The sequence below is a fragment of the Lactobacillus sp. PSON genome (assembly GCF_052615405.1).
Genome location: NZ_JBQXFW010000007.1, coordinates 57672 through 115342, shown reverse-complemented (window position 1 = coordinate 115342; position 57671 = coordinate 57672). Strand labels below are relative to the sequence as shown.

Sequence of the window (57671 nt, the reverse complement as noted above, 5' to 3'; positions counted from 1 at the left end):
TATTCTTAGTGGTATTGGTCAAGCAGGAAGTGCAATTTCTGGTGCAATTAATAATGCTAATGCACAAAAAACCAACGATGAAATCAACGAAGCTGAAAAGAACTTCAAGACTGTTGATAATGCTATGGACTTGCTTAATGCAGCTAACAGTTGGGATAGCAGTGTTCAAGGTGTTAACTTAAAGGGTAACATTAATCTTACTGGTGATTTGAACCTTTCTAAAAACTTCATTATTCATGGTTTGGATGGTGCTACTTTAACTCTTAATGGTGGTTCTGGATCTATTTCAAATAATGCCGTTTTAACTTTAGATAACCTTACTATTAATGGTAGTGTTGGTGGTAGTGGTAGAACTCAGATTAAGGGAACTGTAAATTCAAATGTTGGAGCAAATAGTAATAGTAAAGCCAACTTTGAAGGTTCTGGAGTTGAAGTCCTTAATGACGCAACTTTGAATATTAAGCGTGCTGCTGTAGGAGATGGTATTAATTTAGCAGATGGTTCAACTGTAAAAGTTGATGATAATGCAACTTTAAATATTAATACCAATATTAATGGTGCAACTGATCGTGCTCGTTACCACAATGCTGGTGTATTTATGGAAAAGGGCGGTAGTTTCCTTACTGGTCGTAATGCTGTTGTTAATATGAATACAAGCATTGGACAAGCTATTGCAATCGGTGCAGGTCGTCCTAGTGTAACTGACAGTGACCGTTTTGGTGGATATAAATCACAATCACGAGAGTCTGGACCATCTAACGTTATTTTAGGAGACCATACTACATTCAACTTCACTGGTCGTGACGGTATTATTTTAGGTAATAATTCTAACTTTACTACTGGTGAGTACTCCAATATTCACTTTGAAAACAAGGGTCGTGGGGTAGCGCTTGATTTAGCAAATAATAGTAACATTAATGTATCTGATCACTCAGTGCTTTACTTACACTCAGTTGGCAAAACTGGAACTTCAGGTAGTTATGATGGTTATAACTATGTTGGGGTTAATGAGAATGGTAATATTACCATTGGTGAGTATGCAACCTTCCGTGTAATTCTTGAAGGTCGTGGTGATAATCCATGGGATGACGTTGTTTCACTTGATTCACGTAGTAGAGATAGTAATACTGCCTTTACTTCTAAAAAAGGTGCAACAATTGATATTCGTGACGATAACACTAACTTTTATGCAGAACTTATTTCATTCCCTCTAGATAAAGGATTCGGTAGAATTAGTATTAATGATCCACTTTATGTAAATTTACAACGTTATTCTAATGGTGGTGCTACTACTGGTTGGATGCCAGTTGGTGGTGACAATATTAATACTACTTCTAATAAATGGACTTCTAACTTAGTCTACATGGGATTTGGAGGAGGAAAAGGAGAGTTTAGCATTAATGGCTCTGATTATGTTGTTTATCAAAAAATAAAATCAGATAGCTCTCAACAACTTTGGCTTAATGTTAATGGTGTTGATATTCCAATGAGTGGTTTCCAAACTCAAGATATTTGGAATAATAATGCTAACCCAGACCTTTCTATAAATGGTATTGGTCTCACTGGTGGAATTAGAGCTAACCAAGTTCATAACTACGATGGTTCCCCATTGACTGGTAAGGATGCACCATATTACGGTATTTCCACTCAACGTGCTAGTCATCAAATTTGGTTCCCTCATACAACAACTACTGAAGCTACTGGAACTCATAAAAATATTATTAAATATGTATATGAAGATGGTACTCCAGTAACTGATGCAAGTGGAAATCCAATCGTTAAAACCCAAGAGCTTGATTTAGATCGTCAAATTAACTTAGATCTTACTCCTGATACTTTGAGTAAAGTGCAAGAATATGCTTCAACTCATAATTCTGATGAAACACTTGAATTCCTTAAGAATAACTATGCTGTTTCAAAAGATAGCGGTTGGGAAATTACTAACGCTGTTAATACTTCAAAAGAAAATCCATATTCTTCAGTTGATTCTCCAGTTCTTGACGGTTATACTGCGACTATTCAATCAACTAATGCACCTGGCGTAACTGTTGGTGCAAATGGTTCTAGCGTTACTGCTAAGTTCCAAATGCCAACTGAAGGTGTGGTTGAAAATGGTCAATTAACTGATGACTTTAAGAATAAAGGAATTACTGGTTTACCAGAAAATTATGAAACTGTAGTTGTTTACAAGAAGGGACCAGCTGAACAAACTATAACAATTAAGTATTATGATGATACTACTAATACTGAATTAACTAGTTATGATAAGACAATTACTGGTGCTCCAGGTAGTGAATTAAACTACACTACTCAACCATCTATTACTGAGCTTGAAAATGAAGGTTATGAATTAGTAAGCGATAACTTTACTAGTGCTGGCCTTGATGGAAAAATGCCAAAGAATGGTGGTAGCTATGAAGTCCATGTAAAACATGGTACTGTTCCAGTTAACCCAAGTAATCCAGGTAAGCCAGATGAACCAATTAATCCAAATGATCCAGATGGCCCTAAGTATCCAGAAGGAACAAGTGCAACTAACTTAACTAAGAATGTAACTCGTACTATTAAATATGTTGATAATACTGGTAAAGAAGTTGCTCCATCAGTTGAACAAAAGACTACATTTACTCAAAGTGGTGTCTTGGATAAAGTAACTGGTGAATGGATTACACCACTTACTTGGTCAAAGGATCAAACGGTTAACGCTGTAACTTCACCAACTGTTGACGGTTATCACGTAATTAATGTTGATAAGGATGCTGATGGCAATAATGTTGCTCAAGCAACACTTACTCATGATGACAGTGATTACACAGTAGTCGTAACTTACGCACCAGATGAAAAACCAGCAACTGGTAAAGTAGTTTACATTGATGATACTACTGGTACTACTTTACAAACTGATCCGTTGAAGGGTGAAGCTGGCGACCCAATTAACTACACAACTCAAAATACAATTAAGGATTATGAAGATAAAGGTTATGAATTCGTTTCAAGTAACTTTACTGATGGTAAAGAAGTCTTCAAAGAAGGCGATGTAAACAACTTTGAAGTTCATTTGAAACATGGTATTGTTCCTGTTGATCCACAAAACCCAGGTAAGCCAGATGAACCAATTAATCCAAATGATCCAGACGGCCCTAAGTATCCAGATGGTACAAATGCTACTGATTTAACTAAGGATGTAACTCGTACTATTAAATATGTTGATGAAACAGGTAAGGAATTAAGTTCTCCAGTTACTGAAACTGTTCATTTCACTGCTAAAGGTGTCTTAGACAAGGTAACTGGAAAATGGATTACGCCACTTACTTGGTCAGAAGATCAAACTTTTGCTTCTCAAAAGACTCCAGTAGTTCAAAACTACCATGTAATTAGTGTTGATAAGGATTCAAAGGATAATGTAAATGTTGATAGTGCAACAGTAAATCATGATGCAAATGATTACACAGTAGTTGTAACTTACGCACCAAATGGTCATATTATCCCAGTTGATAAGACTACCGGTGATCCAATTCCAGGACAAGATCATCCACAATTCCCAACTGATCCTAACGACCCATCTAAGGTTGATAATGGTGAGAAGCCAAGTGTTCCAGGATATAAACCAGATTCTGGTAAACCAGGTGATCCAGTTGAGCCTAATCCACAAGACCCATCTAAGGATGTAGAAGTTCCTTATATTAAGGATGATACTCAAGTATCAGGTCAACAAACTGTCCACTATGTAGATAGTGAAGGTAATAAGCTTCGTCCAGATCAAGTAAATGATCGTGTAGAGTTTACTAAAGATGGAGCAACTGGTAAGTGGAATGAAGATAGTTACAAGTATAAGGATGCAATTGCTCCAGTAATCGAAGGTTATGTAACTAGTTCTAAGACTGTAGAAGGTAAAACAGTAACTCCAGAAAATCCAAATGCTGAAATTACTATTGTTTACCACAAGGTTGGTAATATTGTTCCTCAAGATCCAAATGGTAATCCAGTTCCAGATCCAAGCGATCCATCTAAGAACGTTCCAGAAGTTCCTTACAAGAATGATCCTGATGATCCAACTAAGGTAGTTCCAAATGAACCAGTTCCAGATATTCCAGGTTACACTCCAAATGTTCCAACTGTAACACCAGAAGATCCAACCAAGGATACTCCAGTTGTTTATGATAAAGACAAGAATCCTGCAACTGGTAAAGTAGTTTACATTGATGATACTACTGGTACTACTTTACAAACTGATCCGTTGAAGGGTGAAGCTGGCGACCCAATTAACTACACAACTCAAAGTACAATCAAGAGTTATGAAGATAAAGGTTATGAATTTGTTTCAAGTAACTTTACTGATGGTAAAGAAGTCTTTAAGAAGGGCGATGTAAACAACTTTGAAGTTCACTTGAAGCATGGTATTGTTCCAGTTACTCCAGAAAACCCAGGAAAACCTGGTGAACCAATTAATCCAAATGATCCAGATGGACCTAAGTGGCCAAAAGATTCTGGTAAGGACGGCTTGAGTAAGGAATATACTTCTACTCTTCATTTCCAATATGAAGATGGAACTAAGGCTGCAGATGATAATGTACAAACTTCAACTTGGACTCGTACTTTGAACATTGACAAGGTAACTGGTGAAATTTTAAATCCAGACGAAGCTTGGAAGTCAAATATTGATACTTACAAGAATGTTAATGTTCCAGTTATCGAAGGCTATGTTGCAATGACTAAGACCAAGAATGGTAAGGCTGTTTCAACTTATGTTGAAGGTGACAAAGCAGTTCAAGAAAATCTTGAAGATACTGTTATTTACAAGAAGATAGGTAACATTGTTCCACAAGATCCAAATGGTAATCCAGTTCCAGATCCAAGTGATCCATCTAAGAATGTTCCAGAAGTTCCTTATAAGAATGATCCAAACGATCCAACTAAGGTAACTCCAAATGAACCCGTTCCAAATATTCCTGGTTACAATCCAAATGTACCAAGTGTAACTCCAGAAGATCCAACAAAGGATACTCCAGTTGTTTACACTAAGGATGATACTAAGGTAACAGGTACTCAAGTTGTTCACTATGTTGATGATCAAGGCAACCAACTTCGTCCAGATGAAGTAAATGATAGTTTTGAATTTATCAAAAATGGCGTAACTGGTAAGTGGAATGAAGATAGCCATACTTATAAGGATGCAACAGCACCTGTAATTACTGGTTATGTAACTGATTCTAAGACTGTTAAAGGTAAGACTGTAACTCCAGAAGATCCAAATGCTGAAATTACTATTACCTACCATAAGATTGGTAAGATTGTTCCAGTTGATCCAAATGGTAATGATATTCCAGATGCACCAACTCCAAGTTACCAAAATGATCCAGATGATCCAACTAAGGTAGTTCCAAATGAACCAGTACCAAATGTTCCAGGCTATAGACCAAATGTACCAACAGTAACTCCAGAAGATCCAACAAAGGATACTCCAGTTCCATACACTAAGGATGAAACTCCAGAAGCTAAGGATCAAATTGCTATCGTTCAATATATTGACCAAGATGAAAACGATAAGATTATTACTGAATCACCAGAATTAACTGGTAAGCCAGGCGATAAGATTAATTACTCAACTGCTGAGACAATTAAGAAGTTAGTTGATCAAGGTTATGTTTTGGTAAACAATGGTTTCCCAGATGATGCCGCATTTGACAATATTGATGGTAACAAACAAATTTTCAAGGTTGTGCTTAAACACGGTACTACACCAGTTAACCCAAGCAATCCAGGTAAACCAGGTGAACCAATTAATCCAAATGATCCAGATGGACCTAAGTGGCCAGAAAATACTGGTGAGGATAGTTTGATTAAGCAAGGTAAACAAACTATTCATTACACAGGTGCAGGTGACAAGACTCCTAAGGATAATGTTCAAAATACTACTTTCAATCATGAATTAGTAATTGACAAGGTCACTGGTAAGATTGTTAAGGATAATGGCTGGACACCAGATAGTCATACTTTCACTAATGTTGATACTCCAGTAGTTGATGGTTACCATGCAGATAAGAAGACTGCTGGTGGCAAGACTGTTACTGTAGATAATCCAGAAGTAGAAGAGACTGTAACTTATACAGAAAATGGTCATATTGTTCCAGTTGATCCAGAAGGAAACAAGATTCCAAATGTACCAACACCGCAATATCCAACAGATCCAAGTGATCCAACTAAGGTAGTTCCAAATGAACCAGTGCCAAATATCCCAGGCTACAATCCAAATGTACCAACAGTAACTCCAAACGATCCTGGTAAGGATACTGAAGTAGTTTATACTAAGCCAGATGCTGATAAGGGTGTAGTAAATGTTTATGTACATGACAACACCACTGGTGAAAATCTTGACCAATACAGATATACTACTGGTAATGTAGATGCAGGAACTAAGGTAAACTATGATAAGAATAGTGTAATCGCAGAATTAACTAACAAGGGTTACAAAGTATTGAATCCTAATGAAGTAATTCCTGATGAAGTAGCTAAAGGTACGCAAAACATTACAATTTATGTAGAACATACAACAACTACAGTAACTCCAGATAAACCAGGACATCCAGGAGATCCAATTGATCCAAATAATCCAGATGGACCAAAATATCCAGAAGGAACTGCCCTTAATGATTTGAAGAGAACTGCTACTCAAACAGTTCATTACACAGGTGCAGGTGATAAGACTCCTAAGGATGATGTTAAGAGCTTTGAATTTACTAAACAAATTACTTTTGACAATGTAACTGGTAAGATTATTGATAATGGTTCTTGGAATGTTTCAAGTCATGAATTCAATAGAGTTGATACACCAGTGGTTGATGGTTACCATGCAGATAAGCGAGTTGCAGGTGGTATGACAGTAACTCCAGATAACTTAACTGCAGAAGATACAGTAACTTATACAGAAAATGGTCATATTGTTCCAGTTGATCCAAATGGAAACAAAATTCCAAATGTACCAACTCCGCAATACCCAACTGATCCAAGTGATCCAACTAGAGTTACACCAAATGAACCAGTACCAAGTATTCCTGGATATACTCCAGAAGTACCAACAGTAACACCAGATAATCCTGGTAAAGATACTCCAGTGATTTACACCCCAATCCCAGCAGATAAGGGACAAGTAATTGTGAAGGTCCATGACAATACAACTGGCAAGGATATTCCAGATTACGGTTACGATTCAGGAGAGCAAGAAGTAGGTCAAAAGGTTGACTACAACAAGAATGAAGTAATCACTAACTTGACCAACAAGGGTTACAAGGTGATCAACCCAGATGTAACAATCCCAGGAGAAATCACCAAGGGTTCACAAGTAGTAACTATTTATGTAGAACATGATACAGTTCCAGTAAACCCAACTAACCCTGGTAAGCCAGGTGAACCAATCAACCCTAATGATCCAGATGGACCTAAGTGGCCAAGTGAATCAGGTGATGTATCTAAGGATGTCACAAGAACTATTACTTTTGTAGATAACAATGGTAAGGAAGTTCATGCACCAGTAGAACAAACAGTTCACTTCACCGCTCAAGGAGTAATGGACAAGGTAACAGGCAAGTGGGTAACACCACTTACTTGGAGCCCAGACCAAACAGTATCTGGTCAAAATGTTCCATTCGTTGAAAACTACCACGTAACTTCTATCAGTAAAGATGGCGAAGGCACAAGTTCAATCAAGAGCGTAACTTTGAACCATGACTCTGACAGTTACAAAGTTGTAGTAAGCTACGAGCCAAATGGTCATATTGTTCCAGTTGATCCAAATGGCAATAAGATTCCAAACGTTGATAACCCAACTTACCCAACAGATCCAAATAACCCATCTAAGGTAACACCAAATGAACCAGTACCAAGTATTCCAGGTTACACACCAGAAGTACCAACAGTAACACCAGATAACCCTGGTGAAGATACTCCAGTAATCTACACCCCAATCCCAGCAGATAAGGGACAAGTAATTGTGAAGGTCCATGACAATACAACTGGCAAGGATATTCCAGAATATGGTTACGATTCAGGAGAACAAGAAGTAGGTCAAAAGGTTGACTACAACAAGAATGAAGTAATCACCAACTTGACCAACAAGGGTTACAAGGTGATCAACCCAGATGTAACAATCCCAGGAGAAATCACCAAGGGTTCACAAGTAGTAACTATTTATGTAGAACATACAACAACTACAGTAACTCCAGATAAACCAGGTCATCCAGGTGATCCAATCGATCCAAATAATCCAGATGGACCTAAGTATCCAGAAGGAACTGGATTAGACAATTTGAAGAAGACAGGTACACAAACAATCCACTACACAGGAGCAGATAAGAAGACTCCAAAGGATAATGTTCAAAGCTTTGACTTCACTAAGGAGATCACTTTTGACAATGTAACTGGAGAAATTATTGATAAGGGATCATGGAATGTAACAAGTCATGAATTTGGCACAGTGGAGACACCAGTAGTAGATGGATACCATGCAGATAAGCGAGTTGCAGGTGGCAAGACAGTAACCCCAGATAACTTAAAGGCAGAAGTTACAGTAACTTACACAGAAAATGGTAAGATCGTTCCAGTTGATCCAGAAGGAAACAAGATTCCAAATGTACCAACTCCAACATATGTAACAGACCCTAATGATCCAACTAAGGTAGTACCAGATGAACCAGTGCCAACAATTGATGGCTACACACCAAGTCAAAACTCGGTAACACCAAAGGATCCTGGCAAGGATACTGAAGTAGTCTACACTAAGCCAAGCACACCAGTTACTCCAGTAACTCCAACACCGGAACCATCAGTAACTACAGTGGTAGGTAAGCAAACAATCACCTTTGTAGATGGAGACAATAACAACACTCCACTTAGAGATTCAGATGTTCAAACTCACACATTTACAATCACAGATGGAGTACCAAGTGAAAACAGCTACACATTCGGTACAGTTAATGTTCCAGTAATCAAGGGCTACGTTGCAGAGATCAAGACAGCAGGCGGCAAGACAGTAACACCAAATGATCCAAATGCAAATGTAGTAGTTGTTTACCACAAGATCGGTAAGATCGTTCCAGTGGATCCAGATCATAACCCAATCCCAGGAGCAGAAACACCACAATACAAGAACGATCCAAACGATCCAACCAAGGTAGTACCAGATGAAAATGTTCCGATCATTGAAGGTTATACACCAAGTCAAAGTACAGTAACTCCAGATGATCCAACAAAGGATACTGAAGTAGTCTACACAAAGAAGACAACTCCAGTAGAACCAGATGAACCTGATACACCAGATGAAGAGCCAGAAGAGCCAATAACTCCGGTTTCACCTAAGCCATCTAACAATAAGCCTAATAAGCCGAAATATGATAATAATATTCGTCCACATTCTGAAAATAATAATTGGAATAACAATATTCGTCCTCACTCACAAAATGAAGATTACACTAATGCTGTAAGACCTCATGGTGAAACTATTGACGAAAATGGCAATATTATTAGAGATGGTAAGATTGTAGGTTATGTTGATAAGAATGGTAAGAAACACTACAATACTAAATCCACTCTTCCACAAACAGGTGAGAACAATAATGAAGAAACTTCTGCAGCAATTCTAGGAGCAACTGCTGCAGGAATCGGCATGATTGGACTTGCAGGTGTGAAGAAGCGTCGGAAGAAGGATTAAAATATACTTAAGTTAGTACTTTAATTTGAGTATAAATATAAAAAGGCATAGCTTCTGTAAAGAGGCTATGCTTTTTTTAAACTTTTTTTGTGTGATACTTGGGAAAATAGACTATCTCGTATTATAATAGATGTATATGAAAGGCTAGAATCTAATGAATAAATTAACAAGAAAGATGGCTCTTTTTGGTAAGGGTCGAAAAGCAGTTGTAAACTTCATAGATATAGATAACGATTTAGCTAACATTGGAACCTCTGGCGAATTGGAAGGAAATAAGGACACTCCAATTGAGTTTGATAGTGGTTCTAAGATCAAGGAATTAGAAGACAAGGGTTATGTTCTTGTTGAAAATAAATTTGATCCAAATGGTAAAAAGCCACTTTTTGGTGATGATGAAGAGACTCCATATGAAATTAGCTTTCGTCATGGTCATGAAGTTGTAGATGTAGATAATCCCGGATTTGGGTTTAGTAAGGAACAACTCCAAAAGATTGGTACGCAAACAGTCCACTATACTGGAGCCGCGGGAAGAAGTCCGCAGGATAATGTTTCACATATTATATTTAATCATACTATTGAGGTTGATAAAGTTACCCATAAGATGATTGAGGATAAGGGCTGGAAGCCAGAAAGTCAATGTCATTTAATGATTGGTACTCCAACTATTCCAAGCTATATTCCTGATGAAACTGTTGTAGGTGGCGAATTAGTCAATGTTGATGACCCCGATAGAGAATATACTGTTGAATATGATATTAACAAAGATCCTTCAACAGATGAGCAGTCAGCAATTATCAAATTTGTCGATATAACTGATGATAATCGAGAAATTGTATCAGATAAGTTGACAGGCATGCCTAATACACCTATTGAATATGACCCTCAAACTAAAATTGATGAATTAAATGAAAAGGGCTATTCACTTGTAAATAATGGCTTTAACCCAGGTGGTGAAGTTCAATTCTATCTAAATAGTGATGATGTTGTTCCAACTTTTATTATTACTATGAAGCATGAATTGGCACAAGTTAACGTGGATCATCCAAATGACAAAGTTAAACCAACAGAATATCATCAAGAAACAACTTTTGCAGTTGATTTTGAAGGTGCAGGTGAAAAGACTCCAGTTAACAATGTCCAAAATGCAATTTGGAATCGTTCTATAACTGTGATTGCTCCTACAGGTCAAATTATAGAAAATGGTAAGTATACTACTGACTGGGTTGTAGATCCTGATTCTTTTCATGATGTAAAAGTTCCAGTGGTACCTGGCTATCATACTGATGTAAAAGTGGTTAAGGCACAACCAATTACGCGTGAAGATAGAATCGTCAATGTAAATTATGTTGAAAATGGTCGTATTATACCAGTTGATGAAAATGGTGATCCAATTGAAGGTGCGGATCAACCCGTATTTACTACTCTTAAGACTGATCCAACTAAGGTGATGCCTGATGAAATCGTTCCTACTGTAGAGGGATATAGTAGTGACTTAATGACTGTTACTCCTCATCAACCCGATAAAGATTTGAAAGTAACTTATAAGGCAGATACTAAGAGTGACGTTTTAGTTATTCCAGTAGGTAAAAACAAATTCAAAGATCAGGATGAAAAGGAAAATATGGCAAATCAAGAAAATCAACCAGAAGTAGTAGGCTCAAATGTGATTAAACCTGAAAAAGTTGAAAATCAAGATGAGCCTAAAGAAAACACTGAGGCTCCTGCAGCTGTAGCGACTCCAGTTGAAGCACAACCTATTCAAGAAACAAATATAGAAAGACCTGCTGCAGTGGCACAAAATGTGCCGAATGATGTAGAAAGTCAAGTTAGTGACACTGCTAGTGCAGTAGAACCACATGATCAAGTTGCGATTATCAACTTTATTGATATTGATAAAAATGGTGCGCAATTAACATCATCTGGACCTTTGGTAGGTAAACCCGGTGAAAGTATTAATGATTTATACAGTACTGAAATTCCTCTTAAGGCAATTGAAGATGCTGGTTATGAAATCGTATTTAATAACTTTGATCGAGAAGGTGTTGTTCAACGCTTTGATAATAATGACTTAATGACTCAAATCTTCACTATTGGTGTTAGAAAGAAACGTACACCAGAAGAAAAGGCAGCAGAAGATGCAAAGCAAAAGCAAATAGAAAATAAAGAAAAGCAAGTAAGTGCTCCAACACATATAAGAAATGAATATGTACCTGCTGCAATGCGAAATCCTGCTTTACCAAGTCGTTATGATCACTTTATTCCTCAAGCAGATAGAATTAGACCAACTGAACGTGAAAGAGAAAGACAAGCTATTCGAGACCATAATACAAGTACTGCTGCTATGGTACTTGGTGTAGCTGCAACTTTAATTAGTTTGATTGGTTTAACAGGTAAGCGTAAGTAGCGCGAGCAAAAAAGCAACGCAGAGTGCGTTGCTTTTTGTTATAAATAATTCTGAGATTTTATCAGAAAGAAATAGTAACAATAGTTATTTATATATGTTACTATTATTATGTAATGTAATTATATATAAGATTGTACACTTTATACTGAGGCTGATTAAATGTTATCGAAAAATAATTATAATGAACGACTCCGTAAAATGGAGGAAAGAAATGAACGTTTTTCTATCCGTAAGTTCTCAGCAGGTGCTGCATCTGTTTTAATTGGAATTAGCTTTATGGGAATGGCAAATAGTCAAACTGTAAAGGCAGATACAAATCCAGCAAAAGAACCGAGTGTGGATAGTGATCCTAGTCATGTAGCAAAAGCAGACACCACTAATGTTAAAGATATTAATAAGGTAGTGGTTAATGCTGATGCTACTGTTTCTAATCAAGAGAGTAATAAAGAAACTGAGCAAAATTCAGTTCAATCAACTAATAATACTGTTGATAATAAAGCTGAAAATTCAAATCAAGAAATTTCTCAAAAACAAAATGAGAATCAAGAAAGTGATAAAGCAAAAGAAGTTACTACTAAGCAAGCAAATGATAAAAATCAAGCTTCAACTAATGTAGATATTTCTTCACTTGAAAAAGCAGGTATGGCTGGTCGTAGTAATTTAAATGAAAGTAAAGTTACTTCAGATGCCAATGCTTTAAAACAAGATGCACAAAAACATGCAGAAAAAGTTGCATCTGATTCTCAAGATGATTTAAGTAAAACTGCTAAAGAAACTATTACTGTTACTGCACCAAATGGTACAAGTTTTCAAAATCAAGATGGTACCTCTACCCAGACTTTTACTACTAGTACACAAGCCAATGCAACTCGCAATAAAAAAATAGATTCTGTAACAGGAGAAGCTACTTATTCTGATTGGAGTTATACTCCAACTGATAAAAAATTTGCAGAACAAAAAGTTCCAACTTTCAATGGTTACACACCAAGTGCAGATTCAGATGGTCAAACAATTGATTTAACCAAAAAAGGTCAAGATTACTATATCCCTTCAACTGATGCTTTTACTGAAAATGGTGAACCAATTGATAAGAAAATCAATATTAAATATACAGCTGACCAAGCTGCTGCAAATATTAAGTATATTGATAACAATGATAAAAGTAAGACTATTTATACCCAAAACATTACAGGTGTAACTGGTCAAGTTGTTAACTTTACTACAACTGGAAGTAATGGAACTACGAAGTTAGAAGTTCCAGAAGGTTGGCATTTAGTAAGTGGTCAAAATTATACGTCTACTATGACGCTTGGTCCTGACAATAAACATGCAAGCCAAACCTTATACGTTGAAAAAGATAAGACCGATACACCAGCGACTAATTACACATTTACAATTAATTATCTAAATGGTAATCAAAATGTAGCTAAGCAAGAAGTAACTGGTAAAGCTGGTGAAACAGTTAACTTTAGTTTTGATGGAGCAAATGACACCACTAAGTTAAATGTTCCAGAAGGTTATCAAGTTAATGGTAAATACCCTTCATACATCACTTTTGGTGAAGGGATGCAAACTACTTTTGATGTAAATGTTGTAAAGAAATCAGGTTCAGGTTCAGAAAGTATTGATCCAAATGCTAGTTATACCTTTACTATTAATTATTTAGCTGATAAGCAAAACGTAGCTAAACAAGAAGTAACTGGTAAAGCTGGAGAAACAGTTAACTTTAGTTTAGATGGTGCAAATAACACCACTAAGTTAAATGTTCCAAATGGTTATCAAATCAATGGTAAATATCCTTCATATATTAAATTTGGTGAAGGAATGCAAACTACTTTTGATGTAAATGTTGTAAAGACGTCAGGTTCAGAGAGTACTGATTCCAACGCAACGTATACTTACACCATTAATTATGTAACTAAGAGTGATAATCAAAATGTTGGCAGTCAAAAAGTAACTGGTAAAACTGGTGAAAAAGTTGACTACACTCTTCAAGTTCCAGCAGGTTATGATTTAGTTGCTAATGATCAAGGACAAATTCCAAATGGTGGTTCAGTTACATTTGGTTCAAAGGATGAATCAACAACTATTTATGTAGAAAAGCATGATGCAAGTGGAGACGTTGGTCAGCCTGCAAGTCAAGTTATTAACTTTGTTGATACAGATGATAATAACAAGGTAGTTGAATCAAGAACTTTAGATGGCAAGATTGGTGATACTCAACCACTTATCAAAGATGGTAAGATTGCTATTGCAATTCCTAAGGGTTATGTAGCAGTTAGTCAACAATTACCAGCAAATATTACTTTTGCTAAAGATGCAGCTCCAATTGAAATTAAGCTTGCTCATGAAAAGGCTCAAGAATCTTGGACAGATCACAAAGATGATTCTAACTATAACAAGGTAATCACTGAAACAATTACTTACACTTATCCAAGTGAAAGTGCCAAAACTTTAACTAATCAAATTTCATATGTTCGCAATGGTGTTAAAGATGAAGTAACTGGTAAAGTTACTTATAGTGATTGGGTAGCTGCTACAGATAAAAACACTGGTAAAAAGATAACAAGTTTTGCAGAAGTACCATTTTCTGCAATTAAGGGCTACACTGCAGTTTATACAGATGCAGATGGTCAAAGTCATACATTGACACCAAATGCAGATAACAAAGTAGTTATCCCAGCAGTTAATGCACCAGTTGATGGACCAAGTGCATACAACTTGAGTTTAGTTTATAACAATGACAAGACTGGTAAGCCAGATGATCCGAATGCAACTTACACTTATACTATTAACTATGTGACAAGCGATAAACAAAATATCGGCAATCAAGAAGTATCAGGTAAAACTGGTGAAAAAGTTGAATTTAGCTTAGATGGAACAAATAACACTACTAAGTTAGATGTACCAGAAGGCTATCAAATTAATGGTAATTATCCTTCTCAAATTACTTTTGGACCAAATATGCAAACTTCTTTTGATGTTACAGTTCAAAAGAAGGGTGATTCTGGCAATACTGGTTCTAATACTCCAAGTGATAAGACTTCTAAATACATTATTAATTTTGTAAATGGAAATAATACAGTTGCTACTGCAACTGTAACTGGAACTGTTGGTTCTGTAGTTGATATTGCTTCTAAAGTCAAAGTTCCTGAGGGTTATAAGCTTGCTAATGGAGAAAAACTTGATAATAATTACACCTTTACCGATCAAGATGTAACTAAGAACATACAAGTTGTTGCAACTAATCCAGATAGTAATAAAGTTAATGTTACTGTAAATTACACTTACAATAATGAAACTATTGGTACTACTAATATTAGTGTTACTAAAGGTAAGTCACAAAACATTGCTGGTTTTGTTAAGGCAAATGTTCCAAATGGTTACCAAGTGACTGCAACAATTCCTGCACGAGCATATAATGAAAACACTACTCTCACTATTCCAGTTGAAAAATATGATCCAGCTCAAGATCCTGATAAGGAAAGTACTGTAACTCAAGTAATTAATTATGTAGCAGATGGTACAACAGTTAAAACACAACATTTGACTGATAAAGTTGGTACTAGTTATAAGGTTATTCTTGATGGTACTGCACAAAATGGTGAAGTTTTAATTCAAGCTCCAGATGGCTATAAGATTAATCAATCAAGTATTTCTTCACCAATTGTTTTACAAAAGCGATCCCAACCAATTACTATTCAAGTAACTCCAATTGTATATTCTGGGGCAAATCCTGAAGATGCTGCTAAATATCCAGATCTTACTAAAAAGGTAACAGGAATTTATAAATATAATATTCTTGGAAAAGTCAGTGAATCCCAACCAATTTCAATTGTCTTTTATAGAACTGCTTCTATGGATCCTAAGACTGGAAAAATGGAATACACTGATTGGAAGTCAAATATGACTGGCGGTTCAAGTGATGTTCCTTCAGTTACTCTAAATAATATTGATGGCTACACTATTAAAGCTACTGCTTCAACTGGACAAGAAGTAACTACTGCAGTTGATGGTAATAAGACTATTATTTCAGGAGTTTCAGCATTAAAGGATGGTCAACCAACTGATGTTACTATCAATGTTGATTACATCAATAATGAAACTGGTAAACCAATTGAACCAGATGCTAAGAATACAACTACTACTCTTGAATTAGTAGATGGTGATACAGTTGTGGCTAAGCAAACTGCATCTGGACTAGCTGGAACAACTGCTAAAGTTACTCTTCAAGTTCCAGAGGGTTACAAGTTAGCAGATGGTGTAACTCTTCCAGGTACTATTACTTTTGCAAATGAAGATAAGACTTTGACTTATAAGATTGTCAAAACAACTTCAACAGACCCAGATAAAGGCGATAGTGGTAGTACTGGTGATGAGAAGACAGAAGTTACTCAAGTAATTGATTATGTAGATCAAGAAACTCAAAAAGTAGTTGCTACCCAAACAGTTACTGGTCAAGCTGGTACAATGTATCAACCAATTACTCAAGGTACGCCTGATAAGAGTAAGAATGAAGTCTTAATCAAAGCTCCAGATAATTATGAATTAGCTAAGCAAAAACTTAAGCCATTTACTCTAGTTAGTGGGGCAGCAGCAATTACTGTTTTAGTAAATGCAGTTGTAGTTCCAGAAATTTGGGATAAGCATAAAAATGATCCTAATTACTATAGAGAAATCAAACAAACTGTAACTTATAATTTACCAGGACAAGAGCCAACAACTAATACTTACCAAATTATCTACTACAGAAATGGTAGCTATAATAAAGCAACTGGCGAAACTACTTATGATAAGTGGCAAGCTGCTGAGAAAGATGGTGTGGAAGTTACTAGCTTCTCAGAACATAATGTTTCATTAGCAACTGGTTATACACCAGTAGTTACTATGGATGGTCAGCAAATTACTCTTGAAAAAGATGCTCAAGGTAATTTGGTTATTCCAGCAGTTCAAACTACTCCTGATAGTAAAGACACTAGTTATATTGTTAACTACGAAGCTGATAACTTAAGCTTTAAGATTAATTATGTAAATAACACTGATAAGCAAGTAGTTTCTAGTCAAACTATAACTGGTAAAGCTGGTGAAAGCGTTGATATTAAAGCAGAAATTCCTGAAAATTGGCAAGTAGTTCCAAATACACCAGTTCCAAATGGTAAGTATACTTTTGGTGGTCAAGCTCCAAAAGACATCACTGTTTTAGTTGAACCAAAGACCATTTATGCAGCTGATAATATGGATAATCCAGAATATCACAAGACTGTTCATGGAACTATTTCCGTGGCATTTCCTGGTCAAGAAGCTAAAGTGGAAAATCAATCTAATGTAAGCTTTACTAGAAATGCAACTTATAATCCAGAAACTAAAAAGTATGACTTCACTGACTGGAAGTCAAATATGAAGGATGGTTCTACTACATTTGCTGGAGTAAATGTTCCAATAATTAAGGGCTATACTATCTCAGTTAATGCAAGCAGTGGTGAAAAGATTACCCCAACAGTGAATGGAGATACTGCCACAGTTTCTGGTGGATCTGCTCTTGTAAAGGGAACACCTGAAGATGTAAATGTTCAAGTAACTTACATTAATGATCAAACTGGTAAAGAAGATCCAATTGTTGATCCAAGTTCTAAGGAATATACTTACACCATTAACTATCTGGATGGTGAAACTAAGGTAGGTAGCCAAAGTGTAACTGGTAAAGCTGGTACGACAGCCAACATTAGTGCACAGGTTCCAAATGGTTATAAATTAGCTGAAGGTATTACTATTCCAAGTACTTATACATTTAGTGATAAGAACGAAACATTGAATGTTCAAGTAGTTAAGGGTTCAACTAATCCGGATAACCCAGATAATCCTAATAACCCGAACAACCCAGACAATCCAAATGATCCAGACCAAGAAGTAACCCAAGAAATTCAATATGTTGCAGATGGTACAGTTGTTAAAACTGATAAGTTAACTGGAAAAGTTGGCACAAGCTACAAGGTAATCACAAGCGGAACTGCACAAAATGGCGAAGTTTTGATTCAAGCTCCTGAATACTACACTTGGGCAGGACAAACTAGCATTCCAACAGTAATTAACTTAAGTAAAGATGCTAAGCCAATTAGCTTTAATGTAGCTCCAATAACATACTATGGAAATAGTACTGAAAATCAGTCAAATCCAGAAATGTACAAGACAGTAACAGGAACATATGACTTCACAATGCCGGGAGGATCTACAAGTCAATCAAAGACCACATTGGCCTTTTACAGAGACCGTACAATGGATCCAAAGACTGGCAATTGGAAGTACAGTGACTGGAAGTCAAATATGCAAGATGGTACAACTGATTTTGCAAGTATGACAAACTTGAAGGTAATTGATGGTTACACAATCAAGGTTACAACTTCAACAGGTCAAGAAGTTACTCCATCAATCAGTGGTAACACAGCAACAATTTCAGGAGTATCTGGACTTAAGGATGGTCAACCAGCAGATGTAACAATCAATGTTGACTACATCAATGACAAGACTGGTACAACTGATAAGCCAGTTGACCCTAATAAAGTTTATAATCAAGTGGTTAACTTTATTAACCAAGCTGATAATCAACAAGTAGGCACACAAACTATTAGTGGTAAGACTGGTGAAACTGTTAACTATACTTTGACAGCTCCAGAAGGTTATCAAATTGTTAGTGGTCAACCTGCTGGTGGAAGCATTACCTTTGGTACAGAAGACTTAAAACCAATGACGGTTTATGTTGAAAAGAAGGCTGATCCAAACCAAGAATACACTTACACAATTGACTACAATTACAATGGTCAAACCGTATCAAGTCAAAGTGTAAAGGGCAAAGCTGATCAAGAAGTAAGTGTTGATTTACAAGTTCCAGAGAATTACCAAATAGTAAATGGACAACAAGTACCAAGCAAGGTCACATTTGGCAATAAAGATATGTCAACTGTAATAAATGTTGAACCAAAGGTCATCCAAGGTAATACTGAAGGTAATCAAAATAATCCAGAAGTTTATAGAACTGTAACAGGAACTTATGATGTAACTATTCCAGGTGAAAAGACTAATACTCAAACTACACAACTTTCCTTCTATAGAACTGCAACATATAATCCAGCAACGGGTAAGTATGATTACAGTGATTGGAAGTCAAATATGAAGGATGGTTCAACTAGTTTTGCTAGTCTTGCCGTTCCAGCCGATATTCAAGGTTACACCCTTAAAGTTACAACTGATACAGGACAAACAATTACACCAACTGTTGAAGGATCAACTGCTACTATTTCAGGAGTATCCGGCCTTAAAGATGGTCAACCAACTAATGTTGTTATTACTGTAGAATACATTAATGACCAAACTGGTAAACCAGACAATCCAGATGATACTACTCGTAGTGTAACTATTAACTATGTTTACAATGATCAAACTGTTGGCAGTCAAACTGCTTCTGGTAAAATTGGCGAAAGCAAAACTATTACTTATGAAGTTCCAGAAAATTATCAATTGATTCCAAATGGTGACAAGATTACTACTGGAACTACAATTAAGTTTGGTAATGGTCAACTTGCTCCAATAACCGTTCAAGTTCAGCCAAAGGTAATTGATGGACAAATTTCTGGTAATCAAAATAATCCAGAAGTATATAAGACTGTAACTGCTCATTACACTATTAATATTCCAGGTCAAGCAAGTCAAAGCTTTGCTCCAACTCTTTCCTTCTATAGAACTGCAACATATAATCCAGCAACTGGTAAATATGATTACAGTGATTGGAAGTCAAATATGCAAGATGGTTCAACTACTTTTGCAAGTGTTACTGTTCCAAATGATATTGAAGGTTATACTTTACAAGTAACTACAAATGATGGTCGTACAGTAACTCCAACTATTAGTGGTAAGCAAGCTGTTATTTCTGGTATTTCAGGTTTGGTTAATGGTCAGCCAGAAAGCGTTGATGTAACAGTTAACTATATTAATAATGCCACTGGTAAACCTGACGCTGACCCATCTAATACTGCTCGCTCACTTGTAATTAACTATGTTAACAAAGCTGATAATCAGATAATTTCTACTCAAACTATAACTGGTAAAGTTGGTGAAGAAGTTAGCTTCACTAATGATGTTCCAGCAGGTTATCAAATTGTGGGTGGACAAAGTATTATTGGTAGTCCAATTACATTTGGAAATGGTCAAATGTCAACTGAGACTATCTATGTTGAAAAGACTGGCTCGACTAATCCAGACAATCCTGATAAGGATAAAACTTATACTCAAGTTATTAACTTTGTAGACAATGGCAAGACTATTGCTAGTCAAAATGTAACTGGTAAGGCTGGTGAAACAGTTAAAATTAGTCTTGATTTACCAAAGGGATATAAAGTTGCAAGTGGTAGTCAAATTCCAAGTCAGGTAACTTTTGGAAATAGTGATCCAAAGGCAATGAATGTTAACGTTGAAGCTAATATTATTACTGAGAATGGTTTAAGTTCTAAATCAGCTGACCTATATCGTGTGATTACTAGAACAATCACATTTAATATGCCAAGTTCAACTGCAACTAATACACAAATGCTGGTAAGTTTGGCAGAAGGAACAAATAGTAATACTCAAAGTCAATCAATTGTTTTATACAGAATTAAGACAACTAATGAAGCAACTGGTCAAATTACTTATAGTGATTGGAAATCAAACACTGTTGATAGTAGTGGTAAGCCAGTTACAGAATTTGAAGCTATTAAGATTCCAACAGTTCAAGGTTATAAGGTTGATGTTACTGGAGCAAAAGTTATTGATACAGCAGATGGCCAAGAAATTGCAGCTCAACCTGTACTTACTGCAGATGGACAACCAATTTCTGATGCAAATATCAATATTGAAGTTAACTATGTAGCAAATAGTAATCCAGACAACCCGAACAACCCGAATAATCCAGACAATCCGGATAACCCAGATAATCCAAACAACCCAGACCAAGAAGTAACACAAGAAATTCAATATGTTGCAGATGGTACAGTTGTTAAAACTGATAAGTTAACTGGAAAAGTTGGCACAAGCTACAAGGTAATCACAAGCGGAACTGCACAAAATGGCGAAGTTTTGATTCAAGCTCCTGAATACTACACTTGGGCAGGACAAACTAGCATTCCAACAGTAATTAACTTAAGTAAAGACGCTAAGCCAATCACTTTCAATGTAGCTCCAATTACTTACCATGGTAATTCTAGTGAAAATCAATCAAATCCAGAAATGTACCAAACTGTAACTGGTACATACAATTTCACTCTTCCTAATGGTTCTACTCAACAGTCTAAGACCACATTGGCCTTTTACAGAGACCGTACAATGGATCCGAAGACTGGCAATTGGAAGTACAGTAACTGGAAGTCAAATATGCAAGATGGTACAACTGATTTTGCAAGTATGACAAACTTGAAGGTAATTGATGGTTACACAATCAAGGTTACAACTTCAACAGGTCAAGAAGTTACTCCATCAATTAGTGGTAACACAGCAACAATTTCAGGAGTATCTGGACTTAAGGATGGTCAACCAACAGATGTAACAATCAATGTTGACTACATCAATGACAAGACTGGTACAACTGATAAGCCTGTTAACCCAGATCAGGAATACACTTACACAATTGACTACAATTACAATGGTCAAACTGTATCAAGTCAAAGTGTAAAGGGCAAAGCAGGCCAAGAAGTAAGTGTTGATTTACAAGTTCCAGAGAATTACCAAATAGTAAACGGACAACAAGTACCAAGCAAGGTCACATTTGGCAATAAAGATATGTCAACTGTAATAAATGTTGAACCAAAGGTCATCCAAGGAAACACTGCAGAAGGCAAAAAGAATCCGGAACTTTATAAGCAAGTTACTTTGACTTATGAAGTTGCTACTCCAGGTCAAGCTAGTGAAACTAAATCTGGAGGTACGCTTGATTTTTATAGAGATGCTACTTATAACCCAGCAACGGGTAAGTATGATTACAGTGAATGGAAGTCAAATATGAAGGATGGTTCAACAACATTTGGTGGTAAGATGGTTGTTCCAGTTATTGATGGCTATGATCTTAAGGTAACTACTAGTGATGGACAAACAATTACCCCAACAATTAATGGTAATGAAGCAACGATTTCAGGAATTTCAGCTTTAGTTGATAATCAACCAACTAACATTAGTGTTCAAATTCAATACATTAATAAAGATACTGGTAAGCCAGATACTCCAGATACAGTTCATACAATGACAATTAATTTTGTTAATAATGGCGATAAGCAAGTTGTTTCAACTCAAACTGTAACTGGTAAGACTGGTGAAACTGTTGACTTTAAGTTAGACATTCCAACCAACTGGGAAATTGTTCCAGGTACTTCTATTCCAAGTGGAAAGTACACATTTGGTACTCAAAATCCAGCAGCTCAAACTGTTTTGATTCAACCAAAGACTATTAATGGTAATGATCCAGCTAACCAAAATAATCCAGAAGTTTATAGAACTGTAACTGATACTGTAATTGTTAACTACCCTGGTAAAGATCCAGTAGTTCAAAATGCAAGTCTAGTATTCTACAGAAATGGAACTATCGATCCTGCAACTGGTAAGTGGACTTATGGTGAATGGCAATCTAATATGTCAGATAAGTCAACTACTTTCCCAACTATTACGGTTTCGACAATTGATGGATATACTATTGTTGCTACTACAAATGACGGTCGAATAATTACTCCACTTATTCAAGGTAATACTGCTACAATTTCTGGTATTTCTGGACTTAAAGATGGTCAACCAAGTGACGTTACAATTGCTATTAATTACAAGAATGACTCAACTGGTAAAGAGGATAATCCTGTAAACCCAGATACTAAGCTTTACACTTATACCATTAATTACATGGATGGTGATAAGCAAGTAGCAAGTCAAAGTGTTACTGGTCCTAAAGGAAGCATAGCTCAAATTACTGCTAATATTCCAAATGGATACAAGTTAGCTGACGGAGAAAAAGTTCCAACAAGCTACACCTTCCAAGATAAGAATGAAAGTATAAATATTGCAGTAGTTAAAGATACTTCTGCTCCAGATAATCCGGACAATCCAAATAATCCAGATAAGAGTGATACCACTACAGTTAGCGGTCTTAATGATAAAACTAACCCAGACTTGTATCGTGAAATTACTCAAACTATTACAATTACAAGTCCAGATGGTAAGAGTCAGTCAGTTGAAAATCATTTGATTTTCTATAGAGATAAGACAACTAATAATAAGACTGGTCAAACTACTTACACTGATTGGAAATCAAATAGTGGTACTGAAGGTCACTTAGTAACTGACTTTGGTGAATTAGAAGTGCCAACTTTGAAAGGTTATGATGTAGTAGCTACTAAAGGCGGTCAAAAGATTGACTTGATTTCTAAAGATGGCAAGCTATACTTACCAGCACAACCAGGTCTTGTAAATGGCAGCCCAGATAATCAAGCAATTTCAATTACTTATAATCCTCAAACTCAAAGTGTAAAGATTAATTTCCTTGATAAAGATGGACAAGTAATTTCAACTCAAACTGTAACTGGTAAAACTGGTGAAAGTATTAAGTTGAACTTGGATATTCCTAAGAATTGGCAATTAGTTCCAAATACCACAATTCCAACCAGCGTAACAATTGGAGCAAATGACAATAAGGATATTTCAATTCAAATTGAACATAAGTTAACTATTGTTGACGGACGTAATGATCAATCTAACCCAGAATTATTCAAGCAAGTAACTAGAACAATTATTATGAATTGGCCTGGTCAACCTGCTGGTAAGTCAACAGCTAGCTTAGCATTTTATCGTGTATCAACTACTGATGAAGTAACTGGAAAGACTACTTATAGTAATTGGCAATCTGCTTCAACTACAAGTCAATATCCGGAACAAGCTGTATCAATGGCAGGTTATACTGCAGAATCAAATGATGTTCAGTTGATAACTAAAGATGGTAAGCAATATGTTCCTGCAACTAATGCAAGCTTTAACTCTGAAGGTGTTCCAGTAGATAGCACAATTGTTGTTAACTATGTAGGTGACAAGCAAGAAGTTAAGATTGACTATATTGAAAATGGTCAAACTGTTTCAACTCAAACTATCACTGGACAAACTGGACAAACTATAGCTATTCCACTAGACCTTCCAGATGGATATGAAGTTGCAAATGGTGCTAGTGTTCCAACCCAAATTACATTTGGTAAGGACACTAAGCCAATGACAGTTGAAGTAGTTAAGATTCCAAGCGGTGAACAAAAGCAAACAATTGACTATGTTGATTCAAATGGCAATATTGTTGGTAGTCAATATGTAACTGGCAAGATTGGTTCAACAGTTGATGTTAAGGCTAGTCTTCCAATTAACTGGAAGTTAGTAGATGGAGAAACAGTTCCAACCAGCGTAGTAATTAAAGAAACTGATAATCCTATTAATATCAAGGTTGTTTCAACTACTATTCAAGTAAATCCAAGTGATCCAAAGATTCCAGGAACTGATATTGATGGTGCTCATGGTCAAACTTATCCAAATGGCTTAACTGAACAAGATTTGAATAAGACAGTTACTAGAACAGTTAATATTGTTGATCCATTAACTGGTAAAGTTTCAACCACTGTTCAAACAGTTAAATTTACTAGAACTGCTACTGTTCAAGTTGCAACTGGACAAGTTAGTTATGGTGATTGGACTGCAAGTGGTGACAAGAACTTTGCATCAATTAAGGTTCCAGTAATTGATGGCTATACTGCAAGTGGCACTGTTAGTGAAATTACTCCAACTGCTGATTATGGTAATCAAACTTTAACTATTACTTATACTAAGAATGGTTCAGAAACTAAACCAGATAATGAAAAGTATAAGCCAGAAGTCAGCGAAAATACTTCAATTACAACTAATGGTGAAATCAAGCCAGAAGATGTAATTAAGAATGCTGATAAGATGCCTGAGGGCACTAAGTTTGAATGGACTGATCCTGATAAGGTAGCCGAAGACTTGAAGAAGCCAGGTACTTATAAGGATGTTGGTGTCAAGATTACTTATCCAGATAAATCAACAACTACAGTAACTACTACAATTGTTGTTTCAGATAAGCAAGAAGCTAGCTATACTCAAGAAATTATCTTTAAGGATGAAAAGACTGGTAAAGAAATTAGAAGCTTTAAGTTTACTGGACCGCTTACTGATGGTAAGGCTACATTAAGTGCTGATAAACTTAAGAGTGTAATTGAATCCTTATTTGATGTGATTAAAGCTGGTGGCGATAATTACAAGAATGCAGTTATTGTAAGTTTGCCAACTAAAGATATTGAAGTAACTGGTGGTGATAACGCTCCAATTATTGTAATGGTTGGTTTTGAAAATAGTAATACTGGTGGCAACACTGGTGATAACACTGATCATGGTGACAATACTGGAAATAATACTAGTGGCAGCACTGGTGACAACATTGATCACGGTGACAACTCTGGAAATAATACTAGTGGTAATACCGGAGATAACACTACTAATAACAGTAGCAGCTCTAATACCGATAACAATTCAGATAATTCAAGTTCAAATACTTCTGGTTCAAACACTACAGGTGAAACTACAAGTGATGAAAATAAGGATAATTCTGAAAATACTAACAACGGTAATGACACTACTCCAACTGATGTAGATAATAAGGACGACAATTCTGATGACAGTGGATATGATGATTCTGATGATGGAGATGAAGACGAAGATAATGATGAAACTCCATCTAAGACTAACCATCATAATAATTCAACTTCATCAAATGGCGGTGTGGCTGAACATGCTAATAATGCACAATGGCTTGCAAACCATGGTTATATTGTAACTGTTGGCTCACACGGTCAAGTTCTAGGTTATGTGAAATCTACAGATGGACAAGGTAGAATTATTGCAGCTCAATCTCACAGTCAATCCTCACTTGATGATGCATCAACCAGCGCACTTAAGAAGGCAGGATTAGCTGGATTGAAGAACGAAAATAATTCTAAGAAATTACCACAAACCGGCGATGAAAATAATGATAAAGCAGCTATCGGACTTGGTTTAGTCACTGCTGCAGGACTCCTTGGTCTTGCAGGTGCTGAAAAGAAACGCAAAAAAGAATAAATTTAAGACTGAATAGCTAATAAAAAGGCAATGTACATAAGATAATTGTACATTGTCTTTTTTGTATATTTAGTACTAATAAGGTATCATAGATATATGAACTAGTAATAGGAAGGCGAAATTATGAGAAAGAATAAATTATTTACTGCACTTGCTGCAGCAACTTTACTTGTTAGTGCAGGTGCTGACGTAGCACAAACTACTAATTCTACAGTTGTTCAAGCTGCTACAAAGACTAAGAAGAAAACTACTGCTAAAGCAGCTGATCGTTATTTGGTTACTTTTAAGCGTAAGCCAGCCTTATATACTTTAGTGATTTCTAAAGATAAGAAGAAAACTAGCGTAAAGAAAATCAATTCTAAAAAACTTCAAAAAACTCTTGGTTTTAAAAAAGGTTCTAAGAGTAGAGTATTAAATGGAATAGTAACAGTTCCAAATTCTAAAAAGCCACAATATTATTTCATGGGAAAGATTCAATATGGCAAAAAGACCTACTTGTTATGTGTAAAGAGTAGTGATGTAACTGTAAAGTCAAAGAAGATTAAGAATTTGTATACTACTTCTGCATTAAAGACAAATGTTCAAATTCCAATTAAAGCTCCAACTATGCAAGAATATTTAAATACTCAAGTTAAGAGCTATACTGGAACTATTAAGCAAGACACTCAAAACCTTTATGTGCCAAAAGCTGGTTCTGATGGTAAAACAACATCATTTGAACAATATAAGGATGCTAGTGGAAATGCTGTGAAATGGACTAAAGGTAAACAATTTAAGATTTATGCTAAATTAAACTTGGATCTTACTAATAAAGAAAATCCAAGCCAAAAGGAATCTGTTCCATTTTATGTAACAATTATTATTGAGAATGACACTCTCAAATATGTCTTCATTCCTGCTGAATTAGTTGACCTTCAAAACGGTGCTCAAACTTCAGATATTACTGAATTTACTACTTTTGCAAGTACTCTAAAAGATAACTTTACTAAATGGGGTACTGATAATATAAATCAGCAAAAACAAGATTACTTAAACCAACAAAAAGCTAAGCAAGAACAAGCTAAAAAAGAAGCTGCCGCAAAAAAGGCCGCAAGTAAAAAGGCTAAAAAAACAAAGAAGTCTAAAAAAGCAACTAAAAAGTCAAAAAAGACTACTAAGAAAGCTAAAGCAGTAAAGAAAAATATTAAAAAATAATATAAAAAAACCAAGCATTAAATAATGCTTGGTTTTTCATTAATGTTTGACGTCTTTATTTATATTTTGAGTTGAGCGGATGTTAATAGCTGTTACATGTTCAGGTTCACTAAATAAAAATGTAGAACTTAAAATTGAAACTGCGGCAACAGTTAAAAATATCTTGTGAAAAATTCTAATCGCTTTCATCTTTTTTGCTCCTTATAACCTATCTACTTAGATTATATACCCAAAGTGTAAATGCGGAACTAGAATTTAGAAATACTTTTAATTTTCTTAAAAAATATTAATTCTACTTATCATGTTTAGTGTATTTTCCAGTCATTGTAGTATCTTTTCGTTGTGGTTCTGGCATTACTAGAGCTGCAATAAAATAGAGTGCAACTCCAGGAAAAATACCGGTAAACAAGATAAGAGCAGAACCAATAATTCTAACCCAAGCCGGATCTAAGCCAAAGTAATTAGCAATTCCGCCCAAAACTCCTGTTAAAATTTTATCACGTGATTTAGTTAATCTTTTTTTCATTTTGATAACCTCACAAATCTAAAATATTACTTGGATAAAGAAAAAACCAGCCTTTCAGCTAGTTAAAGAATGCCCCGAAAAAGATTCGAACTTTCACTCAGTTACCTGAACAGCGACCTGAACGCTGCGCGTCTGCCAATTCCGCCATCGGGGCAGAGAAATATTTATAACTCATCATTAATAATACCAAATTTTTTGGTAAAATGTAATCATAAAACTACTTAATTTTTATTTTTTCAAAGGAAGGTTTTATGAGTTTTCATAATAAAATCAAAAAAACAGTTATTACTTTAGCTGCTGCAGTATCATTGACTGGTAGTGGTTTGTTTATCAATCAATCTTTAAATCAGACAGTTTCAGCTGCAACTTATGATGCGGACCAGCTTGAGCTTGATGTGAAATCAGCAATTGCTATTGATAGTCATACTGGTCAAGTATTATATACTAAAAATGAAGATAAGGTTCTACCAATTGCTTCAATGACTAAATTGATTACAGTTTACTTAACTTTAAATGCAATTAAAAACAAAAAGATTTCATGGAATACTACCGTTGAACCAACTGATTCAATTATTAAGGTTGCTAATAACTCTGAATATTCAAATGTTCCTCTTAAAAAGGGTCATAAATATACTATTAAGCAACTCTACCAAGCTACTTTAATTGAATCTGCAAATGGAGCTGCAATGTGCCTAGCAAAAGCGGTGAGCGGTAATCAAGAAAGTTTTGTTAAATTAATGCGCCAACAGTTAAAGGCATGGAATATTAATGATGCTAAAATTTATACTGTTTGTGGCTTACCTAATGGAAGTTTAGGTGCAGATGCTTATCCTGGAATTAGTAAAAATGCTGAAAATGTGATGTCAGCTAAGAGTATGGCGATTGTTGGACAACACTTGCTTCGTGATTATCCAGAAGTTCTAAATACAACTAAGCTTGCGCATCTTGATTTTAAAGATGGTCAAAAAACAACCAAGATGGATAACTTTAACTGGATGCTTAAAGGATTATCTCAATATGATGCTAATCTTAATGTTGATGGTTTAAAAACTGGTACCACTGATGCAGCTGGAGCTTGTTTTATTGGAACTATGCAAAGAAAAAATGCTCGTATTATTACAGTGGTAATGGGAGCGCGTCATCAAGATGGAACCGATCCATCAAGATTTGTCCAAACTAAAAAATTAATGCATTATATTTTTGCTAAGTATACTCCAGTAACTTTAAAGCAAGGTGAAAGTATCAAGGGTGCAGAAAGCGTAATGGTTAAAAATGGTCAAGAAAAGACAGTTCCATTAGGTCTTCGTCGACAAGTTACAGTTTGGGATCCCGTAGATGGCAAAGGCTTATCTGCTAACTTAAAAGATAAAACTTTAGAAGCACCTGTTGATAAAGGAAGTACTATTGATTCATATGAATTTAAATCAGGTAATGAAAAGTTAATTTCATTATCAGATCCAACTCAAATGCAAATTCAAGCTCAAGCAATGAGGGGAACTGCTAAAGTTAACTGGTTCACACAAGTTTGGCGTTGGATCATAGGAGAAAATTAAAAATGGAAGAAATTTCTGAAGCTATTTTAAAAAAGGTTATCAAAAAAAGACCAAGTAATTCTCATAAAGGGGATTATGGTCGAATCCTCTTAATTGGAGGAAGTGACCGTTATGGTGGGGCAATTATTATGGCTACTGAAGGAGCTTTAAATGCAGGTGGGGGCCTTGTAGCCACAGCAACTCACTCAATTAACTTGGCAGCATTGCATAGCCGTGATCCAGAAGCAATGTACATTGATTGGAATGACAATTCTTTAGGTGAACTTATTAAGAAGATGGATGTTGTAGTCTGTGGTCCAGGCTTAGGCAATAGTCAAACCGCTAAAAAAATTATGGTATTATTGCGTCGTTGTGTTAATCAACAACAAAGCGTAATTTTAGACGCTAGTGCATTGGATTTGATTGCTGAAGATCATACTTTGTTACCCTTAAATGCAGGTCATATTATTATGACGCCTCATCAGATGGAATGGCAAAGAGTCAGTCAAATTCGCATCCCTTTCCAAAACGATAGCGCTAATTGGAATGCAATGAATAATTTAGTACCTAAGAAAAATTTAACTCTAGTTTTAAAATCAAATCATACTAAGGTTTATAGTGAAAATGGAGATGTCTTTGTTAATCCATTAGGTAATCCTGGAATGGCTACTGGAGGAAGCGGGGATACTTTAGCTGGAATTATTGGCGGATTTGTTGGTCAATTTTCAAATAAAATTGAAACAATTTTGGCTGGAGTATATATTCATTCTTTAGCTGGGGATGAACTTTACAAAAATAATTATGTTGTTAAGCCGACTGAAATTTCTAAATTATTGCCCAAAATCATGAAAAAATACTCAGAAAGTTAAACTTATTAAGCACAGGTTAATTCCTGTGTTTTTTTCTAGATAATTATCTCAATTACTGATAAAATCTAATGAGAGTATAATTGAAAAGATGATTGAGTAAATATGAAAAAATATATTTTTAGTACAATTGCAGTTATTTTAGCAATTGTAGCAATGGCTAAAATTTGCACACCTAAGAGCAATGCACAAAATAATCAAGCAAAAATAAGCAGAGTAGAAAAGAAAAATAAAAACACTGATAAAAAGACAAAAACAAAAACAAAAACTATGGCTGCGTTAGCTAGACCTTATAAAGACCCAAAGGACTTAGCTCCTGAAGGTACTTGGAAAAAACGCAGTGAGAAAAAGAAATATCCTAAACTTACTAATCCTGCTGATTTAACTTTGCGAGTTTCTCTTAAGGGAAATCGAGTATATGTCCTCAAAAAAGGTAAAGTTGTATATACCATGCTCTCTACAGCTGGTGTATATAATAAGAAGGGAAAATCTGCAACTCCAACTGGTACTTATCAAATTCATGAAGGACGCGGAGAGAGCTTTTTCAATCAAGGACTTAATGAGGGTGCTAATAATTGGGTAAGTTGGGATCCTGATGATGCTAATGTCTACTTATTCCACTCAGTTCCGACTGATGCAACAGGAGAATATAATCTCAAAGAAGCTCACAAATTGGGTAAAACTCAAGGTTCACACGGTTGTATTCGTTTAAGTGTTCCAGATTCTAAGTGGTTAATGGAAAATGTTCCTGTTGGGACAAAAGTAGTAATTAAGAATAATTAAAAAGACGAGATGAAATTTCTCGTCTTTTTTAGTATCAAAGTAACTATAATTGTTCAAGCCACTTTAATTGTCCATCAATTCTAGAAATAGCTCTTGTTAAAATAAGATAGTGTCCATAGTTATTCTGATAATTATTTTCAAATAGTAATTTTTTTCGGATTTTTAAATGAGCAAGTTGCTTGTTAAGAAGAGCCTTTTCTTCTGTAATTAGTTTTTCAATTCGAGGGTCAGACTTATCATTGATAAAGAATAATTTAAGAGAAAAAAGATCATGATTAATGGGCAATTCTGTTAGAGGTTGTTTAATCCATTCGTCTAATTTTTGTTTACCGAGTTCAGTAAGTGAATAGTGGATCTCTTTGCTATTAGACTTACTTGGTAGTGTTTGAATCCAATTATCTGCTAGCATTTTTTTAAGTTCAGGATAAATTTGACTATGGCTAGCTTTCCAAAATTCACCAATTTCATCTGTGAACTGTGTAGTGACGAATTTCCCAGTGGAATTTGGGTTTTGCTTTAAAATACCCATAATGATGTAAGGTAAGATACGTTTTTTCGGCATGATTTTCTCGCTTTCGTTTTTGTTAATTGTAACATTTTTAGGTGAATAGATGATTATCATACTTTATCCAATTTTCAGTAAATAAAAAAGCTAATCACAAGGATTAGCTAAATCAATAATTAATTGAAGCTAACAAATATATTTGTTAGCTTTTTTCATTGCAGTTCAAAAACTACTTCTCAATCATCTTGTAGTTTTCATCATAAAACTTACCATTGCGGATGTCATCAGTCATACCTTCATATGGTTCTTTAGCAATAACATCTTCATTATTAGCACCTGCATCCCCAATATAAGTAATTGTCGCAAATTCAGGCACAACCATCTTAGGGTAAGTTTCGTATTTTTCACGGCTCTCGTGCATTAAATCGATGTGGTCATTTTGGAAACAAACAGTAATTTCAGGGTGGTCTTGAACCCACTTAGGGAAGAAGATAGTACCGTTTAATTTGTGTTCATTTGGAACAAAGTCAAGTGCAACATCAGTACCAGTTGGTTCAGTCCAAGCAATCTTGTAAACACCTTCTGTTAACATGTTAATATGGGCTTCTTGATCCTTTACCCAGCGACCGGCAACCATTCCGCCGTGGATACGGTAGTCAACAGTATGGTCATTCTTGCAGTACCATTCATATTCCCAACCATTATCATAAGTGTAGATAAAGTGAGTTCCTACAAAATCTTCCAAAGTCTTGAACTTCTTATCCATATTATTTAAGTTAGCCATGAAATCTCTCCTTTAAAAAATTTTTCTTAAGTTTATTTTTTTGTCTTTTCAAATGTGTCGTTGTCGACATAAATTATTATATGTCGTTAACGACATTAAATCAAGTAAAAATAAAAAAAGATTCGTCAAAACAAATCTTTTTGTGAAAATTAATTCAATTCTTCTCGTAACTTTTCAAGCAAACTGCGCTTAATTCGTTGTAAATACTGCCGACTAACACCGCACTCACTTACTAAGTCAGTAATTGTCCTTTGAAAAAGTAAATGTTCAAATAATATAAGTCGTTCGTAATCGTTGAAAGTCTCAACTAATTCTTTAAAATCTAATAACATTTCCCAATTACATGATTTGCTTGCTAAAGTAAAAGCTTCATCAAAGTTCGTACTGTATTCATCCCATTTTTGGACTTTGCGTAGTTGGTCAATTGTACGCCAGATAATTTTTCTAAAAGCCAAATTATCTATTTGCTTGCGCTCCATCACTGGATACTTGTCTAATACCTCGGCATAAGTTAATACTCCTTCTTGCAAATAATCCTCATAATAAGAAAACTCCCGCCTTACATGCGCCATCTTAAGTGCGCCTGCTACTAACTTCTTATTCTTCCATGCCTTATTAAAACTTGCTTTTGTGATTTTCATCTTTGAAAATCCTCCTTAAAAAATTCTCGTCCAAATTCAGGACAAGATAGATAGTAGCAAGTATAAAAATGTAAAACTATCTCTAAGAATGATGCAATTCTATTCATTATTAATAAAAATATAGATTTAAATTCACTTATAAATTGATTATCTATCTAGATTTAGCAAGTAACTTTGAGAAAAAATAATAAAAAAATAACCTTACTTAGTAACTTGATTTCAAGTTAGAAGTAAGCTTTTGTAAGTTTTTTATAAATAGAATTGTTAAAGTCAGTATGATAAATTTTCGGCGTTTGAGTATGTTCCGCATAAGTATGAGTTGCTGATTTAGTGAAAGACTTAATACTTGCATGAGTTAAATCAGGAATTGAAAGAGTAGGCTTATTCATTACTCCGTGTTCATCACTATTAGTAAGAAGTGAACGTTTGGCATACCAGAGATAAGTGTGTTGAAATTCAGCTTCCTTCAATTCTTGTTGAGTAACATCATATAAAGCTAAAGCCTTGGTTAGGTGCTTTTTAAGATTAGAGTAGCAATTGGTGAATTTAATTTTATAATTCATGCCTTGAATAGATAGTGTAGTGAAAGTTAAGTCTGCGTATTCTTTTTTGCCAACTTTATAAAAGTTATCTTGATGAGTAGAATGGATAAATTGCAAAGATACCCAATCACAATTTCCAGTGAAAAATCCGTGACTAGAAAATAAAGCATTATATCCTAACATCAAGATATAGTATTGCTTAATATGCAAATGGTCCCGTAAGTTCTTTTGAATCATATAACTTGGAAAAACGCTATGAGCTGCAACTTGGTATAAAAGTGCAGAAGGTGGACGTTTGCATAATAATACGCCAAGTTCTAGATCCAGAATACAAGAAGGGTAGATTTTTAGAAGAGGGTTTTTCTTAAAGTTGAAAATAGCTAGAGTATCTTTGCTAACTTTATAATCATTTACATAAGTAATATATTTAGTTCTAAAAGTCTTCGAATTAACATAATTTTGGATATTTTTTCGACTCCAAACCTGAAAATTTGGATTTTGAGGTAACTTTACTGTTATTTTTGGCTTTCTATAGTTTGGCATGATAAAAGACCTTCTTCTATTGAAAATAATAAAGCTGTACTCTCACCTCCAATTTAATCTTATTTGAATGAAAGTTAAAATAAAACGCTTTCCAAAATAAATTATTCTTTACAATTACCTGTTATCGTATCTATAATTATAGAAAATAAAATGCTAAATATAAGCTAAAAAGGGGAAGATGTTATAAAATAGTTACATATAGCTAAAGTTGGTTAATGGCTATAGCATAAGGTATCAAAGGACTAAAATAATAACAAAAAGTAAGAATGTTAGTATGTTAACTTTATTGTTGGGTTCATTTTTGAATTAATATGTAAATGAAGTTATTAACATTATTATTAAAAGGAGTTATAATGTAGATACACGGAATAACACATGTTATTATAAGCGGATGCTATAGTCATATGTAGTTAAATCAAAAAGGGGAAATAAAATGGAAGATAAGAGATTGAAGACTAGAGTAGAGAGACTACACCAATCTACTGTAAAAGAAAAGTAAAGATTCAGTATTAGAAAGCTCTCTGTTGGAGCTGCGAGTGTATTTTTGGGAACTACGTTCTTTTTGAGTACGCAAAATTCAACAGCACATGCAGATACTGTAAATAGTAATGAAACTAACCAAGCTGCTACTAATGATGTAACGCAATCTAATGAAGAAAAGTTGGCTGAAAAATCTGACATGTCAGTAGCCACTTCTTCAAAAGCTAATAGTTCTGCTAAAAGCGTAGCTATAGAAAATAAGAAAAATGCTTTAGACCAAGAATCCAGTGCATCTACTGTAAGTAGTGATAACACAGAAATTGTGCCATCAAAGCAAGAGACTAATCAAGCTCCAGAACAAAAAGTAAGCGATAATCAAACAGCTAAATCTGAAACTTCTGCTCAAACTGCTAAAACAGAAAAAGCTACTAATGAAAATGTTAATAATCCAACTAAGGAAGTAGCTAAAGATAATAGCGAAGGCAAAAATAATCAAGCAGAATCATCTGCCCATAATGAAATAGCCAATAACGCGCCTAAGGCTAAACCACAAATGTTTGCAGCAAAGTCCGCAACTACTAAGCAAGTTCAAGTAACTTATAATACTGATGAGGGTAAGACTTGGGAATCTAGCCTTGATTTAGCAGATGGCCAGACTATTCAAGCGGCAGTTCAAGCAGAAATTGATAAAGATAATGCGATTCAAGATGAACGTGAAAACCAATCGCCACTTCTTTACCAATATTCTTCAGATCAAGATCCTAAAACCGATGTAGACGGTACAGGTGCTTTAAAAGATCAATATGAGGCTTGGCTTGCTAAAAAAGCAAAAGAATTTCCTTTAGCCGGATATACTTTAGGTGAGATTAAGCAAGACAATGATAATTACATTGTTAATTTAATTGATCCAGGTTATAACGCAATGATTGCGGTTAATGACTGGGAAGTATTTAAGCGTCAAATTGAATTTAAGAAATATTATGGCGATGGCGATACAATTACTTTTAAGCAAGATGAGAAGATTGGTTATGCAGTGGACTCTACTAGTAAGCTTGCTGATCGTCCCTATTTATCAATTGTTTATCCTGGTGGAGATGAAAATCCTAATAATGGTAGAGTTACACCTGTATCAATTGAACAAGTTAATAGTAAAACTTCAACAGATCCCAGTGCGCCTAAAGGTGATGTAAATGAAATTGCTTGGCGTCATGTATCTCCAAGAAAATATAATCCAGTCACTGGTCAAATTGATGGTATGAATTCAAATGCTTCTTTTAGTAATAATTCCTTTCCAATTCAATTTGATGGCGCAAAGGTAGATGCATCTGTAGAAAACGGCTCATGGACTACTACTGAGGGCGATGTTGCTAAGACTGGAACTGCTTTTGGTGAAGTAGATACTTATGGAGTAACTACGAGATACGGATTTGTAAATGGTCAAAAAGCCACTCATAATCCACCAACAGTTTATATCACTTACTATCACAACCAACCAGTTGAAGTAACTTTTGAAGATATTACTGATGCTCAGAGTCCTATTAACTTATCAAACTTTAATGCTCCAGAACTTACTTGGCAAAGTTCTAATAATAACTTTGTTACACGTCAAGAATCTGACAATGATGTTGACAAGTTGCAATTAAAGACTACTACTGATTATACAGGTACTGGCGTTAAGTATAGCTACCAAGCAGGTGACTACACTAAGCAAGGTGCTTTGACCACTGATTCACATGCGGCTGGCGCTAACAAGACAATTAATGGTTTAACTACATTAAACTATCAAGATGTATTAAACGCATACCTTGCAAATGGTTATGCTTTTGTAAGTGCAGATGAGGATAACCTTTCTTATGATAAGGATAAGGTTTGGACTAAAGACAGCACTACTCAAGACAATGATGGTCACAAGTTAAATGTTTTACACCGTGTTATTAAGTTAGTTCGTACTGCAACTAAGCAAACAGCTACTCAAACTGTAACTAGAAATATTAATTTTGTTGCAGATCGTGAAGATAAGCCAGCTTTAGCTGATCCTATTAAGCAAACTGTAACTTACACTAGTAGTGAATTTTATAGTGATATTAATGGCGTACCTGTTGCAGTAAAAGGTGAAGCTAAAGATGCTGACGGTAATGTAATGAAAGATGCTAATGGTAACATTCTTTACATTGTAGATGGCACTCAAGCTGCTGCTCCAATTACTTGGACAGCTAAAGATGGTGACAAGTTTAAAGAAGTAGTGAAGCCAACTGAAAGTGCCAATAAGATTACCGGTCAAGATACGATTGAAGTTGCTGATGGTAATTTAAAGGGTGATTGGACTAAGTATGATACTGCTTCTGAAAGTTTAGTTCCAGCGCCAACTACTATAAATGGTGAGTGGAATGGTTATAAGCAAAGTAGCCAAGATAAGACCCAATACACTGCACCTGATGTAACTTTAGTTTACTACCAAAAAGCACATGAAAATTCAGACACAAAGACAGTTAAACGTGTTGTTCACTTCAAGACAGTCGATGGTCAAACTTTACTTAAAGACAACCCAGTAGAAAGTGTAACTTTCAGTCAAAACTACTATACTGATGGCAATGGTAATGTTGTTAGTGTTAAGACTGTAAAAGATAGTAGCGGTCACGATATTACCGTAGTTAAGGATGTTTTAACAGGTAAAGATGCCGAAAATGCTAAGGCTTGGAAGGTATCAGATGGCAACGCTGATTTTACTCGCGTAGATGTTCCAGAAATTACTGATGGACTTTTGCCTGGTGACTGGATTAGAGTAAGTGCTAAAAGAGATAGAAAAAATGGACCAGAAGTTGATGGAGAAATAGTTCCTGCTGATGAAATTCAAGATACTGTAGAAAATGGTGCTGACCAAGAATACACTATTTACTACGCACAAAAGGCGCAAGAGCATCAAGATAGTAAATCAGTTAACCGTGTAGTAAACTTCTTAACTGAAAATACTCATGAAGTTTTGAAAGATTCAACTACTGAAACAGTAAGTTTCAATAGACACTACTTCACAGCCTTAGATAAGAATGGTAAAGAAATTTTTGTAAATGCTAAACAATTATCAGATGGTACTTGGGTAGTTGATTATAGTAATACTGCTAAGCCAGTAGATGATTCATGGGTTGTTAGTGGGGATCCTAACTTTATCCAAGTTGATGTTCCAGAAATTACTGACGGAAAAATCCCTGGTAACTGGATTCGTGTAAATGCTTCTAAAGATAAAGAAAATGGTCCAGACTTAATTAATGAAATCGTACCAGCAGATACGATTCAAAGTACTGTAAAAAATGGTGCTAACCAAGAATATACTATCTACTATGCACAACAAGCCTTTGAGCATACTGCTAACAAGTCTGCTAAGCGTATTATTCACTATGTAGCTGATAAGTCAGAATTCCCAGTATTGCAAGATGAAAAGACGCAAACTATTAACTTTACTACTACTTACTACACTACTAATGAAGATGGAAGTGGAGATTTAGTTGCAGTTAAGAAGGCTGGTCTTGACAAAGATGGCAATATTATCTATGTAGTTGATTACACTAAAGAAGCACCAAAGGATAAGACTTGGACAGTTAATAATAATGCAAGTAACCAAGATGTAACTATTACTGATGGTCAAGCTAGTTACAACAAGCAAGCACAAGATATTATCTTTAAGAGTGAAGGTGCATTAGCTGGAACTTGGACTATTGAATATGCTTCTAACAATGCTCCAACTGATCCACACTTAGATGTTAACTATGCACCACAAGAAGCAATTCCTTCAACTATTCCAGATGGCAGCGTTGAACATGTTTACTTAGTTTACACTAAGGATGTAAATGCTGATATTACTTACTGGGATATTACTGATGGTGAAGATAAGGCTGTTAAGTTAGGCGAAACTGATCCAGATGCTCAAGAACATGGTAAGCCTGGTGAAGATATTTCCTTCACTAAAGATCCAGCTGAACGTATTAAGGAATATGAAAAGCAAGGATATGTCTTTGTAAGAACTGACTTTAATAACGATAAGTATGGCGAAGAAGATAGTCACTTTAATGTTTACTTAGTTCATGGCGCAATTCAAAAGCACGAAACTAAAGAATCTGTACGTAAGATTCACTATGTAGCTGATGAAGGTAAAGGCTTAAGTGTAACAAAGATGCCTGAACTTCAAGATATTACTACCCAAAACATTACTATTGATGGTTCTTACTATGTTGATGCCGTAACTGGTAAGAATGTAGTTGCTAAGGAAGTAACTGACGCAAATGGCAACAAGGTATGGGTAGTTGCTAAGTATGTAGATGCTCCAGCTGTTGAATGGAAGATAGTGGAAGCTCATAGTGTAACTGGTGAAAATGGTAAGTACACTTTTGAAGCAGTTACTACTCCAGATACTATTACTTTAGATAAGCAAGAAGCTGTTAAGCGTGGTGTTAATGATGGAACTTGGACTCATGACAGCAGCCTTGACTTGAATAATGGAGAACGTGATGATGAAGTAAGTAACTGGGATCCAAACTTGACTGATGGTTATCTTGTTTATAAGCAAAAGACTCCAACTACTCCAGACGAGCCAACACCGCATGAACCAGATGAACCAAACAAGCCAGATACACCGGACAATCCAACACCAAATGAACCAGATAAGCCAAACAAGCCAGATACACCAGATAATCCAACACCAAATGAACCGGATGAACCAAACAAGCCAGATACTCCAGATAAACCAACACCAAATGAACCGGATGAACCAAACAAGCCAGATACTCCAGATAAACCAACTGAGAAGAAGTATCACTGGACTATTGAATATGTTGACGAAGATGGCAACAAGTTGATTCCTGATGTCAAGGATCCAAAGGATTACCCAACTGGAGACACTTACAACGGTTCAACAAGTGGTTATGAAAAATCAACTATTACAGTAGATGGAAAGACTTATGAATTAGTTCCATCTAAGAGTAAGAATACTAATGGTACATTTACTGATCATGATGAACATACTGTTTATGTTTACAAGCTTAAGGAAGATAAGCCAGTAAATCCAACTCCAGAAGTACCAGTTACTCCAGAAAATCCAAACCCATCAGAACCATCAATTCCATCAACCCCTGATACACCAACTCCAGAGCCATCAAATCCAACTCCAGATAAGCCAGTTGAACCAACCACTCCAACTGAGCCATCAACTCCTGACACACCAACACCAAGTCAGCCTTCAGAACCAACTACTCCTGATACTCCATCAGAACCAGATACTCCAAGTGAGCCAGATGAGCCAAGTACTCCAACTCAAGATGATTCTACTCCAAAGCCTTCAACACCTAAGAAGACTTCATACAGAAAATCTAACCCATCTAAGTATGAAACTGTATCTGCTAAGAAGAAGTATAGAGAAGCAACTGCAGCACTTCATGAAGATATGGATAACCTTAAGAAAGGTACTAAGACTTCATACAAGAGTACAGCTGTTCCTAAGTCTGATAAGATTTTGCCACAAACCGGTGAAAAATCTAACACTGCTTCAGAAGTTGCAGGCATTATGACTGCTGCTTTAGCAGGACTTGTAGGACTTGTAGGTGCTGATCGTAAGAAAAAGCGTAGATAAAGTTATAAGTTTATAACTTTTCTCGAATAACAAAAATAGCTCTCGTTCCAATTAGGAATGAGGGCTGTTTTGTTTTAAGGATAATTTTAAAATCCATTTTAATTTTTTATTGTAAACTTGTAATAGCATATATTGAGTAAATGATTATTATATGCTATCATAAAAATATGGAAGAATTAGACTTTGAATTTTATAGGCGACCTAATGGTCATATTGAGTTTCAAGAGTTTTTGGATAAACTTAGTAAAAAAGATAGAGCAAAGTTATTAGCAACTATTAACCAAGTATCAATTAAAGGAATTAGTATTGGAATACAGCAAAATTGGGTAAAATTTATTGATAAAAATTTATATGAAATCCGCTCAAAAGTAGGAAAAAATCAACAACGTGGTTTATATTTTTATGTAGATGGAACAAAATATATGATAACTAATGGCTTTACTAAAAAGACTAAGAAAACTCCAGTACGTGAAATAAATCATGCTAAGGTACTACGTAAAGAATATTATGATAACAAGAAAAAGGAGCAATAATTATGGATTTTAAAGATTATCTGAATGAGCAGCTTAAAGATCCAGAATTTAAGCAAGAGTTTGAAAATGAAACTACTAAATTAGAAAGTGCTGTTGCATTAACTGAAATTCGTAAAAAATCAGGACTATCACAACGTCAATTAGCAGAAACAGCTAATGTTCCTCAATCAACAATTGCTAGAATTGAGCGTGGAGATAATACAAGTATTGATACACTCACAAAGCTAGCAAATGCTCTTGGTAAAAAATTAACTATTAGTTTTTCTTAGCTAAATGAACTACATCGGGAATGAATTCCCGAGTTTCTGGGAACAGCAGGTAGTGTTTAGGATCTTACAGAGAATTAGCTTCTGATGTCTAGAAGGTCTCACACCTAACTCACAGAACTTGCCTATTTACCTTGGCTAGTTCCTAACCAGTTAGCTTTGCTTTATTTAGGATATTAACTGCCGCATTAATATCTCGATCATGATGGGTTTTGCATTTTTGGCAAGTCCACTCACGAACATCCAGTGGCTTTTCACCGCTATTAAATCCGCAATTCGAACAGATTCTTGAAGTGTTCTTGGGATTGACAGCAATTAGCTTTTTGCCATACCATTCGCACTTGTATTCAAGCATCATTCTAAACATTCTCCAACTCGCATTACTAATGGATTTAGCCAGTTTATGATTCTTTTGAAGATTTTTGGCTTTCAAATCTTCGATTGCAATCACATCATAGTTTTTGACTAGTTCAGTTGTAATTTTATGGAGATAGTCTTTTCTTTGGTTTTTGACTTTATCCTGATACTTTGCTTTTAAAATACGTGCCTTTCTCCAATTCTTGAAACTTTCTAAGCTTCTTGGATTGGGGATTTTTTTATTTTTATCTTGCAAGATCAATCTTTGAGCTAAATGGCGTCTTCTTGAGAACTTTTTTTGCCATTCAGTAGCTTTTTTATCAAAATATGAGCCATCAAAAGTATCATACTTGATACCATTTGAAAGAATAGCCAAATCAGCTATCCCGACATCAATTCCGACTTCTTTGTTAGTTTTAGGAAATTCTTTCTTCTCAACTTCAACTTGAAAAGAAATGTAGTACTTTCCAGTTGATTCTAAGCTTACTGTATAACGCTTGATCTGGGTATCTTTCAAAATGCCAGTCTTGCCAGTTTTGATGTAGCCAAGCTTAGGCAATTTTAAATATCGCCTGCCAATAACACGAACAGTTGACTTACCAGTATAAGAGTTCTTAGTTGACTTTCTTGAATGAAATTTTGGCTTTCCTGCACGGATTGACCTATCAAAGAAGTTCTTCCAAGCTTGATTTAAATTAGCATTAACTATTTGAAGACTAGAAGAATCACTGTTTTTTAGAAAGCTATATTGATGTTTTAAAGGTTTTAACAAAATATCTAGCTTGTATTTACCTAAGAACGGCAAATGATGATTATTCTTGTAACGCTCATTCATCATCGCAAGCATCTGATTCCAAACAAAACGGTCATTACCAAACATTTGAAATAATTGTCCTTGTTGTTTTTGATTTGGATATAGTCTTAACTTGATTCCAGCAAGCATTTTTGTGCCTCCTTTCTTGATTTTATTTTTAAATTATATCAAAACAAAATAAGAGAAAAAAGCGAACGAAATCTTAAAATTATAGATTTTTTAAAACAAAACTTGTCACTTAGATTGCTGGATTCATCTCGAGATTGAAATCCCAAGCTTTCTCCAGTATATTTTCAGTAAAAATTAACAACAAACAAAACAACTCTCGTTCTAATTAGGAATGAGGGCTGTTTTGTTTTAAGGATAATTATTGTAAAAAGATATAAGGTATTTGAAAAAATTATTAAAAGCAAAAAATTTTGAATCGGATAACAATTAAGTTTTAAACTCAATCAGTAGCAAAAAACCGCATTAGCTGGTATAATATCACAGAAGTGTTAGAAGTAGTAGTGAAGTAGTTTTTTTCAGCGAATCTGCATAGAGTGTGAGGCAGGTAAGAACCTTCATGAAGGCGTGTCTAGCTAATAAGAATAGAATATAACAAGCGGATACTTAAGTATCAAGTTGAGTGGTACCGCGGGATAACATCTCGTCTCTTTCTACATTGTAGGAAGAGGCGTTTTTTATATAGAAAGGCATCATATGGATTTTAAAAAAGAAGTTGTTGAATTAATTAATAGTCAAGTAGATCTTCCAGAAGAAAAGATTAATGCTCTTATTGAACGTCCTAAGAACCCTAAGATGGGGGATTACGCATTTCCTTGTTTTGTTTTAGCAAAGACTATGCACAAGAATCCTGCAGAAATTGCCCAAAATATTGCTAGTGAATTATCAAGTGATGACTTTGCAAGCATTAAGGCTGTTGGACCATATGTTAACTTTGCAATTGACCACGAAAAGCTTATCTCTTCAACTTTGAAGGATGTTTTAGCAGCTGGAGAACACTATGGAGATCAAGAAATTGGTCATGGAAATGTCCCTATTGATATGTCCAGCCCCAACATCGCTAAGCCAATGAGTATGGGCCACCTTCGTTCTACTGTAATTGGAAATTCAATTGCCAAAACTATGGAAAAAGTTGGCTACAAGCCTATTAAGATCAATTACTTAGGTGATTATGGTACACAATTTGGTAAGTTGATTGCGGCTTATAAGCACTGGGGAAATGAAGAAGATGTGAAGAAGGATCCTATTATGAATCTTTTCCACTACTATGTACGTTTCCATAAAGAAGCTGAAGAAAACCCAGAACTTGAACAAGAAGGCCGTGAATGGTTTAAGAAGCTTGAAGAAGGAGATCCAGAAGCGGTTGAGCTTTGGAAGTGGTTCCGTGAAGTTTCACTAGCTGACTTTAACCGTATTTATAAAGAACTTGGTGTAGAATTTGATTCATATAATGGTGAAGCATTCTTTAACGATAAGATGCAACCTGTAATTGAAGAATTGAAGGATAAAGGTCTACTTCATGAATCTCGTGGTGCTCAAGTAGTTGATATGGGTGAAGATGCAAATCCAGCCATTATTGTTAAGTCAGATGGTACTTCAATTTACTTAACTCGTGACTTGGCAGCTGCTGAATGGAGAATGAAGGAATATGACTTTGCTAAGATGCTCTATGTAGTAGGTAATGAGCAAGCTCAACACTTCGTTGAACTTAAGACTGTTCTTAAGAAGATGGGCTATGATTGGTCAGATGATATTCACCACATTCCATTTGGTCTTATTACTCAAGGTGGTAAGAAGTTATCAACTAGAAAAGGTAACGTTGTTTTCCTTGATCAAGTATTGAAGGACGCTGTAAGTTTAGCTAAGAAGCAAATTGAAGAAAAGAATCCAGACTTAGCTGATCAAGACCAAGTTGCCCATGATGTTGGTGTAGGGGCTGTGATTTTCCACGATCTTAAGAATGACCGTCTTGATAGTTTTGACTTTGACTTAGAAGAAGTTGTGCGCTTTGAAGGTGATACTGGTCCTTACGTACAATACACTAATGCTCGTGCGCAAAGTGTCTTGCGTAAAGCTGCTGCAATGGGTAAAAAGCCAGCAGATGATAACTTTAATTTAGATGATGAATGGGCATTCGCAGTTGCTAAAGACTTAGCAGACTTCCCAAGAATCATTGCAAGAAGTGCAGATAAGTTTGAACCATCTGTAATTGCTAAGTTTGCTTTAGGCTTATCTAAGAAGTTCAACAAGTACTATGCTAATGTGAAGATCTTGACTGATGATGATCAACTTGCTTCTCGTCTTGCATTAGTAGAAGCAACATCAATTGTTTTAACAGAGAGTTTGCGCTTATTGGGTGTAAACGCTCCTAAGGAAATGTAGTTAAAATAAAATAATAACGCTTACATTATCTGAAAACGTTGTTCATTTACTCAATAAAAGGTACAATGAACATGTAAGATTTTTAGGAGGTATTTTTTAAATGGCTTATTTTGATAATGGTAATCAAATCTTTTTAGATGCTCGTAAGAACCACTACGCTGTAGGTGCTTACAACACTAACAACTTGGAATGGACTCGTGCAGAACTTCGTGCTGCAGAAGAAACTAGAACTCCATTGCTTATCCAAGTTTCAACTGGTGCTGCTAAGTACATGGGTGGCTACAAGTTCGTTAAGGACATGGTTGCTGACCAAATCGACGCAATGGGTATCTCAGTTCCAGTTATCTTGAACTTGGACCACGGTGACTACGACTCAGCTATTGAATGTATTAAGCTTGGTTACTCATCAGTTATGTTTGATGGTCACAATCTTCCAGTTGAAGAAAACTTGGCTAAGACTAAGGAAATCATCAAGCTTGCTCACGAACGTGGTATTTCAGTTGAAGCTGAAATCGGTAAGATCGGTGAAAACCAAGGCGGCGGTGAATTAGCTTCTGTTGAAGATGCTAAGGCATTCGTTGAAGCTGGTGTTGACAAGCTTGCTTGTGGTATCGGTAACATTCACGGTGTTTACCCAGCTGACTGGAAGGGTCTTAACTTCACTCGTTTGAAGGAAATTGCTGACGCTGTTCCAAACACTCCACTTGTACTTCACGGTGGTTCAGGTATTCCTGAAGACCAAATCAAGAAGGCTATTCAACTTGGTATTGCTAAGATCAACATCAACACTGAATTCCAATTAGCATTCCAAGAAGCTACTCGTAAGTACATCGAAGAAGGTAAGGACGAAGACAAGAAGAACAAGGGTTACGACCCACGTAAGCTTCTCTTGCCAGGTACTGAAGCAATCACTGATAAGATGAAGGAAATGATTGCTTGGATGGGTACTAGAACTATCGATGACGAACTTAAGGATGTATCATTTGACCGTTCATCATTGAACGAAGAATAATATCTCCTATTAAGATAAAAAAAACGCAAGGATTTTGTCCTTGCGTTTTTTGTTTAGAGGATTTATTTAATCTGTGTTATAATCAAGTTAATCAATTACATGTAATTACTTATATGAGGTGAAAAAATGGCTACAGTAAAAGAAACTAAAGTTAGAAAACAAGGGAATTCTTTAGTTTTATTAGTACCTAAATCTTTTAACATAGATGAAAATACTAAAATGATTCCTGAATTAACTAAAAATGGTATTTTTTATAAGTTTGCTCAAGATGACTTTTGGGATTTTGATGATAAAATTTTAGAGGATTTGGTAAATCAGGGATATGAAGGTAAGAAATTGATTTCAAAATTTAAAGAAATGAAATCAAATATTCCTAGTGCTATTGATAAAATTGCTGCTGAAGCAGATGAAAAAGCACAACCAATGACACAAGAGGAGTTTGAAAAAGAAATTGGTTTATAAAATTGAGTTTGGTAGTAATAAGCCTAAAAAATATATTAAGAAGTTAAAAGATAGAATATTAAAAAAGAAATTTTCTGACTTAATTTTTAAGGATATTGCTATTAATCCATATTCAGGAAAACCCAAAGAAGGCGATTTAGCAACAATTTATACTAAAAAAATTTGGTATCAAAAAACGCAATATCGTATAGGATACAAAATTAAAGATGATAATATTATAGTAATTATATTATTGGTAGGTACTAGAGAAAATTTCTACGAAGAATTAAAAAGATTATTATAATTCTACCTTTATCTTGTCAAAACTATAAGGCTTAATCAATTCCATCTCCACCGCTTTAAGTTGTAAATCACTTTCATCAAACTCAGGATTGTATAATGGATCCCCCACAATAGGTGAGCCTATAGAAGCTAGATGTACACGAATCTGATGAGTACGGCCAGTCTCTAGACTTACTTTGACTTTAGCTGTGGATTTATTTTTCTGGATTAACTGATAGTGAGTAATTGACTTTAAACCATCCTCTCTTACCATTCGCTTGCGCTGGTCTAGTGGGTTATGCCCAATTGGGGCAGTAATTGTGCCAGAAGAATTTAAATTTTCTGGGTGAATAACAGTAGCTTCGTAATTTCTTTTAAAAATCTTGCTTGTTAATTCTCGATTAAGAATCGGAACAACGGCAGGATTTTTTGCTACTAAAAGAAGACCGCTAGTGAGCATGTCAAGACGATGTACGATATAAGGGCTGCTTTTTAAGTAAGTAGCACAGTCATTTAAGGCTGTATCAGTTTCAAATAAATTGGGGTGTGTTTTTTGACCTTTAGGCTTATTAATAATCAATAAATTCTCATCTTCATAGATAATATCTGGCATTTTGCCACTAGCAGGATAAGTTTGTTGCTGACTTTCGATAAAATCTAACTTTAATTGAACTTTATCATTAGGGTATACTAATTGATTAAAATAGCGATACTTGCCATTAACTGTAACTTGCTCTTTTGTTCTTAAAAAGTGGCGCCATTTACGAGGAATAAGGAGTTCCTTTAATAAGTCACTAACTGAAATTTCTGGTTTATCTTTTGGATATAAAAGTGTAAAAGTGTATGTCATAATTTTTGTATTTTTCTTAAATCTCTAAATGAAAAACGTACGTTTTCATCAAATATGGTAAAATCAACTTGTTTACTGTAAAGGAGAATGCAAGATGAACAACCAATCTAAAGAGCGCGGTTTCAAAGAGGCATGGCGCCGTTTTGATAATCGCTTCTATGTTGGCAGATGGATTATTGTGATCCTCTTGCTTTTGACTTTAGTTACGTGTACGTATTACACCATTAAAGTCAAAACTTCAAATATCTCGAATTTGAAGGCGTCGCTTTCAACAACGACTACAATTTATGATTATAAAGGAAAAAAGGCCGGGTCTCTATACTCTCAAAAAGGTTCTTTTGTAAAATACAATCAAATTTCACCAAATATTAGAAAAGCTGTAGTAGCTACAGAAGATAGAACCTTTTGGAAAAATCCTGGTTTTAGTGTTAAGGGAATGGCTCGAGCTGGAATTAATCTTGTGCTTCATCATGGTGAAATTACTGGTGGTGGTTCAACTTTAACTCAGCAACTTGCTAAGAACTCGCTTTTAACTCAGCAACAGACTTTTTCTCGTAAGCTTGAGGAGTTGTTTTTTGCAATAGAAATTAATCATGTCTATAGTAAAAAAGATATTTTAACTATGTATCTTAATAATGCTTACTTTGGTAATGGAGTATGGGGCGTCCAAGATGCAAGTCGAAAATATTTTGGTAAAAATGCTAGTGATGTAACTTTAGGTGAAGCAGCTACCTTGGCAGGAATGTTGCGAAATCCTAGTTTTTATAACCCAATTGATCATATGGCTAATGCAACTGCAAGACGTAATATGGTATTAGGTTTGATGGCTGACACTGGTAAAATCAGCAAACAAGAAGCAACTGCCGCTTCTCAAACAGGATTAACACTTGATGATACTTATCATGGTAAAGATGGCTATAAATATCCTTACTTCTTTGATGCAGTTGTTAATGAAGCAATTAATAAATATGGCTTAAAAGAAGAAGATGTTATGAATAAGGGTCTTAAAATTTATACTAGCTTGAATCAAGATTATCAAGGACAAATGCAGGAAAAATTCAATCAAAGTTGGCTTTTTCCAACTTCAGCTTCTGATGGTACTCAAGTTCAAGGAGCAAGTGTAGCGATGGATCCTTCTACTGGCGCTGTAAGAGCAGTTGTCGGAGGTCGCGGCGAGCATGTGTTTAGAGGTTATAATCGAGCAACCCAGATGAAGCGCCAACCAGGGTCTGCAATCAAGCCACTTGCAGTTTATTCACCAGCTCTTCAAGAAGGTTATCATTATGATTCAGAACTTTCTAATAAGCTGCAAAAGTTTGGTAAGAATGGTTATGAACCTCATAATGTTGATAATGGTTATTCTGATAAGATACCAATGTATCAAGCTTTAGCAGAAAGTAAAAACGTCCCTGCTGTATGGCTTTTAGATAGAATAGGTGTCCAAAAGGGTGTTAAATCAGTAGAAAATTTTGGTATTAATGTTCCAAAAAATGACCAAAATTTAGCTTTAGCACTAGGAGGACTTTCTAGTGGTGTATCTCCACTTCAAATGGCTAGAGCCTATTCCGCATTTGCTAATAAGGGAAGTTTACCAGATAATTCTTATTTTATTACTAAAATTACTGATGCCAGTGGAAATGTATTAGTTGAAAATAATAACCCTAAAACACATAAAATTATTTCAACTAATACTGCTAAAGAAATGACGACAATGATGTTAGGAGTCTTTACTAACGGGACTGCACGAAGCGCTCAGCCAAATGGTTTTAGAGTTGCTGGGAAAACTGGATCTACAGAAGTACCAAATTCTTATGGCTTTGGTACTAAAGATCAATGGATTGTAGGCTATACTCCTGATATTGTATTGGCAACTTGGGTAGGATATGATAGAACCGATCGTCAGCACTTTATGCAGGGAATATCTGAAACAGGGATTACTAGATTATATAAGGCTGAAATGGAAGGAATATTGCCATATACTGCTCAGACTCAGTTTAGTGAGAAAGCACCAAGTCAAATAATTAAAGAAAATGGTGCAAATAATGATTGGACTGGTGGAATTGGAGATAAAATTCAAAAAGGAATCGGTTCTGCCCAAGAGACGCTCAATCAATGGTATAATGATATCAAGGGCCTTTTTGGCAACTAAATTTTATTAGAAAGAAGGATTTTTATCTTATGGTAAATATCTACGATAATGCTAATCAATTAGCAAAGGACTTACAAGAAACCCCAGAATTTAAGGATCTTCAAGCAGCAGTTAAGGCTGTAATGGATGATCAAGAAAGTGCAGATTTGTTCAAGCAAATGGATGCACTTCAAACTAAGATCATTAACGCTCAACAAACTGGTGCACCACTTAGTGAAGATGATCAAAAGGCATACCAAGAATTGAACAAGAAAGTTCAAGACAACAAGAACATTGTAAAGCTTTTGCAAAGTGAACAGGTTGTATATAAGTTATTGGATGATGTTCAAAAGACTTTCACAAATCCAATTAACGATCTTTACGCAGATCTTAGAAAATAAGGTAATATGAAATTTATTCATTTTGCTGATGCGCATTTAGATAGTCCATTTCGTGGGCTATCTTTTTTGCCATCTAAAGCATTTAATAAAATACATGATGCAGCTAATCAATCCTTAAAAACAATAGTTGATTTAGCTTTAACAAAGCAAGTTGATTTGGTTTTAATAGCAGGGGATACTTTTGATAGTAGTCAGGCTACACCAAGCAGCCAATTATTTTTTGCTAAAGAGATTAAACGATTAACTGATGCCAATATTCAAGTTGTGATGATTTTTGGTAATCATGACCATATGGACAAAAAAGATTTACTTGTTGAAGAAAGTCCATACTTTAAATTGCTTGGAAATGGAGAAAAAATAGAAAAAGTTAGCTACAAAACAAAATCTGGCTTTAAATATGATGTTGTTGGGTTTTCGTATTTAAATAATCATATTGAAAAAAATATGATTAGTGAGTTTCCATCAAAGACAAATGATTTTACTTTTGGGATAATGCACGCTCAAGAAAAGAGTACAACACATAAGAACAGTTATGCTCCTTATACAGTTCAAGAAATAAAGGCATTAAATTATAATTATTTTGCTTTAGGTCATATTCACAAAAGACAAATTATTTCTGAAGCTCCTTTGATAGTTTATCCGGGAAATATTCAAGGACGGCACATTAATGAAATGGGAGAAAAGGGTTGTTATTTAGGTGAAGTTAATGAAAAAACTCAAAAAGTTAAAATTGATTTTATAAAAACAGCCCCTATTAAATGGCAAGAAGTAGAAATTGAAATAGACCAAGAAATAGCTAAAAGTAAATTGCAAAGTTTAATTTTAAATTCGCTCCATCCATTGGAAACCACTTATTACTCATTAAGGGTTATTGGTGCACAAAATTTAACTGATGAAGAAAAAGAGCTATTAGAAGATAATAATTTTTGGACATCAATTTCATTACAATTACAAAATGATTCACAATTAGTTGATGTTAAATTTGAAGTAAATGAAAAATTTCAACTTAATTCTGGTGATGAGAAAGCATTTAGGGATGCAGAAGAAGTAGTTTTTGAGGAGGAGTTTTTACAAATTATTTCAGATTGGGCAAAAAAAGACCCTTTCAGTTATCGTTTAGCTAATAGTCCATCGTTTAAAAAGCATGTAAAGCAACTTGCAGAAGTAAAATTAGCTAGTCGATTGAAAGGATTTAGTGATGAGACTTAAAAGAATAGAAATTGTTAATTTTGGTCAATTATCTGATGTAAAGTTTGATTTGCCAAGCTCACAATTGAATGTCTTTTTTGGTGCTAACGAAGCTGGTAAGAGTACAACAGTTGCTTTTATCAAGCAAATAATGTTTGGTTTTTACTTAAGAAATAATTCTTCGCCTTTTTTTGAAGATTATAAGCCTTTGGCTCAGGTATCTCCAATGGGTGGGGCACTTTATTTTGAAGATGAAAAAACTGGTGATAGATACAAGTTAGAGCGTTTGTGGGCTAAAGGGGATAAGACTAAGCGCGGAATCTTAACAGTAAAAAAAGATGGAAAAGAAGTTTCTGAGGATATCTTTTTTGATAAGATTCATAATATTGATAGTGATTTTTATGTTGATAGTTTTATTTTTAATCAAGGAATGCTAGGTAAAATTACTGCTTTAAAACAAGAAGACCTCCTAGAGCGTATTTATTATCTTGGAGCTTCTAAGAGTACCCAACTGATAAAAGAACGAGACAAGTTCGATAAAGAAGCTAGAAGCCTATTTAAAAAGACCGGAAAAAGACCGGAAGTAAATCGCTTATTGCAAGAGCTTCAAAATAAAAGAGAAGATTTACTTCAAAGTCAGACAGAATTTTCTCAATATAAAGAGTTACAAGCTGAACTTAATAAACAAACTAAAAAGTTAACTGAACAGACTGCTATTTTAGAAAAATTGAATCGGCAACAAAGTCACCTTAGTAATTTAAAAAGAGATTTAAATAATTATCAGACTTTACAAAGATTATGCTTACAAAGGAAAAAGATAAACTTTGATAATCAAAATTATCAAAAGTTTCAATCTTTGCTTGCTCAAGAAGATAATTTAAAAAGAATAATAGATAATGAAAAGGCGCAGCTTGAAAAGTTAAAGAGCGATAATTTAGATAATAACTATGATGAATTATTACAAAAAAGAGCTGAACTTTTACAATGGCAAACAGAAGATAAAATATGTCGTCAAAAAGCTGACCAAATTAAAGCGGAAGAAGAACAGCTTTTAGCTTTAACACCTGAGTTGGGACAGGTTTTTGGTAAGAGTCAAGATGAAGTTCAAGAATTAAGAGCTGATTATAATAATTTACCTAAAAAAGAAGATATTCCTGAATTTTCTAAATCAATTATTAATCCAGTTGCTTGTTTGGGAATGTTATTAGCTATTTTTGGTGTAGCAAGTATCACTTTTTTAAAGAGTAGTGCCTTGATTTATATCATTATAGGAATAAGTGTTGGATTATATGGTGTGTATTATCAATTTTTCAAAAATAAAAAGAAAAAATTATTAGTTGAAAAAGCTAAAAAGGCTAACCAAAAAAGAAATAATTTTCGACAAAAATATGGTTTAGATCCTGATCGACTAAATTTAAAAGATTTATTAGTGCAACTGGCTCAATATAGGCTAAAAATTAAAGCAGAAAAAGAAAATACCAAACACCTTAACGAAATTCATGCTAAGTTAGTAGCTTTATCCAATGAATTAAATAAAGCTTTGAAAACGACCATAAATCCTGATTTTAATAGTGTAATAATTGCTTTAAATGAGCTTGAAGCTAAAAATAAATTATTTGTTCAAAATCAGAATAAGCAGCAAGAAATACAAACAAATTTGAATAATAATCTTAATCATCTTAAAGAAGTAAACTTACAAATAAAACTTTTATTGACTCAAGCAGAAGTAAAAAATATTTCTGAGTATAATAATTTGTATCAGGAGTCATTAAAACAAACAAAGCTTCAAACACAAATTGAAACTTTGCAATCTAATTTGACGGATAATTTAGATGAATTAGAAGAGCTTGCTCAGTCAGCAAATAATTTAATAGATCAATTAAAAGAAATTTCTGATAAAATTACTCAGAAGGAAAAAGAAATCTCTTCTTTACATCAAAATATTGCAGAAATTAAAATCCAATTGAAAAACTTGGCAGATTCTAAGGCTATTTTTGAGAAAAAACAAAGTTTAGCTGACATAGAAGCTCAATTCGCAAATATTAGTAAAGAATACTTGGCTGCTTTATTTGCTTCGAAGTGGATTAGTCATGCGCTTGATATTGCTTCTAATAAAAGATTTCCTAAAATGCTAAAAAGTGCTAAAGAATATTTTAGACTTTTAACTGGTGAGAAATACACTGATATTATTTTAGATAAAAAACTATCAGTTATGAGAAGTGATGGTAAGAAGCGGGAAGTTAAATTTTTGTCGCGAGGAACAAGTGAACAATTATATTTTGCCTTGAAATTAGCTTTTGTTGAACAGATTAAGGATCAGATAATTTTACCGATTTTAATTGATGATTCATTTGTAAATTTTGATGATTATAGAATAAAATATATTGTTAAGTTATTAAAAAAAGTAGCAGAAAATAATCAAATTTTGATTTTTACTGCTCAAGAAAATTTGGTTGAAAAGTTAGGAATCAGGCCATTGACCTTTGAAAGGAACGAAAATGCTTAAAAGATTGCTTGATTATAATGATGGCGAGGAAATGGACCTCGTAGTAATGATTAAAAATTCGCAATTAAGACATACTAAAAAAGATAAGCTATATTTGGCTTTGTCACTTGGAGATGAATCAGGAGAAATTAGAGCTAACTACTGGGATGCTAGCCAAAGAGATAGCGATATTTTTTCAACGGGAACCATAGTTGAAGTAAATGGTAAAAGAGAAGAGTATCAAGGACGTCCTCAAATAAAAATCTATTCTTTAAGAACTGTTAGTGAACAAGAAGGATATGATTTAGAGGCCTTTATTAAATCTGCGCCTGAAAAAGCTAGTGATATGCAGGAAGAAATTGGCAAGTACGTTTTTGAAATAATGAATCCAACCTGGAATAGAATTGTCAGATATTTACTTAAAAAGTGGGGAGACCGTTTTTATGAATATCCTGCAGGCAAAAGTAATCATCATGCTGTGAGGGCGGGACTTGCTTATCACACTGTATCAATGCTTAGGGATGCTAAAGCACTAGCTGACAATTATCCTCAAGTTAATCGCTCCTTGCTTTATGCTGGGTGTATTTTGCATGATATGGGAAAAGTTTTAGAATTAACAGGTCCTGTTGCAACGCAATATACAACTGAAGGCAATTTGGTAGGGCATTTAGTTTTGATTGATGAGCAAATTATGATGGCCGCCAAAGATTTAAAATTGGATTTAGAGTCAGAAGATTTACTTTTACTTAGACATATGGTTTTGTCTCATCATGGAAAGTTTGAATATGGTTCACCTAAATTGCCTGCTTTATTAGAGGCGGAATTATTACATCGAATTGATGATTTAGATGCTTCAATTTATGCAATTACTAATGCTCTGCAGCATACAAAACCGGGACAATTTACGGAAAACATTATGAGTCAAGATGGTAGAAGATTTTATAGACCAAAAGATGACCCTGCCTTATCAAATAGTAAAAAACTTGAATAAAACAAAAAAAGCAGCTACATGGCTGCTTTTTTGTGTAGTAATAAAAAATCTTACTTCTTCAAGTCACTGCTTGAAATGTATGAAGATAATACGTTCTTTAAGTCGTTATCCTTAATTGAAACATCAGCACGCTTCAATACAGTAGCGATAACGCTTCTCATAGTTTCTTGATCTTGAGCCATTGATGCGTAAATTTCATTATCAATAGCCTTCTTATGAGAGCTAAAACTTCCCTTAGCTGGGTGACTAATCATCTTGATTACGTGGTAACCAGATTGTGACTTAACTGGAGTTTCAGTAACTTCACCAGTCTTAAGCTTGAATGAAGCAGTCTTAAAGCTACTGTCTAAAGTAGTATCAGTTGAATCAAATGCTGGTAATTTTCCGGCATCATTCTTAGTTGCAGTATCAAGTGAGTACTTCTTAGCTAAGCTCTTGAAGCTAGCACCATCTTTTAATTGTTTGATAATATCTTCTGCAGTTGATTTTTTAGCTACTAAAATGTGTTGAACAGTAACTTTTGGTTGATATGACTTCCAAGCTTCTTCTTCTTGTTTCTTAGTAACTTTCTTAATGCTCTTAAGAGCTGCTTCTGAAAGAAGGTTAGTCTTTAAGTTTTGTTTAAATGAACTTGCAGTCATTCCGTTTTGTTGAAGAACAGCGCTGAATTGAGAGCCGTATTGCTTCTTGTAGTTGTTGTATTGCTTATCAACTTCTTTTTGAGAAACTTTACTACCATATTGTTCTTCTAAAGCACGATTGATAATCATGTTTGCAAGTGCGCTTTGACCTGCTTGAGATTTCTTCATATCATCGTAGTATTGTTCTTGAGTAATCTTACCACCTTTGTAAGATACAACAGTCTTATTGCCACTTGAACAAGCGGAAAGTGATAATGCAACACCTGCAACTGCTAAAGCTGCAGCTGCTTTTTTCATATATTTCTTCATAAAAAATTCTCCACATCCTTAATAAAATTAAGTAACCGACAATTAATATACCACAAAATAAGCTTACTTGTTTTTAAAGCTTAAATTTTCACAGAAAAATCAAACTTTCTTTAATTTTTCTTAGTAGTATTATCTAAATCAGTTTCAATTTTTTGAGCTGATTTTTCAATATTTGTTACATCAGGGGCAATTCTTTCACTATAATGACTAACATCATCACTGATATCACTAACAGCGCGCTCTGCTTGAGGTAAACTTTGCGTTAATTCGTAGCTTGCCTTTTTAGCATTTTGAATACCTTCAGCTAAGCTTTCTGCATCATACATAAAACTATCAAAGTCGCGCTTGATTGAAGCGCCTAAGCGATTGCCATTTTGATCTTTAAAAAGTGATAAAACAAAGCCTGCAGCAGCTCCTGCTGCTAAACCTAATCCAAACTTACTCAAAATATGTCTCCTTAAAATTGTTCCTTAATTTTGTTAGCAACTTCGGTATACTTTGCTTCATTATAATCATCTGCATTGTTGCGAGTCATAAGGTGTAAGCCATCGCCTTCAAATCTAGGAATGAAGTGAATATGTGAATGCATGACAACTTGCCCAGCTACTTCACCATTGTTAGTAGTAATATTCATACCAGTTACATTTGGAAAAGCATTTTTGATAGCATTTGCAATTTCTGGAATATATTGTAAATACTTTTTAGCATCTTCATTAGTGTAGTCAAATAAGTTCACGATATGCTTTTTAGGAATCATCAAAACGTGACCTGGATTTACTTGTGAAATATCAAGAAAAGCCTTGACATCATCATTTTCAAAAACAGTGTAACTTGGAACGTCACCCTTAATAATTTTACAGAATAAACAATCGTCTACTAAATTTTCCATAAATAAACCTTCTTTAAAATTTTAGTTGTTAATACTTCCATGTTATCATAATGAGGCAAACATAACTAAAGAAAGATAGGAAAAAATGAGTTTAAAAATTGAAAATTTAACAGGTGGCTATACAGGAGTGCCTGTGATTAAGAATATAAATTTAGAAATAAAGCCGGGGCAGGCACTAGGGCTCATTGGACTAAATGGTGCTGGAAAGTCAACAACGATTAAGCACATTTTAGGATTGTTACGCCCTCAAAAAGGAAAGATTATTTTAAATGATGTTGTTTTGACGCAGCAGCCAACAAAGTTTAAACGTGAAGTTGCCTATATTCCAGAAACTCCTGTCCTTTATCCAGAGTTAACTTTAAAAGAGCATTTAGAATTAACAATGCTTAGTTATAATTTGGATGAAAAAAAGGCTTGGAAAAGAGCTCATGAGCTTTTAAAGATGTTTAGACTTGATGATAAGCTAGAATGGTTACCAATTCACTTTTCTAAAGGAATGCGTCAAAAAGTCATGATTGTTTCAGCGTTTTTAGCTAATACTAGTCTTTTAGTAATTGATGAACCTTTTACTGGTCTTGATCCACTAGCTGTAGCAAATTTGATTGATTTGATTAAAAAGGCAATTGTGGAAGGCAAGATGGTTTTAATGACTACACACGTTTTAGCAGATGCTCAACAGGCTATTTCAAATTATGCAGTTCTTAATAATGGAACCATTGAAATTATTGGATCTTTAAAAGAAATTCGTCAGCACTATGGTCTAAAACCAGATGATCCGTTTGACAAGTTATATCAGGTATTGAATCAGGTGGACCATCATGAATAATATTGCAAAGAAGCGTTTGAATGAAAATTTTAAGCAGTCAGTTAAATATTTAACCTTGGTTTTCAATGATTTCTTTATTTTGGCACTAATTTTTTTGTTTGGTGCCTTAATGTTTTGGTATGCGCAATCAATGAAAACAATGCCAAGTAATCTTTGGTTTTATAAACCATTGGTTGGAATTTTACTTTGGCTGCCACTTTTAACTGGACATTTAGTTACACTTATTCGTGAAGCTGATATGCAATTTTTATTTACACAAGATAAAAATATGGGGCAATATTTGAAACCGATGTTTCGTTATAGTTTGATATTGCCAGTAATTTTAGAATTGTTATTAGCAGGAATACTTTTTCCATTTGCAAATCTTAAGGCTCAAATGGGAGTAGTAAATTATATTTTATTGGTAATAGTTGCTCTTATTTTAAAGTATGATGAATTATGTGCTGAAGAAAATAATTTATATTTTGGTCAAAAAATAAACTTTAATATATTGAGCTTATTAGCTTTAATAATTATGATTGCAAGTAGTTATTGGGAAGTTATTGGATTATGTCTTGGCGTAATAGGAATGTTTTTTGAGCCTA

At 34.7% G+C, this 57671-nt stretch carries 32 protein-coding genes, 1 tRNA gene and 1 pseudogene (2 of these 34 cut by a window edge); 22 read left to right on the top strand and 12 right to left on the bottom strand.

Going from position 1 to position 57671, the window contains the following annotated elements; genetic code table 11:
* The 4 genes from ACTHPI_RS07460 to ACTHPI_RS07445 all read left to right on the top strand — a co-directional run.
* A protein-coding gene (locus ACTHPI_RS07460; RefSeq protein ID WP_445353537.1) for a mucin-binding protein crosses the window boundary here: on the top strand, positions 1-9703 show its 3' portion. It extends 761 nt beyond the left edge of the window; only the last 9703 of its 10464 coding nucleotides appear in the window; its start codon lies off the left edge, out of view; its stop codon occupies positions 9701-9703.
* A gap of 154 nt (positions 9704-9857) precedes the next feature.
* On the top strand, positions 9858-12107 hold the full coding sequence (locus tag ACTHPI_RS07455; protein ID WP_445353536.1) for a mucin-binding protein: 2250 nt from the start codon (positions 9858-9860) through the stop codon (positions 12105-12107).
* A gap of 159 nt (positions 12108-12266) precedes the next feature.
* Positions 12267-26273 (top strand): mucin-binding protein, encoded by a 14007-nt coding sequence (locus ACTHPI_RS07450; RefSeq protein WP_445353535.1) that lies wholly within the window; start codon positions 12267-12269, stop codon positions 26271-26273.
* 123 nt (positions 26274-26396) lie between these two features.
* Positions 26397-27467, top strand: a complete 1071-nt coding sequence (locus ACTHPI_RS07445) for a hypothetical protein (protein ID WP_445353534.1) — start codon at positions 26397-26399, stop codon at positions 27465-27467.
* 39 nt (positions 27468-27506) lie between these two features.
* On the opposite strand, the gene ACTHPI_RS07440 is transcribed toward ACTHPI_RS07445, so the two are convergent.
* The 3 genes from ACTHPI_RS07440 to ACTHPI_RS07430 all read right to left on the bottom strand — a co-directional run bounded on the left by ACTHPI_RS07440 (position 27507) and on the right by ACTHPI_RS07430 (position 28147).
* Complete coding sequence (locus ACTHPI_RS07440) at positions 27507-27656, bottom strand: hypothetical protein (protein ID WP_445353533.1); 150 nt, start codon at positions 27654-27656, stop codon at positions 27507-27509.
* Positions 27657-27759: 103 nt separating this feature from the next.
* A complete protein-coding gene (locus tag ACTHPI_RS07435; protein WP_445353532.1) occupies positions 27760-27993 on the bottom strand; it encodes a PspC domain-containing protein in 234 nt (77 codons plus the stop codon).
* A 70-nt stretch (positions 27994-28063) separates the two neighbouring features.
* Positions 28064-28147: transfer RNA gene (locus tag ACTHPI_RS07430), tRNA-Leu, on the bottom strand.
* A gap of 97 nt (positions 28148-28244) precedes the next feature.
* Here ACTHPI_RS07430 and ACTHPI_RS07425 point away from each other — a divergent pair.
* The 3 genes from ACTHPI_RS07425 to ACTHPI_RS07415 all read left to right on the top strand — a co-directional run bounded on the left by ACTHPI_RS07425 (position 28245) and on the right by ACTHPI_RS07415 (position 31174).
* Positions 28245-29546, top strand: a complete 1302-nt coding sequence (locus ACTHPI_RS07425) for a serine hydrolase (protein ID WP_445353531.1) — start codon at positions 28245-28247, stop codon at positions 29544-29546.
* Between the two features lie 2 nt (positions 29547-29548).
* Positions 29549-30394 (top strand): NAD(P)H-hydrate dehydratase, encoded by an 846-nt coding sequence (locus ACTHPI_RS07420; protein WP_445353530.1) that lies wholly within the window; start codon positions 29549-29551, stop codon positions 30392-30394.
* 102 nt (positions 30395-30496) lie between these two features.
* Positions 30497-31174, top strand: a complete 678-nt coding sequence (locus ACTHPI_RS07415; protein ID WP_445353529.1) for a L,D-transpeptidase — start codon at positions 30497-30499, stop codon at positions 31172-31174.
* Between the two features lie 43 nt (positions 31175-31217).
* Here ACTHPI_RS07415 and ACTHPI_RS07410 read toward each other — a convergent pair whose 3' ends face one another.
* The 4 genes from ACTHPI_RS07410 to ACTHPI_RS07395 form a co-directional block, all read right to left on the bottom strand.
* Positions 31218-31736 carry a PadR family transcriptional regulator gene (locus ACTHPI_RS07410; protein ID WP_445353528.1) on the bottom strand — a complete coding sequence of 173 codons (519 nt, stop codon included), beginning with the start codon at positions 31734-31736 and terminating at the stop codon, positions 31218-31220.
* 172 nt (positions 31737-31908) lie between these two features.
* Positions 31909-32445 carry a phenolic acid decarboxylase gene (locus tag ACTHPI_RS07405; RefSeq protein ID WP_445353543.1) on the bottom strand — a complete coding sequence of 179 codons (537 nt, stop codon included), beginning with the start codon at positions 32443-32445 and terminating at the stop codon, positions 31909-31911.
* A gap of 167 nt (positions 32446-32612) precedes the next feature.
* Positions 32613-33104, bottom strand: coding sequence for a sigma-70 family RNA polymerase sigma factor (locus ACTHPI_RS07400; RefSeq protein ID WP_445353527.1), 492 nt, complete (start codon positions 33102-33104; stop codon positions 32613-32615).
* Positions 33105-33328: 224 nt separating this feature from the next.
* Positions 33329-34189 (bottom strand): hypothetical protein, encoded by an 861-nt coding sequence (locus ACTHPI_RS07395; protein ID WP_445353526.1) that lies wholly within the window; start codon positions 34187-34189, stop codon positions 33329-33331.
* Between the two features lie 505 nt (positions 34190-34694).
* Here ACTHPI_RS07395 and ACTHPI_RS07390 point away from each other — a divergent pair.
* From ACTHPI_RS07390 to ACTHPI_RS07375, 4 genes and pseudogenes are all read left to right on the top strand, one after another.
* A pseudogene (locus ACTHPI_RS07390) lies at positions 34695-34757 on the top strand (YSIRK-type signal peptide-containing protein); the annotation flags it as partial.
* A 111-nt stretch (positions 34758-34868) separates the two neighbouring features.
* Positions 34869-40286: an LPXTG cell wall anchor domain-containing protein gene (locus ACTHPI_RS07385; protein ID WP_445353542.1), complete on the top strand. Its 5418-nt coding sequence runs from the start codon at positions 34869-34871 to the stop codon at positions 40284-40286.
* A 167-nt stretch (positions 40287-40453) separates the two neighbouring features.
* Positions 40454-40819, top strand: a complete 366-nt coding sequence (locus ACTHPI_RS07380; protein WP_445353541.1) for a type II toxin-antitoxin system RelE/ParE family toxin — start codon at positions 40454-40456, stop codon at positions 40817-40819.
* A gap of 2 nt (positions 40820-40821) precedes the next feature.
* Positions 40822-41088: a helix-turn-helix domain-containing protein gene (locus tag ACTHPI_RS07375; RefSeq protein WP_144355590.1), complete on the top strand. Its 267-nt coding sequence runs from the start codon at positions 40822-40824 to the stop codon at positions 41086-41088.
* Positions 41089-41230: 142 nt separating this feature from the next.
* Here the strand turns inward: ACTHPI_RS07375 and ACTHPI_RS07370 are convergent, their stop codons facing one another.
* Positions 41231-42385, bottom strand: coding sequence for an RNA-guided endonuclease TnpB family protein (locus ACTHPI_RS07370; RefSeq protein WP_445353525.1), 1155 nt, complete (start codon positions 42383-42385; stop codon positions 41231-41233).
* A 573-nt stretch (positions 42386-42958) separates the two neighbouring features.
* On the opposite strand from ACTHPI_RS07370, the gene argS reads away from it, so the two are divergent.
* The 4 genes from argS to ACTHPI_RS07350 all read left to right on the top strand — a co-directional run bounded on the left by argS (position 42959) and on the right by ACTHPI_RS07350 (position 46401).
* Positions 42959-44644, top strand: a complete 1686-nt coding sequence (argS, locus tag ACTHPI_RS07365) for an arginine--tRNA ligase (protein WP_445353524.1) — start codon at positions 42959-42961, stop codon at positions 44642-44644.
* Between the two features lie 100 nt (positions 44645-44744).
* Positions 44745-45656: a ketose-bisphosphate aldolase gene (locus ACTHPI_RS07360; RefSeq protein WP_445353523.1), complete on the top strand. Its 912-nt coding sequence runs from the start codon at positions 44745-44747 to the stop codon at positions 45654-45656.
* A gap of 126 nt (positions 45657-45782) precedes the next feature.
* On the top strand, positions 45783-46118 hold the full coding sequence (locus tag ACTHPI_RS07355) for a toxin-antitoxin system (protein ID WP_445353522.1): 336 nt from the start codon (positions 45783-45785) through the stop codon (positions 46116-46118).
* Complete coding sequence (locus tag ACTHPI_RS07350) at positions 46108-46401, top strand: type II toxin-antitoxin system RelE/ParE family toxin (protein WP_445353521.1); 294 nt, start codon at positions 46108-46110, stop codon at positions 46399-46401. The genes ACTHPI_RS07355 and ACTHPI_RS07350 overlap by 11 nt, the downstream gene beginning before the upstream one ends.
* On the opposite strand, the gene ACTHPI_RS07345 is transcribed toward ACTHPI_RS07350, so the two are convergent.
* Entirely contained in the window at positions 46396-47229 is an 834-nt protein-coding gene (locus ACTHPI_RS07345; RefSeq protein WP_445353520.1) for an RluA family pseudouridine synthase, read from the bottom strand. The genes ACTHPI_RS07350 and ACTHPI_RS07345 overlap by 6 nt on opposite strands.
* A gap of 94 nt (positions 47230-47323) precedes the next feature.
* Between ACTHPI_RS07345 and ACTHPI_RS07340 the strand changes: the two genes are divergently transcribed.
* Genes ACTHPI_RS07340 through ACTHPI_RS07320 form a run of 5 tightly spaced genes read left to right on the top strand, consistent with a single transcriptional unit; the run spans position 47324 to position 54422 of the window.
* Positions 47324-49378, top strand: coding sequence for a PBP1A family penicillin-binding protein (locus ACTHPI_RS07340; protein WP_445353519.1), 2055 nt, complete (start codon positions 47324-47326; stop codon positions 49376-49378).
* A 29-nt stretch (positions 49379-49407) separates the two neighbouring features.
* Entirely contained in the window at positions 49408-49758 is a 351-nt protein-coding gene (locus ACTHPI_RS07335) for a YlbF family regulator (RefSeq protein ID WP_445353518.1), read from the top strand.
* A gap of 6 nt (positions 49759-49764) precedes the next feature.
* Positions 49765-50967 carry a metallophosphoesterase family protein gene (locus ACTHPI_RS07330; RefSeq protein ID WP_445353517.1) on the top strand — a complete coding sequence of 401 codons (1203 nt, stop codon included), beginning with the start codon at positions 49765-49767 and terminating at the stop codon, positions 50965-50967.
* Entirely contained in the window at positions 50957-53452 is a 2496-nt protein-coding gene (locus ACTHPI_RS07325) for an AAA family ATPase (protein WP_445353516.1), read from the top strand. Before ACTHPI_RS07330 ends, ACTHPI_RS07325 begins: the two co-directional genes overlap by 11 nt.
* Positions 53445-54422 (top strand): 3'-5' exoribonuclease YhaM family protein, encoded by a 978-nt coding sequence (locus ACTHPI_RS07320; RefSeq protein ID WP_445353515.1) that lies wholly within the window; start codon positions 53445-53447, stop codon positions 54420-54422. Before ACTHPI_RS07325 ends, ACTHPI_RS07320 begins: the two co-directional genes overlap by 8 nt.
* Before the next feature lie 50 nt (positions 54423-54472).
* Here the strand turns inward: ACTHPI_RS07320 and ACTHPI_RS07315 are convergent, their stop codons facing one another.
* The 3 genes from ACTHPI_RS07315 to ACTHPI_RS07305 all read right to left on the bottom strand — a co-directional run bounded on the left by ACTHPI_RS07315 (position 54473) and on the right by ACTHPI_RS07305 (position 56261).
* Complete coding sequence (locus ACTHPI_RS07315; RefSeq protein WP_445353514.1) at positions 54473-55372, bottom strand: peptidylprolyl isomerase PrsA; 900 nt, start codon at positions 55370-55372, stop codon at positions 54473-54475.
* Positions 55373-55482: 110 nt separating this feature from the next.
* On the bottom strand, positions 55483-55818 hold the full coding sequence (locus tag ACTHPI_RS07310; RefSeq protein ID WP_445353513.1) for a hypothetical protein: 336 nt from the start codon (positions 55816-55818) through the stop codon (positions 55483-55485).
* 11 nt (positions 55819-55829) lie between these two features.
* A complete protein-coding gene (locus ACTHPI_RS07305; RefSeq protein WP_445353512.1) occupies positions 55830-56261 on the bottom strand; it encodes an HIT family protein in 432 nt (143 codons plus the stop codon).
* Positions 56262-56346: 85 nt separating this feature from the next.
* Here ACTHPI_RS07305 and ACTHPI_RS07300 point away from each other — a divergent pair, with 85 nt between their 5' ends.
* Positions 56347-57087 carry an ABC transporter ATP-binding protein gene (locus ACTHPI_RS07300; RefSeq protein WP_445353511.1) on the top strand — a complete coding sequence of 247 codons (741 nt, stop codon included), beginning with the start codon at positions 56347-56349 and terminating at the stop codon, positions 57085-57087.
* Positions 57080-57671, top strand: partial view of an ABC transporter permease gene (locus tag ACTHPI_RS07295; protein ID WP_445353510.1) — the beginning only. It continues 617 nt past the right edge of the window; 592 of the gene's 1209 nt are visible here — the first part of the coding sequence; its start codon is at positions 57080-57082; the stop codon falls past the right edge of the window. The genes ACTHPI_RS07300 and ACTHPI_RS07295 overlap by 8 nt, the downstream gene beginning before the upstream one ends.

Coding starts and splice junctions, on each gene's coding strand:
- ACTHPI_RS07455 (WP_445353536.1), top strand. CDS start 9,858: ATGAATAAATTAACAAGAAAGATGGCTCTTTTTGGTAAGGGTCGAAAA.
- ACTHPI_RS07450 (WP_445353535.1), top strand. CDS start 12,267: ATGTTATCGAAAAATAATTATAATGAACGACTCCGTAAAATGGAGGAA.
- ACTHPI_RS07445 (WP_445353534.1), top strand. CDS start 26,397: ATGAGAAAGAATAAATTATTTACTGCACTTGCTGCAGCAACTTTACTT.
- ACTHPI_RS07440 (WP_445353533.1), bottom strand. CDS start 27,656: ATGAAAGCGATTAGAATTTTTCACAAGATATTTTTAACTGTTGCCGCA.
- ACTHPI_RS07435 (WP_445353532.1), bottom strand. CDS start 27,993: ATGAAAAAAAGATTAACTAAATCACGTGATAAAATTTTAACAGGAGTT.
- ACTHPI_RS07425 (WP_445353531.1), top strand. CDS start 28,245: ATGAGTTTTCATAATAAAATCAAAAAAACAGTTATTACTTTAGCTGCT.
- ACTHPI_RS07420 (WP_445353530.1), top strand. CDS start 29,549: ATGGAAGAAATTTCTGAAGCTATTTTAAAAAAGGTTATCAAAAAAAGA.
- ACTHPI_RS07415 (WP_445353529.1), top strand. CDS start 30,497: ATGAAAAAATATATTTTTAGTACAATTGCAGTTATTTTAGCAATTGTA.
- ACTHPI_RS07410 (WP_445353528.1), bottom strand. CDS start 31,736: ATGCCGAAAAAACGTATCTTACCTTACATCATTATGGGTATTTTAAAG.
- ACTHPI_RS07405 (WP_445353543.1), bottom strand. CDS start 32,445: ATGGATAAGAAGTTCAAGACTTTGGAAGATTTTGTAGGAACTCACTTT.
- ACTHPI_RS07400 (WP_445353527.1), bottom strand. CDS start 33,104: ATGAAAATCACAAAAGCAAGTTTTAATAAGGCATGGAAGAATAAGAAG.
- ACTHPI_RS07395 (WP_445353526.1), bottom strand. CDS start 34,189: ATGCCAAACTATAGAAAGCCAAAAATAACAGTAAAGTTACCTCAAAAT.
- ACTHPI_RS07385 (WP_445353542.1), top strand. CDS start 34,869: ATGTCAGTAGCCACTTCTTCAAAAGCTAATAGTTCTGCTAAAAGCGTA.
- ACTHPI_RS07380 (WP_445353541.1), top strand. CDS start 40,454: ATGGAAGAATTAGACTTTGAATTTTATAGGCGACCTAATGGTCATATT.
- ACTHPI_RS07375 (WP_144355590.1), top strand. CDS start 40,822: ATGGATTTTAAAGATTATCTGAATGAGCAGCTTAAAGATCCAGAATTT.
- ACTHPI_RS07370 (WP_445353525.1), bottom strand. CDS start 42,385: ATGCTTGCTGGAATCAAGTTAAGACTATATCCAAATCAAAAACAACAA.
- argS (WP_445353524.1), top strand. CDS start 42,959: ATGGATTTTAAAAAAGAAGTTGTTGAATTAATTAATAGTCAAGTAGAT.
- ACTHPI_RS07360 (WP_445353523.1), top strand. CDS start 44,745: ATGGCTTATTTTGATAATGGTAATCAAATCTTTTTAGATGCTCGTAAG.
- ACTHPI_RS07355 (WP_445353522.1), top strand. CDS start 45,783: ATGGCTACAGTAAAAGAAACTAAAGTTAGAAAACAAGGGAATTCTTTA.
- ACTHPI_RS07345 (WP_445353520.1), bottom strand. CDS start 47,229: ATGACATACACTTTTACACTTTTATATCCAAAAGATAAACCAGAAATT.
- ACTHPI_RS07340 (WP_445353519.1), top strand. CDS start 47,324: ATGAACAACCAATCTAAAGAGCGCGGTTTCAAAGAGGCATGGCGCCGT.
- ACTHPI_RS07335 (WP_445353518.1), top strand. CDS start 49,408: ATGGTAAATATCTACGATAATGCTAATCAATTAGCAAAGGACTTACAA.
- ACTHPI_RS07330 (WP_445353517.1), top strand. CDS start 49,765: ATGAAATTTATTCATTTTGCTGATGCGCATTTAGATAGTCCATTTCGT.
- ACTHPI_RS07325 (WP_445353516.1), top strand. CDS start 50,957: ATGAGACTTAAAAGAATAGAAATTGTTAATTTTGGTCAATTATCTGAT.
- ACTHPI_RS07320 (WP_445353515.1), top strand. CDS start 53,445: ATGCTTAAAAGATTGCTTGATTATAATGATGGCGAGGAAATGGACCTC.
- ACTHPI_RS07315 (WP_445353514.1), bottom strand. CDS start 55,372: ATGAAGAAATATATGAAAAAAGCAGCTGCAGCTTTAGCAGTTGCAGGT.
- ACTHPI_RS07305 (WP_445353512.1), bottom strand. CDS start 56,261: ATGGAAAATTTAGTAGACGATTGTTTATTCTGTAAAATTATTAAGGGT.
- ACTHPI_RS07300 (WP_445353511.1), top strand. CDS start 56,347: ATGAGTTTAAAAATTGAAAATTTAACAGGTGGCTATACAGGAGTGCCT.